This window comes from Bradyrhizobium sp. USDA3516 (assembly GCF_057651995.1).
In genome coordinates this window covers 1-57305 of record NZ_JBYGYN010000012.1, presented here as the reverse complement: position 1 = coordinate 57305, position 57305 = coordinate 1, and the positions used below count along the sequence as shown (strand labels likewise).

The following is a 57305-nucleotide window of genomic DNA, read 5'->3' as shown; positions in this document are numbered from 1 at the left end:
TCGCTTGTGCGGTCCCGCAAAACTCCATCTAGTGCGCAACCAAGACGAGTCCCGCGACATGTTGCGTGAACGGAACGGGACTCAACGTGGAGTCAGCGATTCGGCCGCGATTCGTTCTAGAGTCGTTCCGAAGCTTAAGGCGAACGGGAAAAGCGTTGCAAAGTGAGAGAGTTGCGCGGGATTCGGGGAGGGCGCGCCCACGCCCTCGGTGTCATCGCCCGGCTTGACCGGGCGATCCAGTACCCCGAGATGTTGCGGTTGAGCCGATGAGCTGCGGCGTACTGGATGCCCCGGTCAAGCCGGGGCATGACAGCGGAGCGTGTGGTTGCCACCCGGCGTTCGGAGACATGGCTGACACCTCGGCGTCGCCTCCTCGCCCCTGTCAGCACTGACATTCGCCCAAATCGCCATTACCTAATCCGATAGACATGGCTTTTTCCTCCTCCCCCTTCGCTTCCGAGCGCGCACACGCGGATCGAGTGCCTGGTGCGGGCGTCACTGCGGTGCTCGGCCCCACCAACACCGGCAAGACCCATCTCGCCATCGAGCGGATGCTGGCGCATCCCTCGGGCATGATCGGCCTGCCGCTGCGCCTGCTCGCGCGCGAGGTCTACAACAAGATCGCCGCCAGGGCCGGCGAGGCCAGCGTCGCGCTCGTCACCGGCGAGGAGAAGATCAAGCCGAAGAACCCGCGTTATTGGGTCTCGACCGTCGAGGCCATGCCGCGGGATCTCGACGTCTCCTTCCTCGCCGTCGATGAGGTCCAGATCGCCGCCGATCTCGAGCGCGGCCACGTCTTCACCGACCGCATCCTCAACCGCCGCGGCCGCGACGAGACACTGCTGCTGGGCGCCGCCACCATGCGCCCGATCATCGAGCGCCTGTTGCCTGGTGTCTCCATGATCACGCGGCCAAGATTGTCGCAGCTCGAATTCGCCGGCGACCGCAAGATCACGCGCCAGCCGCGCCGCACCGCCATCGTCGCGTTCTCGGCCGATGAAGTCTACGCCATCGCCGAGCTGATCCGCCGCCAGCACGGCGGCGCCGCCGTGGTGCTGGGCTCGCTGTCGCCGCGCACGCGGAATGCGCAAGTCGCGATGTTCCAGAACGGCGACGTCGATTATCTCGTCGCCACCGATGCCGTCGGCATGGGCCTCAATCTCGACGTCGACCACGTCGCCTTCGCCTCCGACCGCAAGTTCGACGGCTACCAGTTCCGCCGCCTGACGCCGGCCGAATTCGCGCAAGTCGCAGGCCGCGCCGGCCGCGCCACCCGCAACGGCACCTTCGGCACCACGGGCCGCTGCGCGCCGTTCGAGCCCGAGCTCGTCAACGCGCTGCAGAACCACACCTTCGATGCGGTGAAGGTGCTGCAATGGCGCAATTCGAAGCTCGATTTCTCCTCGCTCGGCGCGCTCCAGGTGTCGCTGAACCTCGCCCCCGGCCACGAGACGCTGACGCGCGCGCCGATCGCCGAGGACATGCGCGTGCTCGATCACGCCGCCCGCGACGGCGAGGTGCGCGATATCGCGCATGGCAAGGCCGCCGTGGAGCGGCTGTGGGACGCCTGCCAGGTCCCGGACTACAGAAAGCTGTCGCCGGCCGCCCATGCCGAGCTGGTGACGACGCTGTACGGCTTCCTGATGCGCAAGGGCTGCATTCCCGATGCCTGGTTCGAGTCCCAGATCACCCAGGCCGACCGCATCGACGGCGACATCGACACGCTGTCGGCCCGAATCGCCCAGATCCGCACCTGGACCTTCGTCGCCAACCGCCCGGACTGGCTGAAAGACCCCGAACGCTGGCAGGGGATCGCGCGGGAGGTCGAAAATAAATTATCGGATGCGCTCCATGAACGCTTGACTGAGCGTTTCGTTGATCGCCGGACCAGTGTATTGATGCGCCGCCTGCGGGAGAACACGAGCTTGAATACTGAAATCGGCAAGACCGGCGAAGTCATCGTCGAAGGCCATGTCATCGGCCGCCTCGATGGCTTCACCTTTGCACCGGATGCGGCGGAAGCCGGCTCCGATGCGAAAGCCTTGCAGGCTGCAGCGCAAGCGGTGCTCGCCGGCGAGATCAACGCGCGCGCCGAAAAGCTAGGCAATGCGCCGGACGAGCAGTTCGTGCTCACCTCCGAGGGCATCATCCGCTGGACCGGCGATGCCGTGGCGCGCCTCGCCGCCGCAGACGATTCGCTGCATCCGCGCATCCGCATCATCTCCGACGAGCGCCTGACCGGCGCCCCCCGCGACAAGGTGCAGGCGCGGCTCGAGCTCTGGCTCAAGACGCACATCGAAAAGCTGCTCGGGCCGATGTTCGAGCTGTCGAAGGCCGAGGACGTCACCGGCATTGCCCGCGGCATCGCCTATCAGCTGGTCGAGGCGCTCGGCGTGCTCGAGCGTCCGAAGATCGCCAGCGAGCTGAAGGATCTCGATCAGCCCTCGCGCGCCGTGTTGCGCAAATACGGCGTCCGCTTCGGCGCTTACCACATCTATTTCCCCGGCCTGCTCAAGCCTGCCGCGCGTGCGCTCGCCGCGCTGCTCTGGGCGCTGAAGCAGGACAATGTCGATCTCTCCGCGCTCTCGGGCGCGCAGCATCTGGCCTCGTCGGGGCGGACCTCGTTCCCGGTCGACAAGGCGCTGCCGCGCGATGCCTATCGTGTGCTCGGCTACAAGCAGGCCGGCGAGCGCGCCGTGCGCGTCGACATCCTGGAGCGCCTCGCCGACCTGATCCGCCCGGCGCTGGCCTGGCGCGAGAACGCGCCGGGCGAAAAGCCCGCAGGTGCGTTCGACGGCCGCAGCTTCGTGGTCACGCAGGCGATGACCTCGCTGACCGGATCTGCCGGCGAGGATTTCGCCTCGGTGCTGCGCGCGCTCGGCTATCGCATGGAGAAGCGCCCGCCGCTGCCGCAAAAGCCTGTCGCGACCGAGCAGGTCGCGGCCGAGACGCAGCCCGCTGAAGGCAGCGCGGAGACCTCGACCGAGATTGCAGCTGAAGCCGTTGCCGGCCTGCCGGCCGAGGCGCCGGCTGCTGAGGCCGCGGTCGAAGCCGTCACCGTCGAAGACGCCCCCGGCATGGAGCCGCACGACGAGCCCGCTCCTGCGGAGGCTCGAGAGGAGGCGGCGCTGGAAGCGTCTCCAGAAGCGCCCGTCACGCCCGAGGACGCTCCCGGCATCGCGCCGCCCGCAGAAGAGGCTGCGACGCCCGCCGAGGCTGCCGGCCTCGAAGCGGCTGCCGCCGAGACCGCCGCGACGGAAGCTGCTGCATCGCCCGATGCTGCCGCGCCTGAGGCGGCAGTCCCCCCCGCCGAGCCCGAACTGGTCGAGGTCTGGCGCCCTGCCGGCCGTCACGAGGATCGCAAGCCGCGCCACGAGCGCCATCGCCACCAGCGCCACAACAACCAGCGTCCGCGGCCCGGCGCTGAGGCTGGCGCTGCACCCGATGCAGCCAGCGCCGCGCCCGGCGAAGCAGCCGACGGCGCGAAGCCGGGCCATCGTCATGGCGGCGGCCATCGCCGCGATGGCGGCCGCGACTTCCGCAAGCCGCGCGAAGGCGGCGAGGGCGGTGAGCGCCGCGACGAGCGCAATCGCAGCTTCCAGGGCAAGGGAGACCGCGACAAGGATCGCGATCGCAATCGCGACAACAAGAAGTTCGGCGGAGATCGCGACAAGGGCCGCGACAATCGCGGCCGCGACCGCGACAAGGGCCGCGACCGCCGCGATCGCGAGTCCGGTCCGTCGCTGCGTCCGTACGCGTCGAGCGCGAACCCGCGCGAGCGCGATCGTCCGATCGATCCGAACTCGCCCTTCGCCAAGCTCGCTGCGCTCAAGGAGCAGCTGGGGCGCAAGGAGTAATCCCACGACGACCGAGCGGCAGCGCATCGACAAATGGCTGTGGCACGCGCGCGTGGTGAAGGCGCGCACCTCCGCGGCCGAGCTCGTCGTCACCGGCCATGTCCGCGTCAACGGCGTGCGCGAGACGTCGCCGGGCCATGCGATCAAGCTTGGCGACGTCCTCACCATCGCGCTCGATCGCACCGTGCGCGTGCTCAAGGTCACCGCCTTCAACGAGCGCCGCGGCGATGCCGCCTCGGCGCGCGTGCTCTACGAGGAGCTCGGGACGCGCAATTAATTGCGTCTGATATTCATTTCTTGGTCGATCAAAGACGCAAAGCCGTCATGATCGGGCCTTCCCGACCTTGCGGCGCCCGGCCATCCGCGCTACGCAAGCCGCGACTTCTAAAAGAGCTTTTCGGAGCGTTGGATGACTTACGTCGTCACTGAAAACTGCATCAAGTGCAAGTACACCGATTGCGTCGAGGTCTGCCCGGTCGACTGCTTCTACGAGGGCGACAACATGCTCGTCATCCATCCCGACGAGTGCATCGATTGCGGCGTGTGCGAGCCGGAATGCCCCGCCGACGCCATCAAGCCGGACACGGAACCGGGCCTCGAAAAGTGGCTCCAGGTCAACGCCGATTACGCCAAGAGCTGGCCGAACATCACCCAGAAGAAAGAATCACCTGCCGACGCCAAGGAATTCGACGGCATGGAAGGCAAGTTCGAGAAATATTTTTCTCCGAACCCCGGCTCCGGCGACTAATTCGCGCCCAAACTTAACCCTAATAGCGGCGCTGCCGCCGAAAACCAGCCCTCAAGACCCCTAAATCATTGATTTTTGCGGGAAATGTGCTATATTGGGCACATTAAGCCGAACCCCGTCAGCCCCGTTGGCCCCTCTGGGTTCCCGTGAAACCAAATGTCGAACAGGGGCGTGGCAGTTTCCGCGCGCAGGCTGTGTCACAGAAAACGCGTAAAAAGAGTACTTCAGCGAGGGCTTCCCATAAGGAGGCCAAAAAAGTCGCCGCGGCCAGCCGTAGCGCATCCAAGGGTCGGACCGCGACGAAGGCGCCGGCTGCAAAGTCCTCGAAGAACAAAAGAAGCGCAATGCCTAACAAGACTGCCAAACCGGCCGCGAAAGCGACCGCTGCCAAGCCTGCTGCCGCCAAGCCTTTGAATGTCAAGCCTGTGACCGCCAAGGCCCCCGCTGCCAAGCCCGCCGCGCCGAAGGCTCCCGTTGCTGCTGCGCCTGCCAAGGCTCCCGTCGCTGCCAAGCCGGCCGCCAAGCCCGCGGCCGCGCCGAAGGTCGAGGAAAAGAAGGTCGTGACCCAGCGTCAGGGCTTCAAGGCCAACGAATTCGTGGTCTATCCCGCTCACGGCGTCGGCCAGATTCTGGCCATCGAGGAGCAGGAGATCGCCGGTGCGAAGCTCGAGCTGTTCGTCATCAACTTCATCAAGGACAAGATGACGCTGCGCGTGCCGACCGCCAAGGTCGCCAATGTCGGCATGCGCAAGCTGTCCGATCCGGCGCTGGTCAAGAAGGCGCTGGAGACGCTGAAGGGCCGCGCCCGCGTCAAGCGCACCATGTGGTCGCGCCGCGCCCAGGAATACGAAGCGAAGATCAATTCGGGCGATATCGTCGCGATCGCGGAAGTCGTCCGCGACCTCTATCGCTCGGAATCGCAGCCCGAGCAGTCCTACTCGGAACGCCAGCTCTATGAAGCGGCGCTCGACCGCCTCTCCCGCGAGATCGCGGTGGTGCAGCACTCGACCGAGACCGAAGCGGTCAAGGAGATCGAGGCCCAGCTCGCCAAGAGCCCGCGCCGCACTGGCGCCAAGGCGGAAGCCGCCGACGGCGAAGCCGACACGGATGCCGAGGGCGATACCGACGATACCGATGGCGACGACAGCACCGTCGCCGACGAGGCCGCGTAAGCAGCTCTCACGTCGATCGCAACAGATCAAAAGCCCGGCCGCTCGGCCGGGCTTTTTGTTCGCATCGTGATGCAGCGGGGGAGGCTCGGCGCTACGCGCCGCGCGGCTGGGTCCAGATCGAGATCGGCTGCTGAATGCCACGGACCGGCCGCGGCTCTCGCGCTTCCAACATCCGAAACGTTGTGGCTGCACCGCCAAGCTCGGCCTTAGCCTGGCTGACGAGGTCGTCACTTGCCACCAGCGCGCAGTCGAAGGTGCGGGTCAAGGCCTCGAGACGGCTTGCCACGTTGACGGTCGCGCCGATCACGGCAAACTCCAGACAGGTCTGCCCGAGGTCGCCGAGCACCACCGGCCCATAATGCAAGCCAAAGCTCACATGCAGCTTTGGCTCGCCTGACGCTGCCCGCTGATCGTTCCAACCCTCCGCCGCGGCGATCATCGCCTGGGCACATCGCAGCGCGTTGCTGGCGTCGTGCTCGCCCGCGAACGGCGTGCCGAACGTCGCCATCAATCCGTCCCCGAGATATTTGTCGAGCGTGCCGCTATGGCGGAAAACCTCCTGCTCCATCAATCCGTGGAATTCCCGCAACGTCCGCACCACCTCCTGCGGCGAGCGCCCATCGGCAAAGGCCGTGAAGCCGACGATGTCGACGAACAGTACCGCGACGTGTTGCGTGCGGACCTGCTTCAACGGTTCGTCCTGTTTGGACAATTCCGCCACGACATTCGGCGAGAAGTAGCGCGCAAGGTTACCGCGCTCGCGCTCCACCGCGGCATGCCGGATCAAGAGGTCGTTGCTGCGGCGGACCGCGAGCGCCAAGGTCACGGCCACGATCATGAATACGACGATCTCCTGGACCCGAACGTGGAATCCGATCGCGCTGGGCGAGATCATTGCAAACAGGCGCTCGTCGCTGCCTGTTGCGGCCGCGATGCGGGCCGTCAGCTCAGGATCGCGATCGGGCTGCCACCAGACCCAGGCGATGCCGATCAACCAGAGCGCAGCCGTCCACATGCCGACCGCTATGACGGTCCGCCAAGTATAGGCCAATGTGGCGCCTGCGAGCAGGACGAAGAAATAGATGAAGTTACCGAAATGGTACTGCATCGCGACCGGCCAATGCGAGGCTTCGAACGGATTCGGAACCACGATCAGGAACGTCAGCAGCGCCAGGTCGCAGAACAGGAGCGCCAATTCCGGCCGCGACAGGCCCACCCGCCCAACTCGGACCTGGGCCCAGCCGATCAGTGCGAACAAGCCGAGCAGCGCCACATAGTAGAGCTGCTCCCAGGCCGGATTGATCGCCATGATCAGGCAGCCGATGACGACGAGGGCGACGTAGCGCGCCCGCACCGCGAGTTGCAGGCCCTCTCGCTTGGCGGAAGCCAGCGCGACTTGTGCGAACTGAACTGTTTCGGCATCGCGCTCGCTCGGCGCGGGCGAAGGCGCAGCCGGCAGGTTGAAGCGCTCGACGAGCATCGTCACGGCAATCTCCTCACTTGGGCCTTGGCCGGTTCAAGTCCGCTGCGTCCTCGCGGAGACGCCCATTTCAGCTCGGTGAACTTCTGCATCGGTCGTGGCCGCAACCGACCCCCACCAGTCCCCCAAGGCATCGATCAATGGCACGAGCGCGTGACCGGCGGAGGTCAGATCGTATTCCACGCGTAGCGGATAACCGTCAAATTCCGTGCGGCTCACGATACCGGCGTCCTCCAGCTTGCGAAGCTCGAGCGCGAGCATTTTGTGCGAGATGGTCGGATTGTCGCGGCGCAGATCGCTGAAGCGCTTGGTGCCCTGCTTCAAATAGTAGATCAGCAGCGTCGGCCAGCGACCGCTCAGAATCTGCATCACTTCCTCGATGGGACATCTCGACACGAGATCCTTCATCGGCGCCTCCAGGTTACAAAAAAGTTCGTAATTTACTTGATGCGGCGAGCGGCTAGGGTCGCATCACCGCTGCGCAGCGTGATCATAAGAAATCACGGAGAATGGATCATGCACCCAATTCTACTCTACGGCTTCCCGAAGGGAAGCTCCATGGGGCTCGTTGCGGCTCTCGAATGGCTGGGCCAGCCATATCGGCTGTGTCGGGTCGACATGATGGGCGAGATGCGAGACCCGTCATACGCCCGCATCAATCCGCGGCACGAGACGCCGGTCTTCATCACCGGGCAGGGCGAGGTGCTGACGGAAACGATGGCGATCGCGGCCTGGTTGGAGGCCAGGGACGTCGAACGGCGCATCAGCTTCGATCCGCTGTCGCGGCAAGCCGATCGCATGCATCAGCTCATGGCGTTCGTGAATACCGGTTTCACCGCCGCCTTCGCACCGCTGTGGGCCGCCTTGGAAGCCGAAGCCATGGAGCCTGCCGCGAAGTCGGTCCTGCGTGCCTTTGGCACAGCAAGGGTCATCGAGCGTCATGACAAGCTCGAAGAAATGATCGGAACGCGGGAATTCGTGCTCGGAGAGCGGCCGACCCTCGCCGACGCCGTGCTCGTCGGCGTCGCGCGTTGGCTCGACTTCCACGCGGTCGCGGAGAAGAGCCGCTGGCCGAAGCTGGCGGCGCTGCGAGCTCGCCTCGAGGCCGATCCCGCGGTCCTCTATGCCACCGCTCTGGAGGACGGCGGCTCTGATCCGGGAACGGGATCGTGCAAGGGTCACGTTGCGCTGGCCGAATTGATCGCGCGGTTCGGCAAATAGGGAAGCAGGGGAGCCTCGGCGCGCTCCTACTTCACGGGGCGCTTCTCGAGCTTCCTCGCCAGTGTCCGCCGGTGCATGCCGAGCCGGCGGGCCGCTTCCGAGATGTTGAACTCGGTCTCGATCAAAGTCTGGTGGATGCGTTCCCATTCCAGTGTCTTGATCGAGGTCGGCCGCGTATCGAGCGCGACCTCGGCGTTGCCTTCGGCCTTGTGGAAGGCGGCCTCGATGTCGTCGGTGTTCGACGGCTTTGCCAGATAGTGGCAGGCCCCTAGCTTGATCGCCTCGACGGCGGTGGAGATGCTGGCGAAGCCGGTCAGCACCACGATCAGCATGTCGGGATCGTGCGTGTGCAGCAGCTCGACGCAGGCGAGGCCCGAGGCGCCGCCGAGCTTGAGGTCGACCACGGCATGGCCGAAGGAGCGCTCCTCCAGCACCTGGCGCACCTCCTCGATCGAGGCGGCGAGCACAACCTCGTAGCCGCGGCGCTCGAATGAGCGCTTCAGCGTGCGGGCAAAACCCGCATCGTCCTCGACGACGATGAGCGAACGGTCAGACGTCAAAATTCCCTCCGATCGCCAATGTTGCGAGCGGCAGCGTGAGGCGCACCGTGGCGCCGCGCTTCCTGTGGTTCTCGGCGGTCACGGTGCCGCCCAATTTGCGCACGACGTTCACCACCAGGAACAGGCCGAGCCCGCCGCCGGCGCGGCCCTTGCTCGACTGGTAGGGTTTCCCCAGCTGCGCCAGCATCTCCGGCGCAAAGCCGGGGCCGCGGTCGGAGATCGACAGAACGAGATTGTCGCCCTCGCGCTCGGTGACGAGCTCGATCCATTCGCGCGAGACCTCGTAGGCGTTGTCGAGCACGTTGAAGATGACCTGCTTCAGCGCGACGTCGGAGACGATTGCGACGTCCTCGCCGAAGGTGTTGACGAAGTAGAGCGTGCGGGCCGAGCGCGCATTGCGCCATTCGTCGACCAGCGCGGTGACGAAGGCCGTCACCGTCGTCGGCGAGGAGCCTTCACCGCGCGCTTCGCCCGCCGACACCAGGATGCCGGTGACGATCGACTTGCAGCGCTGCAGCGACGTCTCCATTTCCGCGAGGTCCTCGGCGAGCTCCTGATCGGCGGCGAGATCGGGCATGCGGCGCCAGTCGCTGAGGATCACCGAGAGCGAGGCGAGCGGCGTGCCGAGCTCATGGGCCGCGCCGGAGGCGAGCAGGCCCATGCGCACGATATGGTCCTGCTCGGCGGCATGCTGGCGCAGCGCCGCCAGATGCGCGTCGCGCTCGCGCAAGTTCCTGTTGATGCGGGTGACGAACACGACGAGCAGCACGGCGTTGAGCACGAATCCCATGAGCATGCCGAGCACTGTCAGCGTATAGGTCTCGCTGAGCGGATTGGGCGGCAGGTCGAGCGGCCGGTAGGCCAATGTCAGCCAGACAAAGCTCGCGCAGGTCAGCGCCACCAGCGACCAAGTCGAGCGGGCATCAAGCAGCACCGCGCCGAGCGTCACCTGGAGCAGGAACAGCGAGGTGAAGGGGTTGGTGGCGCCGCCGGAGAGATAGAGCTGCGCGGTCAGCGCGGCGACGTCCAGCATCAAGGCGACCAGGAGCTCGTTGTTGGTGATCGCGGCGCGATGGCGCACCCAGACCAGGCTGGAGACGTTGAGCAGCACCAGCGCGCCGATCACCGCGCCCATCCGCTCCAGCGGCAGGGGAATGCCGAGGCCGAAATGCACGGCACCGATGGTCACGATCTGGCCGACCACCGCGGTCCAGCGCAGCTGGATCAGCAGCGCCATGTTCTTGCGGTTGGTCTCGTCCTCGGTCGGCATGGCGCCGATCAACTCGCTGCGCGCGTCGGCCTGCGATTGCAGCGTGACGGCCTGCCCATCACGCCCAAGCGTCTGGGAAAGCGTTTTCCCGTCGTCAGGTCGGCTCGACGATCGTTCCAGCATCTGATCCCGTCCTGCGGGCGACGGCACCCGGGCCGCCGGCCTTGTCGTGGACGAAGCGCTTGCGGCGGAACAGCCCGCCGCCGAACATGACGAAAAGCCGGCCGGCCAGCATGAAAGCCAGGGCAAACCACGTCAGCGCGTAGATCAGGTGGTTATTGGGAAAGCGGATCACGGTCAATCCGCCGATTGGGCCGCCGGCAATTTGTGATCCGGCGTCGGCGTCCACGAAGAAGGGCGCGACCTCGCGCAGGCCGCGCGCCGCCGCAATGGCGGCGACGTCCCGCGAGTACCAGCGGTTGTGCTGCGGCACGTTGGTCCGCAAGAAACCGCCCTTCGGCTCCGTGATGCGCAGCAGGCCGGTGATCTCCACCCGACCTTGCGGATTGCCGTCCCGGCGCGTCGATGCGTCGCGTCGCTCGGGGGGCACGAAGCCGCGGTTGATCAGCACCAGCGTGCCGTCGTCGCGCGCAAGCGGCGTCAGCACCCAATAGCCCGGGCCTTGCTCGGTGACGGCCTGAACCAGCGTCTCGCTCTCATGCAGGAAGCGTCCGCTGAGGCTGACATGCCTGTATTCGTCGCTTGCGGCGCTGACGGCGGGCCATGATGCGGGCGAGGGGATCGGCTGTGCCGGCGCGTGGACGCGCTGCTCGACCCGGTCGATCAGCGCCAGCTTCCAGGCGCGGCGCTCGATCTGCCAGACGCCGAGCGCGATCAGAAGCACGAAAGCAATGAGCGAGAGGATCGTGAGCCACAAGGACGGCGATCGCGCAGCCTTGCTGCGCGCATCTCCGTCCTCACCCGCCACGGTCCCGGTTTCGCTCACTTCATGCCGCTCATCTGGTGCATCGGCATCATGTTGCTGTTGAGGTGGCTCATCACCCACAGCGACCCCGACAATGCGATCACCACCATCACGATAGTAAAGATCAGCGCCATCATGGTCCAGCCGTTCTCGGACGTCGTGTTCATGTGCAGGAAGTAGACCATGTGCACGACGATCTGCACGATCGCGAAGGCCATGATCACCAGCGCGGTGATCTGCTTGCTCGGCAGCGCACCGCTCATCACCAGCCAGAACGGGATCGCGGTGAGCACGACCGAGAGCACGAAGCCGAGCATGTAGCCCGAGAACGTGCTGTGGGAATGGCCGCCCTCGTGGTGATGGTCGTGCGCGCCGGCTGCGTGGGTATCGGTGCTCATCGCAGAACTCCCAGGAGATAGACGAAGGTGAAGACGCCGATCCAGACCACGTCGAGGAAGTGCCAGAACATCGACAGGCACATCAGGCGGCGGCGGTTGGCCTCGATCAGGCCGAACTTTCCGACCTGCACCATCAGCGTCACCAGCCAGATCAGGCCGCAGCTGACGTGCAGGCCGTGGGTGCCGACCAGGGTGAAGAAGGCGGAGAGGAAGGCGCTGCGCTGCGGGGTAGCGCCCTCGTGGATCATGTGGGCGAACTCGAACAGCTCGATGCCGATGAACGCGGCCCCGAACAGGCCGGTGATCGCCAGCCAGATTTGCGTCTGGGCGACCTTGTTCTGCTGCATCGTCAGCATGGCGAAGCCGTAGGTGATCGACGACAGCAGCAGCATCGACGTGTTCACCGCGACCAGGTTCAGGTCGAATAGGTCCTTCGGCGCGGGGCCGGCGGCGTAATTGCCGCCGAGCACGCCGTAGGTGGCGAATAGGATCGCGAAGATGAGGCAGTCGCTCATCAGGTAGATCCAGAAGCCGAGCGAGGTGCTCCAGCCTTCCGGATGCGGATGCTCGTCGGCGAGGTAGAAGACCGGCTCGCCGGTCTGCGAGGGATTGACGGCAACGGTCATTTACTTGGCTCCGGCGAGCAGCTTGGTGCGCGCATCCTCGGTCCGGATGACGTCGTCAGCCGGAATGTCGAAGTCGCGGTGATAGTTGAAGGTGTGGCCGATCCCGACGGCGAGCATCGCGACGAAGCTCAAAGCGGCGAGCCACCACATGTACCAGACGAGAGCAAAGCCCATCACGGTGGCGAAGCCGGCGAGGATGATCCCGGTGCCGGTGCTGCTGGGCATGTGGATCGGCTTGAACCCGGTGAGCGGACGCTGATAGCCGCGCCGCTTCATGTCCCACCAGGCGTCATTGTCGTGAACGACCGGGGTGAAGGCGAAGTTGTAGTCCGGCGGCGGCGAGGAGGTCGCCCATTCCAGCGTGCGCGCGTCCCAGGGATCGCCGGTGACGTCCTTGAGCTGCTCGCGCTTGAGCAGACTGACCGCGAACTGCATCAGCATCGCGAGGATGCCGATGAAGACGAACACGGCACCGATCGCGGCGATGACGAACCAGATCTGCAAGGACGGATCGTCGAACACGCGTAGGCGGCGGGTCACGCCCATCAGGCCAAGCACGTAGAGCGGCATGAAGGCCAGGTAGAAGCCGGTGACCCAGAACCAGAACGACATCTTGCCCCAGAACGGATCGAGCTTGAAGCCGAACGCCTTCGGGAACCAGTAGTTGATGCCGGCGAACGCGCCGAACACCACGCCGCCGATGATCACGTTGTGGAAGTGCGCGATCAGGAACAGGCTGTTGTGCAGCACGAAGTCGGCCGGCGGCACCGCGAGCAGAACGCCGGTCATGCCGCCGATCACGAAGGTCAGCATGAAGGCGATGGTCCACATCATCGGCAGCTCGTAGCGGATGCGGCCGCGATACATCGTGAACAGCCAGTTGAACATCTTCGCGCCCGTCGGGATCGAGATGATCATCGTGGTGATGCCGAAGAACGAGTTGACGCTGGCGCCCGAGCCCATCGTGAAGAAGTGGTGCAGCCACACCAGGTAGGACAGGATGGTGATGACCACAGTGGCGTAGACCATCGAGGTGTAGCCGAACAGCCGCTTGCCCGAGAAGGTCGAGGTGACCTCGGAGAAGATGCCGAACGCCGGGAGAACCAGGATGTAGACCTCGGGGTGCCCCCAGATCCAGATCAGGTTCACGTACATCATCGGGCTGCCGCCGAAATCGTTGGTGAAGAAATTGGTGCCGACATAGCGGTCGAGCGACAGCAGCGCGAGCACCACGGTCAGGACCGGGAAGGAGGCGACGATCAGCACGTTGGTGCAGAGCGAGGTCCAGGTGAACACCGGCATCTTCATCATGGTCATGCCGGGGCAGCGCAGCTTGACGATGGTGCAGATCAGGTTGATGCCGGATAGCGTCGTTCCGACGCCGGCAACCTGCAGCGCCCAGATGTAATAGTCGACGCCGACGTCGGGACTGTAGCCGATGTTCGACAGCGGCGGATAGGCCAGCCAGCCGGTGCGGGCGAATTCGCCGATGAACAGCGAGGCCATGACCAGCACCGCGCCGCCAACCGTCATCCAGAAGCTGAAATTGTTCAGGAACGGGAACGACACGTCGCGCGCGCCGATCTGCAGCGGCACGACGTAGTTCATCAGGCCCGTGACCAGCGGCATCGCCACGAAGAAGATCATGATCACGCCGTGGGCGGTGAAGACCTGGTCGTAGTGATGGGCGTTGAGATAGCCTTCGGAGCCATTGAACGCGAGCATCTGCTGGCCGCGCATCATCAGTGCGTCGGCGAAGCCGCGCAGCAACATCACGATGCCGAGGATCATGTACATGATGCCGATGCGCTTGTGGTCCACCGTGGTGAACCATTCGCGCCAGAGATAGCCCCAGAGGCGGAAATAGGTGAGGCCGCCGAGCAGCGCGGCGCCGCCGAGCGCGACCACCACGAAGGTGCCGACGACGATCGGCTCGTGCAGCGGCAGCGATTCGAGGCCGAGCCGGCCGAAGATGAGCTTGAGAAGATCAGGAGACATGCGAACTCTCTTTAGGAGTCGGACTTCGGACGCTGTCCGAGAAAGAAGGACGAGGACTTCAGCGGCGTGAACGACGGCCGCTTCAGGCCGGCGCCGAGAAGCGGGGCGGTGTCGATGGGCGCCGTGATGGACGCGGTGGTCTTGCCCTGCGGCGCATCCGGCGTGCAGGTGCCGGCGACGAAGCTCGGCTCGGGTCCGAGCGGGCTGCCGCGGCGCGCATACTTGTCGTAGGTCAGCGGCAGCGTGTTGTTCAGGCCCTGATGGCCGTTGCCGCCCTTGGCGTCGATCGCCATCATCTCGCTCTGGCACATCTTGCCGGTCTCGACGCACATGTTGAGGATCAGGCGGTAGAGATCGGCATCGACCGTGCCGAAGCGCCGCACCGGCTCGTTCTGGCTGGGCTTCTCCAGCTGGAGATATTCGGCGCGGCCGAGCGAGCCGCCGGCCGACTTGGCGCTGGCGATCCAGTCGTCAAATCCCTTGTCGTCGAGGCCCTTGAAATTGAAGTGCATGCCCGAGAAGCCGGCGCCGCTATAGTTCGCCGAAAAGCCCTTGTAGGTGCCGGCGTGGTTGACGACGGCGTGGAGCTTGGTCTCCATGCCCGGCATCGCGTAGATCTGGCCGGCGAGCGCGGGGATGTAGAACGAGTTCATCACCGAGGACGCGGTGATGCGGAAGGTGATCGGGCGATCGACCGGAGCTGCGAGCTCATTGACGGTGGCGATGCCGAAATCCGGGTAGATGAAAAGCCACTTCCAGTCGAGCGCGACGACGTCGACCTCGAGCGGGGCCTTGGACCTGTCCACCGCGCGCTCGGCATGAATGCGGCCGAGGGTGCGATAGGGGTCGAGCAGATGCGTGCCCATCCAGGTCAGCGCGCCGAGGCAGACGATGATCAGAAGCGGCGCCGACCAGATCACCAGCTCGAGCTTGGTCGAGTGATCCCAGTCCGGCTCGTAGCGGGCCTCGGTGTTGGACTGGCGGTAGCGCCAGGCGAACAGCACCGTCAGTGCCATCACGGGCACGACGATCAGCAGCATCAGGACGGTGGAGATGATGACGAGGTCGCGCTGTTGCGCTGCGATATCGCCGGCTGGCGCCAGCACGACGTAGTCGCAGCCGCTGACCGCGGCAGCCAGAGGTAGTAGCGCCAGGATCTTGAGACGAGACACGGGCCGAGCCTTATGAGAATGAGTTTCCTTTGCGGGGCCAACGGGTAGCTGCGGCGCAACAATCCGGACATTGGACAATTTGTCCAATGTTGCAGTGCGGGAGGTTGGGCCAGACAGGAGCAGATTGCCTGGCGCCCGCCGGGCGGTCGGCTTTGGTTTTCAGGACGTTAAGGGCGCACGAATGGCGACGGCACAGACCCCCGCAATGGCAGACCTCCACACGGGCGAGCACGGCCACGACCAGGCCAGTCCCGGCGAGATCGCCATCGGCGTCATCATCGGCCGCACCTCGGAATTCTTCGACTTCTTCGTCTTCGCGATCGCGTCGGTGATCGTGTTTCCGCGCCTGGTGTTCCCGTTCGCGAGCGAGCTGACCGGCACCCTCTATTCCTTCATGATCTTCGCGCTGGCCTTCATGGCCCGGCCGATCGGCACCGTCATTTTCATGACCGTCGACCGGGAATACGGCAAGACGGCCAAGCTGATCTCGGCGCTGTTCCTGCTCGGCACCGCCACCGTCGCGCTCGCGTTCCTGCCCGGCTATCAGGAGATCGGCGTCGCCGCGATCTGGCTGCTGGCACTGGCGCGCATCGCACAGGGCCTGGCCTGGGGCGGCGCCTGGGACGGCATGGCCTCGCTGCTGGCGCTGAATGCGCCGGCCTCCCAGCGCGGCTGGTACGCGATGGTGCCGCAGCTCGGCGCCCCGCTCGGGCTGATCGTGGCGAGCGCGCTGTTCGCCTATTTCGCCGGTCTCCTATCGGCCGATGACTTCTTCGACTGGGGCTGGCGCTATCCGTTCTTCGTCGCCTTCGCCATCAACGTCGTCGCGCTGTTCGCGCGCCTGCGCATGGTCACCACGGAAGAATACGCCACGCTGTTCGAGACCCGCGAATTGCAGCCCTCGCGCATCTCGGAGACGGTCGCGCGCGAAGGCCAGACCATCATGCTCGGTGCGTTCGCGCCGCTGGCGAGCTTTGCGCTGTTCCACATGGTTACGGTGTTTCCGCTGTCCTGGGTGTTCCTGTTCACCCGCGAAAGCCCGGTGCGCTTCTTGATCATCGAGATCGTCGCCGCCGTGTTCGGCGTCGCCGCGATCGTGGCCTCCGGCATCATTGCCGACCGGGTCGGCCGCAAGTCGCTGCTGATGGGATCGGCGATCGCGATCGCCGTCTACAGCGGCTTCGCGCCGCAGCTGCTCGACGCCGGCGCGTTCGGCGAGACCATCTACATGGTGATCGGATTCATCCTGCTCGGCCTGTCCTTCGGCCAGTCGTCGGGCGCGATCGCCTCGAACTTCCGGCAGGCCTATCGCTATACGGCGTCCGCGCTGACCTCCGACATGGCCTGGCTGTTCGGCGCCGGCTTCGCCCCGCTGGTCGCGCTGCTGCTCGCCACCAATCTCGGCGTCATCGCCTCGGGTGCGTATCTGCTGTCCGGCGCGTTCTGGACCCTGCTCGCGCTCTGGCTCAGCGGCCAGCGCGAGGCGGGGGATATGGACGCGGGGCGCTGATCGCTCGGCGCACGCAGGACGGCAACGGCGCTCCTCGCGCCGGGCTGATTTCGACGAATGACGCTTGATCGCGCCACGACGGAGGTGCGCACCCTCTCCCGCTTGCGGGAGAGGGTGCACCGAGCCCGTGGCAATCGATTCAACCTAGAGCCATTCCGCTCAATGCATCTCACCCCTCCCGCTGCCGCAACAGCGCTTCGACATCCAGCCGCTTGGTGAACATCGCGAGCTTCCCGTCAGGCCCGAACGGCCATTGCTCCCGCGGCTTGTCCCAATATAGCTCCACGCCGTTCTGATCGGGGTCGCGCAGGTAGAGCGCCTCGCTGACGCCGTGGTCGCTGGCGCCATCGAGCGCAATCCCGGCCGTGAGCACCCGATGCAGCGCATCCGCCAGCGCGGGGCGCGTCGGAAACAGGATAGCGGTGTGATAGAGCCCGGTGGTGCCTGGCGGCGGCGGCGAGCCGCCCTTGCTCTCCCAGGTGTTGAGCCCGATGTGGTGATGATAGCCGCCGGCCGAGATGAAGGCCGCGCCCGAGCCCATTCGCTGCATCAGCTCGAAGCCGAGCACGCCGCAATAGAAGCCGAGCGCACGATCGAGATCGGCGACCTTGAGGTGGACGTGGCCGATCCTGGTGCCGGCAGGAATGACTGGGCTTTGCGACATGTAGATGCTCCCTCGAAAACATGCACGTAAGCCCCGCATCGAGCCAGTGCGACGGCCAAACGCGAAACCCATCGTTTCCGAATGGGAAACTAAAGCGCGATGCGACTAGGATGAATCGTCATCGCGCTTTAGGTTATTGTTTGAGCATGATCTTTTCGGAAAACCGCTTCACACTTTTCCGGATCATGCTTTAAGCCAGCTCCGACACCTCGCCTTCGGGCAGGCCGAACTCGAAGGTGTTCAGAGTCATCGACACCAGCGTGTAATAGCCGCACAGCCCGATCACCTCGACGACGCCGCGTTCGCTGAGCAGCTTCACGGCGTCGTCGTAGAGTCCCTTCTCGACGCCGTGGCCCTCGTGCAGCGACTTCGCGAGATCGTAGATCATCTTGGCCTTGGGGTCGTCGAAGTCGGGCGTGCGGCGGTCGCGGATAGCGTCGATGATCTCGCCCTTCATGCCGCCGGCGAGCGCCAGGCGCTTGTGCGCATACCATTCGTAATGCGCGGTCCAGTGCCGCGCCGTCACCAGGATCGCGATCTCCGAAAGTTTCGCCGGGAAGATCGTGTCGAAGCGCATGACCTCGCCGAGCCGCGTGGCGTGGCGCGCCATCTCGGGGCTGTTCAGCCAGGCCATCATCGGCGCCGGCGGCTTGCCGCGCTTGCCGGCGATCGACTCGTCATAGGTCTGCCGCTGGCTCTCGTTCATTTCGCCAGGCGAAAGAAGTCTTAGGCGCATTGTCGTTTCCTCTTTGTTTTCAAGGCTCGCCGCAGCACTGACTATAACCGATAAGTGGTTGAATTCCGCGGGGGCTTGGCCCAGACTCGCCGGCAACAATTCGAATTCCGGGTGATGGAAGCGACCAATGACCGATCTCAAAACCAGCGAGTCTGAATCCGCCGATCTCGAAACATTCCGCAACGAGACACGCGCCTGGCTGGAAGCCAATTGCCCGCCGGAGATGCGCAAGCCCGCAACGTCCGATGCCGACGTGTTCTGGGGCGGACGCAACGCAAAATTCTCGTCCGAGCCGCAGCGCATCTGGTTCGAGCGCATGCGCGACAAGGGCTGGACCGTGCCCGACTGGCCGAAGGAGTATGGCGGCGGTGGCCTAAGCGCTGCCGAGCACAAGGTGCTGCGTGCGGAGATGGCGCGGATCGGCGCGCGCCCGCCGCTGTCGAGCTTCGGCATCTGGATGCTTGGGCCGGCGCTCCTGAAATACGGCAACGACGCCCAGAAGAAGGAGCATCTGCCGAAGATCGCGGCGGGCGAGATCCGCTGGTGCCAGGGCTATTCCGAGCCGAACGCCGGCTCCGACCTCGCTTCGCTGCAGACCCGCGCCGAGAGCGACGGCGACGACTTCATCATCAACGGCCAGAAGATCTGGACGAGTTACGCCAATTACGCCGACTGGATCTTCTGCCTGGTCCGCACCGATCCGACCGCCAAGAAGCACGACGGCATCAGCTTCATCCTGTTCGACATGGCTTCGAAGGGCGTCTCGACCAAGCCGATCCTCTTGATCTCCGGCTACTCGCCGTTCTGCGAGACCTTCTTCGACAATGTCCGCGTGCCGAAGTCGCATGTGGTCGGCACCATCAACCGCGGCTGGGACGTTGCGAAATATCTGCTCCAGCACGAGCGTGCGATGATCTCAGGCATGGGCGAGCGCGGTGTCGGCCGGCCGCTCGGCCAGATCGCGGCCGACTCGGTCGGCACCGATGCGCAGGGGCGGCTCGATGATTCCATGCTGCGCGGGAAGATCGCCAGCTTCGACGTCGATGAAGCCGCGCTGGCTGCCTGCGCCGAGCGCGCGGTCGATCTCGCCAAGGCCGGCCAGGCGCATCCGGCGTTCTCCTCGGCCATGAAATATTACGGCACCGAGCTCAACAAGCGCCGGCACGAGATCCTGATGTCGGCGGGCGGCGTCGACGCGCTGGAATGGGAGAGCGAGCGCTCCAGGCAGGGCGCCCGTCCGCGCGCCTGGCTGCGCACCAAGGCCAATTCGATCGAAGGCGGCACGAGCGAGGTCATGCTCGGCATCGTCGCCAAGCGGATTTTGGATCTGCCGGGGGCGTGAGCACGCTCTCATCACCCGTCATTCCGGGGCGCGCGAAGCGCGAGCCCGGAATCCATTCATCGACCAACTCTGCCGCGCGATGGATTCCGGGCCTGGCCCTTCGGGCCATCCCGGAATGACGAACCAGATAGATTTCGAATCGGAAACAAGCACATGGCCCTCGTCCTCACCGAAGAACAATCCATGCTCCGCGATTCCGCGCGCGGGCTGATCAGCGACAAGGCGCCGGTGTCGCACCTGCGCCACTTGCGCGACAGCAAGGACCCCACCGGCTTCTCCAGGGATCTCTGGCATTCCTTCGCCGAGATGGGGTTTGCCGGCTTGCTCGTGCCGGAAGAGTTCGGCGGCAGCGGTCTCGGCTACGTCGAGGCCGGAATTGTCATGGAGGAGATCGGCCGTACCTTGATGCCATCGCCCTTCCTCGCGACGTCGGTGGTGGCGGCGTCAGTGCTGACTCGCGGCGGCAATGCCGCGCAGAAATCGGAATATCTGTCGAGGATCGCAAGCGGCTCGCTGCTCGCGACGCTCGCGATCGACGAGGGCGCCAAGCATCGCCCGCTGCAGACCAGCCTCAGGGCCGTGCGCGCCGGCAACGGCTTCAAGCTCTCCGGCGCCAAGGCGCTGGTGGTCGACGGCCATGTCGCCGATCTCCTCATCGTCGCCGCGCGCACCGCGGGCGCTGCCGGCGAGCGCGAGGGCCTGACGCTGTTCCTGGTCGATCCCAAGGCCAAGGGCGTCGCGATCGAGCGGACCATCATGGTCGATGCGCACAATGCAGCGCGGATCGAGTTCGCCAATGTCGAGGTCACCGCCGACAGCGTGCTCGGCGAAGTCGACCAGGCGGCCGGCCTGCTCGACGGCGTGCTCGATATCGGCCGCGGCGCGGTCGCCGCCGAAATGGTCGGCCTCAGCGACGAGGTGTTTGGCCGCACCGTCGAATATCTGAAGAGCCGCAAGCAGTTCGGCAAGCTGATCGGCGAATTCCAGGCGCTGCAGCATCGCGCCGCCGAGCTCTATATCGACATCGAGATCACCCGCGCCGCCACCATGAAAGCGCTGCAGGCGCTGGATGCCGACGTCGTCAAGGCCGCACCCGCCGTCGCCGTGGCAAAAGCCCGCGCCGGCACCACCGCCACGCGGGCGGTGCAGGAAGGCGTGCAGATGCACGGCGGCATGGGCATGACCGACCAGTTCGACATCGGCTTCTTCATGAAGCGCGCCCGTGTCTGCGAGGAGCTGTTCGGCGACGCCAACTACCACACCGAGCAGCTGGCCAGGTCGCGGGGGTATTAACGATCCTGTAGCCCGGATGGAGCGCAGCGAAATCCGGGTTCTTTCTCACGGCGAGACCGCCCCGGATTGCGCTACGCTCCATCCGGGCTACGGCGGTTGAGGTCGTAGGACGCGCTTTCTCCAATCCCGTCATTGCGAGCGCAGCGAAGCAATCCAGAATCTTTCCGCGGAGACAGTCTGGATTGCTTCGTCGCTGCGCTCCTCGCAATGACGAAGGACAGTGCCCTTTTACCGCATCGGCGGTGCGTACTGCACGCCGCCTGCGTTCCACAGCTGGTTCATGCCGCGCGGGATCTTCAGCTTCGACTTTTCGCCGATGTTGCGATCATACATCTCGCCGTAGTTGCCGACGTGCCGGATGATACGCGCGGCCCAGTCCTTGGTGAGGCCGAGCTGCTCGCCGTAGCGGCCTTCGGTGCCGACGAGGCGCATCACGTCCGGCTTCTTCGACTTCAGGGCCTCGTCGATGTTCTCCGAAGTGACGCCGAGCTCCTCGGCGTTGATCATCGCATACAGCGTCCACTTCACGATCATCATCCAGTCGTCGTCGCGCTGGCGCACGACGGGGGCGAGCGGCTCCTTCGAGATCATGTCCGGCAGGATCATGTGGTCGCCGGGCTTCGAGAGGTTCAGCCGCAGAGCATAGAGCTGAGAAACGTCGGCGGAGAACGTGTCGCACCTGCCGGTGTCGTAGGCCTTCACCACGTCGTCGAGCTTTTCGAACTTCACCTCTTCATACTTCATGTTGTTGACGCGGAAGTAATCGGCGACGTTGAGGGTCGTCGTGGTTCCGGTCTGTACGCAGACCTTGCTGTCTGCCAGGTCCAGCGAGGTCTCCTTGTTGCGCGTGCGCGGCACCATGAAGCCGACGCCGTCGTAATAGGCCACGGCCGGAAAATACAAATCGTAGTCGAGCTCGCGCGCCATGCTCCAGGTCGTGTTGCGCGAGAGGATGTCCACCTTGCGGCTCTGCAGCTCCTTGAAGCGCTCGTTGGCGTCGAGCGGAACGAACTTCGCCTTGCCGGGGTCGTTGAAGATCGCAGCAGCCACCGCGCGGCAGAAGTCGACGTCGAAGCCGGTCCAGTTGCCCTTGTCGTCGGGGATCGAGAAGCCCGGCAGGCCCTTGTTGACGCCGCACAGCACCTCGCCGCGGCGAACCGTGCGCTTCAGGGTGCGCGTGTCGTAGAACTCGTAAATGATGGCCGCAATAGCGACCAGCACGGCGACGGCGAGCCCGATCAGCAGGCCGCCACGAAAAGTGCGCATCATGTTGCTCTCTCGAAAGTATCGGAAAGGGAATGGGAGGAGGGCACGGAGCATGATCCCGAGGGATCATGCTCAAACCTGTGGCCGTTACAGCTCGGGCTTCTGCCGAATGACGACCTTGGTGCCGAGAGGGACGCGATCGTAGAGGTCGGCGACGTCGGCGTTGACCAGGCGGAAGCAGCCCGACGACACCTTGGTGCCGATCGTGTCGGGTCGGTTGGTGCCGTGGATGCGGTAGACGGTGGTGCCGAGATACATGGCGCGGGCGCCCAGGGGATTGCCGGGCCCACCGGCCATGAAGCGCGGCAGATAGGGCTGGCGCTGGATCATCTCCGGCGGCGGCGTCCAGTCCGGCCATTCCTTCTTGTTGGTGATGGTCACCAGCCCCTGCCACTGGAATCCGTCGCGGCCGACGCCGATGCCGTAGCGGATGGCGCGCCCGCCGGGCTGCACCAAATAGAGGTGACGTTCGGCCGTCGAGACGATGATCGTGCCCGGCGGCTCGGTGGTGCGGAAGTAGACCACCTGCTTCTGCCATTCCGGCTCGAGCTGGTATCCGTCATCGGCGATCAGGCCCGGCTCGTCGCCGCGGTCCGGCTGCTGGGCGAAGGCGTGCGGCGTGGACAGGACCAGTCCCATCGCAGCCACGAAAATCCCGGTCAGGCGACGAAAATCCGTCATTCAAGCTCTCCCCGCTGCCACAGCGCAAATCATTCGGAACCATCAAACCTGAGGGGCAAGTTCATGGCAAGTTGATGGCGCGCCACCCTGGCATGTCACGAGAATGCTTTGGTTTTTTGACGGGCTCGGCGCAATGCCACGAACAGGGGATGGCGCGAAAAGCTTAGATGTTGCCGCTCGGGAGGTGAGCTCCCTCCCCCGGATGCGGGGGAGGGCTGGGGAGAGGTATCTCCGCGAAGGGACACTCCCGATGCGGAAAGAGCCCTCACCCGCCGCTTCGCGGCGACCTCTCCCGCAAGCGGGAGAGGCTGAGACCGAGTGCGCCGAAAGACCAACTTCGAATAAGTGGCACTGAATGCCAGTCAGATCTTGTTGCTCTCCGCCGGGATCCCGAGCCGCCGCACGATCTCGGCTCCCACGGCGCGGGCCTCGACCCGCGAGCCGATGCGGGGGCTGCGAAACCGCCGCCCCGAATGCAGCCGGATCACCACGATGCAATGCTCGTCCTCGGAGCGCCCGCGTCGCTCGACCGTGATCGTCTTGACGTCGGGTCCGGAGATGCGGTCGGCGCGCAGGCTGCCGTCCCCCCATAGGCGCTCGACGCGAATATCGTTCGGCCCGATGATCCAGAACGCGCCGGTGGCGAGATTAGCATAGCGATAGACGGCGAATGCGGCGATCGCACCCAGCGGCAGCAGCAGGATATCGACATGGCTCGGTGAGAGGCCGCGCCACAGCTTGTAGGCATAGGGGGCTGCGGACAAGGCCACCGCAAGCAGTGCGACGATGCGGATCTCCCGTGCCGGAAACGCCTCGAGAGGCTCGCCGAGATGCATCTCGGGATTGCTGGCATCGAGCGGGTTGCTCGGCACCTCGACATTGGGAACGTCGAAATGCGCCGCGATCCACGCCACGGTGTCGCGGACATGGGTGACATCGGAAATCGGCGGCGAAGTCAGCCGCTCGCCCGAGTCCAGCGTGAAGGCGAGCTGGAAGCGAGCCTTCACCCGCTTGCTGCCGGGGACCTGCAGCGCCGCGATCTCGTCCTTGCCGACGAGGCGCGTCCTCAGCTTTCCGAACGGCCGCTGCTGGCCGATCAGGATCTCGTCCGGCGTGATGATCCACACCACCGCCGGCGCCATCATGATGCCGACGACGAACCCCGCGCCGACGAGCAGCGCGACCGACGAGATGACGATTTCCAGGGTGTCGTGTGTGAACAGACCGGGCGTGAAACACAGTGCAACCGCGGCCGCACAGCCGGCCATGATCAGCCGCTGCGCGATCGAGGAACCTTCACGAAGGCGGATGTCGGTACTGGTGGTCGCGTCCATTGCGGGCGGCTGATTGCGTCGGTTGCGAAACTCCACGGACGGCTCCGTGGAGTCAAGCAACAAGGGCGACAATTGAAGCCCGCCGCGCGATGACCGTGCGGCGTCAGCTGCTCGCGTTCAGCAGCTTGGCCACCGTGCGATCGATCTCGTCATAGCTGCCTTCGCCGGCGTGCTGGAACACGATCTTGCCGCTCTGGTCGACGATGTATTGCGCCGGCCAATATTGATTGCGATAGGCGTTCCAGGTCTTGGACTCGTTGTCCTGCGCCACCGGATAGGTGATGCCATGGCGCTTCAGCGCGGCCTGCACGTTGGCGGCGGAGCGCTCGAACGGGAATTCCGGCGTGTGCACGCCGACCACGACGAGGCCTCGATCCCGGTACTTGGCGTAGAGGCCGGTGACATGCGGCAGCGTGTTGACGCAGTTGACGCAGCCATAGGTCCAGAAATTGACCAGCACGACCTTGCCGCGGAGATCGGCGATATGAAGCGGCTTCGAGTTGAACCAGTTGGTGATGCCTGTGAAGTCGGGCGCGGCCTGCTGGTTCGCGGCGGCGGTGACGACAGGCGCGGCGCGTGCGGCCTCGTCGCAGATGCCGGGGATGACGGCGCCGGTCACTGTAATGCCGATCAGGGCAGCAGACATTGCGAGCAGCTTGAGAGTCATGGAAAGCGTCCTCCGGTGAAGATGAGGGAATCACAGGCCGATCTGGCCGGTGGGGTAGAAGCCGGTGAGCCACGCCACGATCAGCGTGTCGTATTGGAAATAAGCGGCGACCGCGAAGCCGATCACGACGACGCCAAAGCCCTGCTGGAGGCGTGGTGAGATGCGCGCGAGACTGCGCACATGCGTGGTCGCGGCCTGTCCGCCGTAGGCGATCGCCAGCATCGGGATCGCAGCGCCAATGGCATAGGCGACCAGCAGCGTGCCGGCCCAGCCGAGATTCCTCGATGTCGCAACCAGCGTCAGGATCGAGCCGAGCACGGGCCCTGCGCAGGGCGTCCAGACCAGGCCCAGCGTCGTGCCGAGGATCAGCCCACCGATTGCGCCCTCGCGCTGCGTGGCGCCGGTGTTGCCGAGATCGAGCCAGCCGTTGATCCGGATCGACAGCCATTCGAACGGCGCCGGCCACAGCATCAACAGGCCGAAGGCGAGCAGCAGGACCGCAGCCGCCTCGCGCAGCACGTTCGCATCGAAATCGAAAGCCCGCGTGATCGCCCCGAGCGCCAGCGCGACCATCGAGAAGGAAAAGACGAAGCCGAGCGCGATCATCGCGGGTCGCAGATGCCCCGCGCGCCCGATCGAGGCGCCGAGCAGGATCGGCAACATCGGCAGCGTACAGGGCGCGGCGATGGTGAGGATGCCGGCGAGGAGAGCAAAGAGCAGGTCGAGCATGAGGCACTCGTGAGGGAGGTCACGAGGGCAGTTCGAGATGGATGCGGCGGTCGTTACGACGCGTCACGCCTTCGTGACGGGGCCTTTGAGGCATTCAGTTCGCCACGGCGGCGCTGCGCTCCCTCCCCCGCTTGCAAGCGGGAGAGGCGGGACCCACGGCAACCATTCGGGCCCAAATAAAACGACCCGGACGGGGCATCGTCCGGGTCGCTGGAGGTCTTGGGAGGTTTAACGAAACCGTATGGGAGCTTTATAGAGGGGAAGTTTTTCCGCCTGATGTTGTCGTTTGTTTCAATTGTTTCGCCGGCGGTAACGCTTCCGTGTCCGGGGAGAGGGCCAAAGCGGAGGTCCTATCCCTTTGAAATCATTATTGTTAAGCGGCGAAACGGTCGACGCCGGCGCCCTTAAGCAAATCGGCCAATTGCTTGCGAGCGTAGAACATCCGGGTCTTCACCGTGCTCTGGGGGATGCCGATGATCTGGCCGACCTCCTCCACCGACTTCTCGTGGTAATAGACCAGGGTGATGATCTCGCGGTGCGCCGGCGACAGCTTCTGCACGCAGGCGCGCAGGATGGCGCTGGTGTCGCTGCGGTCGAGCGAGGTCTCCGGCGTGTCGCAATCGTCCGGGATCTGACGCACGTCCTCCTGATCGATGTCCTCGAAGCGGCGCTGGCGCATTGCAGTCAGCGCCTTGAAGCGGGCGATCGAGAGCAGCCAGGTGGACACCTGCGAGCGGCCCTGGAACTGGCCTGCGGTCCGCCACACGTCCAGAAACACCTGGCTGACCAGATCTTCCGCCGTGGTGGCATCGCGCACGATGCGCAGGATGAAGCGGTACACCCGCACATTGTGCCGGCAGTAAAGGATGTGCATGGCGGTCCGATTGCCGCCCGCAATGCTTTCGAGGAGCATGTCGTCCGAGGTCGCCTGAGCGGCGATGATGCTCTGGCTGGCTTGGGCGTTGATGGCGATGACGTTCGGCATGGACTTGGCTCCCCGTAGCGCCGCAACCGAGCGGCGTTTCCTTGGGTCAAAGTGTTAATGAGCCAACGTTTCGGGACGTCTGCACGAAAAGCGGAAAATGGTTTCGTGCGCCGCCAAATTGTTTCGCGGCAACCGCTGCGACGAAACATTCGAGGCAAAAAGTCGCGTGATTTCAACGTACGGAAACTACGGGGGTGGGATTCGGGCCCGGACGGGCGCGCCGCGGAACGTATTTTGGGGGATTGCGTTTTGTCGCGCCGCGCCCACCGCTGTCGTCCCGGGGCGCGAAGCGAGCCCGGGACCCATAACCCCAGGAAGACGTGTCGCGCGAGCTTGCCAACTCCGAGTCTTCGCCAAACCCACGGCTTGTGGTTATGGATCCCGGGCTCGCGCGATGCGCGCCCCGGGATGACGGCCGAGTGTAAGTCTGGCCTACGCCTTCTCGCCCTGCGGCGAGAACAGATAGCCGCCGCCGCGGATGGTGCGGATCACGGCGGGCTTGGCCGGGTCGGGCTCGATCTTGCGGCGGATGCGCATGATGCGCAGATCGACCGCGCGGTCGAAGGCTTCGGCGTCGCGGGCGTTGGCAAGCTCGAGCAGGCGCTCGCGCGACAGCACGCGCTTCGGATTGGCCGCGAACACCTTGAGCAGCCCGAACTCGGAGGCGGTGAGCGGATGCTCGTTGCCCTCGTCGTCGCGCAAGGCCTGCGCTTCGAGGTCGAGCCATTTGGTGCCGAAGCGCACCAGCTGCTCCTTGTCCGACTTCGCCGCCGGCGCCTCTGCCGCCTTTGCCGGTCCGCTCCGCCGCAGCACCGAGCGGATGCGCGCCATCAGCTCGCGCAGCTCGCAGGGCTTTGCCACGTAATCGTCGGCGCCGAGCTCGAGGCCGACGACGCGGTCGATCGGGCTCGCGGTCGCCGTCAGCATGATCACGGGCACGTTGATGCGGCTCTTGAGGTCGCGGATGATCGAGAGCCCGTCTTCCTCGGGCATGTTGAGGTCGAGCACGACGAGGTCGGGCATGCTGCCCTGGATCGCGGCGCGCAAGGACTTGCCGCCGTCGCACAGCGTCACGGTGAAGCCGTGCATCTTGAGGTAATCGCCGACCATCTCCCGGGCCGGGGCCTCGTCGTCGACGATCATGATGTGCTGGCTTTGAGTCATGGTCTTTGCATCACGGGCTTTGGCATCACGGCGTTTCAGTCGCAGGGAGGGTGATGGTGAAGGTCGAGCCCTTGCCGGGACCCTCGCTCTCGGCGGTCACCTCGCCGCCGTGCATGTCGATGATACGCTTGACGATGGAGAGCCCAAGTCCCGTCGAGCTCTCCCCGGCGGTCGGCTTGGCCGACAGCCGCTGGAACCGGCCGAACAGGCGGCCGAGGTCCTCCGGCGACAGGCCGGCGCCCTCATCGCTGACGCTGACGATGGTGTCGCTGCCCTCGTGGACCACGGTGACGTCGATCTTGCCGCCGATCGGCGAATATTTGATGGCGTTGCTGATGAGATTGTCGATCGCCTCGCGGATGCGGTCGGTGTCGCACATGGTGACGATGTTGGGCGGCGCCGTGACGCTGATCGCCTGCTGCTTGTTGACGGCGAGCGGCTGGTTGGCCTCGGCGACCTCCTTGACCAGGGCGGCGACGTCGACCGGCTCGCGGCGGATAGTGATGTCGAAGGCATCCGCCATCGCGTCCGAGATCAAATGATCGACCATCGTGGTCAGGCGCTTGGTGGCGTCGCGGATGTGGTCGACCTGGGCGACGACGCCGCTTTCCGAGGCGCCGGTCGAGATCAGCTCCTTCAGCATCTCGGTGCGGCCGAGAATGACGCCGAGCGGGTTCTTCAGGTCGTGCGCGACCGTGCCGAGGATCTCGTTCTTGAAGCCGTTGGCGCGCTGCAGCCGCAGCCATTGCGCCGAGAGGCGGCGGTTGGCCTGCATCAGCGCGCGGGTGCGCTGGGCGACGCGGTCCTCCAGCTGGGTGTTGGCGTCCTGCAGCTGCTGATAGAGGATCACGTTGTCGAAGGCGATCGAGAGCCTCGAGGAGAAGATCTCGACCAGCGAACGGTCGGTCTCCGACAGATCGCGCTCGGCCTGGAGCAGCACCACGACCTCGCGGCCGGATCCGGTGCGCAAATAGATCACGCTGCGATGGTCGGCGAATTCGTTCTTGCGGCGCTGGAACGCGGCCTCCACCATCTCGCGCAGCTCGGGGTCGAGCGCCTTCGACGAGGTGGTGCCGATGAAGCGGCTGTAGCAGCCGCTGCCGGCGAGCACCGAGAGCTCGGGATCGATGCCGCCATTGTCGCGCAGCACCAGGATGCCGGCGCAGTCGACGTTGAGCAGCGAAGCGAGCTGGGTCAGGACGCCTTCGGCGAGCCGCTGCATCGACTTGAAGTCGTACAGCGTGGACGCGGCGTCGATGATGATCTCGAGCCCGCGCCGCGTCTGCACCATGCGCTCGAGCTGCTGGTAGGAGCGCAGCGCCGCGGTCAGCGAGGTGAACAGCTTGTCGGCGGTGAGCTCGGTCTTGGCCTTGTAGTCGTTGATGTCGTACTGCACGATGACGCGCCGCTCCGGCGCCTGGCCGGGCTGGCCGGTGCGAAGGATGATGCGCACGGTCTCGTTACGGATCTCGTTGCGGATGAACTCGACCAGCTCGAGGCCGGCGACGTCGGTCTCCATGATGACGTCGAGCAGCACGGCGGCGATGTCGCGGTGCTCGGCCATCAGCTTGCGCCCTTCGGCCGCGGAATACGCCGACAGGATCTCCAGGCCCTGGCCGTTCAGGCTGTAGTCCGACAGCGCGAAACGCGTGCCGTCATGCACGGCCGGATCGTCATCGATGACCGCGATCTTCCATTTCCGGGCGTTGCTGTCCTCCGACGCGGTACCGGTATCGTCGATCAGGTGGAGGACATCGTCCTGTTCGGCCATTGCGAAGATCCGTCACTTTCTGTGCTTTGCGCGCCGCCCTTGGCGACGCGGGGCATGATAATGCGAAAAGTGGTGCCTTGTCCCAGCTTGGATTCCAGCATCATCCGGCCGCCAAGCTGCTGGGTGACGAGGTTATAGACGATATGAAGGCCAAGTCCCGTGCCGCCTTCATTGCGCCGGGTGGTAAAGAAAGGGTCAAAGGCCTGGCGCTGCACGTCCGGGGTCATGCCGGCCCCGTCGTCGGAGAAGCTGATCTCGATGTCCTCGACCCCGCGCGGCCGCGCCGAAATCGCGATCCGGCCGGCGCGGCCGTCGGCGAAGGCGTGGTTGGCGGCATTGAGGAAGAGGTTGGTCAGGATCTGGCCGTAGGAGCCGGGATAGCCGTCGAGCAGCAGCCCCTCGGGCACGTCGACTTCCAGCGTGATCGGCGAGCGCTTCAGCACGGGCTTGAGGCTGGCGATGATCTGGTCGGTGGCCTCGCTCAGCGAGAATTGCCGCCGCTCGGCATGGGAGCGGTCGACCGCGACCTGCTTGAACGACTGGATCAGCTCGCCGGCGCGGGTCAGGTTGGCGACGAGCTGCTGCGAGGCGTCGCGCGAGGATTGCACGAACTCCTCCAGCTGCGAGCGGCGCAGGCCGCCCTCGCCCTTGAGCTGGGCTTCGAAGATCTCGGTGCGCCGGGCAAAGCTCGAAGCCACCGTCAGGCTGATGCCGATCGGGTTGTTGACCTCGTGCGCGACGCCGGCCACGAGGCCGCCGAGCGCGGCCAGCCGCTCGGCGTCGATCAGGTTCTGCTGCGCGGTGTTGAGCTCGAGCAGGGCGCTCTCGGCCTTTTCCTTGGACGCGCGCAGCTCGTCCTCGGTCCGGCGTTTGGCGATCGCGTTCTCGCGGAACACCTCCACCGCGCGCGCCATGGCCCCGACCTCGTCGCGCGCTTTCGTTCCCTGCACCTCGCGGTCGAGCTCGCCGAGCGTGATCGCGCGCATCGCGGTCATGATCTGCTGCAGCGGCAGGCGGATCGACAGCGCGATCAGGACGCCCGCGGTGAGGATGATGCCGAGGAAGATCACCGCGATCGACAGCACCCGGCGGGATATGTCCGCCAGGGTGCGGTCGAACGTCTCCTGCGCCTTCTGCTCGCGCTGGCGCATCTTGGTCGAGAGATCGTCGATGGCGCCGATCGCCTCGGCCTGGCTGGCGTCGATGGTGTTGCGGAGCAGCTCGGTGCGGCTCGCAAGCTGCTCGGAGAGTTTTGCCAGGCCCTCGCGCAGCGCGGTGGTGCGGGCGGCGAGCCGCTGCAAGGCCATCTTCTGCAGGTCGTTGTCGGCGAGATCGAGCATGACCGGGATGGTCCTCTCGATGGTCTCGGTGTGGCGCCGCGCGTCGTCGGCGGCGCCCGACGACTGCGACAGGTAATAGGAATTGGCCGCGACCAGCATCGCGGTGAAGGCCTCGCGGGATTTGCCGAGCGAGGGCCAGATCAGCGCGTCGCGATGGCCGGTGGCGCCCTCGATGATGGAGTAGAGGCCCGCCATGTCCCTGGCCGGGCCCTGCACCTGCTCCTCATAGGTCTTGGCGATGGTGGACTGGACGCTGCGCAGCTCGCCGAAGCCGTTGAGGAAGCGGTCGGTGGTGCGCTCCAGCTCCTCGACCGAGCCTGATAGCATCGGGTCCTTGGCGGCGCGACCCGTCAGCGTGCCCAGCACCGCCTCGCGCAGCAACAGGATCTCGGCGAACAGGTCGGGGCTCGGCTGGTTGATGTAGCGGTGGATCAGGTTCTGCAGCCGTCCGGTCTCGCTTTCGAGCAGCGCCAGGATCCGGTCGGACTCGCGCACCTGGCGCACGTCGTCCCAGGCCGAGCCGAGCACCTGCGCGCCGTTCCAGATCATTGCCACCAGCACCACGACCACGGCGGAGTTCAGCGCGGCGATCGACAGGATGCGCCAGCGGATCGGCACCGCCCGCAAGAGGCCGACGATGCGGGCGCGCAGCTGCCCGACCGGGCCGGGCGGCTTGTCCGCGTGTTCGCTATGTCCAAGCGCAGCCAACAGGCCTCACTCCACCTTGCGAATCCGTTGGATCAGCGCGGCCGCCGCGGGGTCGCGCTCGGCCTTGGCGTAGATTGCGGCCATGGCGTCCTCGAACGGCTTGCGGTCGATGTCCCTGATGATGGTCACGCCGGCTTCCTGCGCCTTTCGCTGCGACTGCTCCTCGAGGTCGCGCCACTTCTCGCGCATGAACCGGCTGGAGCGCTGCGCGGCCTCCTTGAAGATCGTCTGCTCCTCCGCCGACAGGCTGTTCCAGGCCTTCAGCGAGATCACCAGCACCTCCGGGCTCATCGTGTGCTGGGTGAGCGTGTAGTGGCCGGCATGCTTGTAATGATTCGTGGTCACGAAGGATGGCCAGTTGTTTTCGGCGCCGTCGATCAGGTGGTTGGCAAGCCCGGTGAGCACCTGCCCGTAGGGCAGCTCGACCGGTTCGGCGCCGAGCGCGCGCATCATCTGGCTCATCAACTCCGACTGCTGCACCCGGATCCGCAATCCCTTGAGGTCCGCGATGGTCTTCACCGGGCGGACGCCGTTGTAGATCGACCGCGCGCCCGAATCGTAGAAGGCGAGCCCGACGAAGCCGTAGGGCTCGAAGCTGCCCAGGATCTCGCTGCCGACGGGCCCGTCCAGCACCTTCTGCATGTGCTCAATGGACCGGAACAGGAACGGCATCGCCAGCACGTTCATCGCCGGGACGAAATTGCCGATCAGGGCGACATTGGTCCGGTTGAGGTCGATTGCACCGGCCCGGGTCTGCTCGATGGTCTCCTTTTCCTCACCGAGCTGGCGGGAGTGGAACACCTTGATCTCGTGGCGGCCCTTGGTGCGCTCGGCGATCAGGCTGCCCATGTAGCGCAGCGCCTGGACGGTCGGGTAATCTTCGGCCTGGGTGTCGGCGGCGCGAAATTCGCGCGCAACCGCGCTCGTCGTGCGCATGCTCGACGAGACTGCGACAAGCAGAAGCGCAACGAAGACCACCCCGGTCCGCGAGAGTTCGGCACGGCTCAACACTGGCACACTCAACCCCTCAGTGGTGGAGTCTATGGCGGAAGGAAAAGGTTCAATGCAATCTATCAGATGGTTAAGGGAAGACCATCCCCGCACCGGCGAGCCGATTGTGCGGCGCGGACGGCGTTCATTCCCGGTTGAAACGGCGATTGCCGAGCCTTAAGCAGAGCAGCCGGCCTTCGCCGCGCGTTCCGGGAAGCCATGATGAGGTCAGCATTGCGCCTTTTGCAGCTCGTCGCCGCCTTTGCGGCCCTCGCATTGGCCGCCCCTGCGCGGGCCGCCACCGAGATCGCCTGGTGGCACGCCATGTCCGGCGAGCTCGGCCGGCAGCTGGAAAAGCTCGCCGCCGACTTCAACGCCTCGCAATCCGGCTACCGCATCGTGCCCGTCTACAAGGGCAATTACACCGAGACGGTGACGGCGGCGATCTTCGCCTTCCGCTCGCGCAGCCAGCCCGCCATCGTCCAGGTCAACGAGGTCGCCACCGCCACCATGACCGCGGCCAAGGGCGCGATCTATCCGGTGTTCAGCCTGATGCGGGACCAGGGCGAGCCGTTCTCGCTGGGCGATTACCTGCCCGCAGTCTCCGGCTATTACACCGATGCGGCAGGCAATCTGCTGTCGTTTCCGTTCAATTCCTCGACGCCGATTCTCTATTACAACAAGACCATGTTCCGCGACGCCGGCCTCGATCCGGAGGCGCCGCCGAAGACCTGGCCGGAACTGGGAGCGGCCGCCAAGCGCCTGCGCGACCGCGGCGCTGCTTGCGGCTTCACCACGTCTTGGCCGTCCTGGATCCATGTCGAGAATTTCTCCGCCTTCCATAACCTGCCGCTGGCGAGCCGGGCGAACGGCTTCGCCGGGCTCGATGCGGAATTGACCATCAACAATCCGACGCTGGTGCATCACGTCGCGGTGCTCAGCGAGTGGCAGAAGAGCAAGCTGTTCGACTATAGCGGCCGTGGCCAGTCGGCCGAGCCGCGCTTCCAGAAGGGCGAATGCGGCATCTTCATCGGCTCCTCGGCGACGCGCGCCGACATCAAGGCCAATTCGAAGTTCGAGATCGGCTACGGCATGATGCCCTATTGGCCCGACGCGAAGGGCGCGCCGCAGAACTCGATCATCGGCGGCGCCACGCTGTGGGTGCTGCGCGACCGTCCCCGCGAGGAATACAAGGGCGTGGCGCGCTTCTTCGCCTATCTGTCCCAGCCCGGCGTGCAGGCCGCCTGGCACCAGAACACCGGCTATCTGCCGGTGACCCGCGCCGCCTTCGAGCTGACGCGCTCTCAAGGCTTCTACGAGCGCAATCCGGGCTCGGCGATGTCGTTCGAGCAGATCACGCTCAATCCGCCGACCGAGAACTCCAAGGGCATCCGGCTCGGCTCCTTCGTCCTGATCCGCGGCGTGATCGAGGACGAGCTCGAGCAGGCCTTCGCCGGCCACAAGAGCGCGCAATCAGCGCTCGATTCCGCCGTCGAGCGCGGCAACAAGCTGCTGCGCCAGTTCGAGCGCGCCAGTCCGGAGCGGTAGGGCGTGTTGCGATTAGGTCTGGCCGCCGCTGCGAACGAGGTACGCTCCCTCCCCCGCTTGCGGGGAAGGGTTGGGGAGAGGGTTCTCTCCACGTTGGGGTTGTCTGAAGTCTGCGGAGAGTGTCCCCGCGCGGAGAGAGCCCCCAACCGGCGCTTCGCGCCGACCTCCCCCGCAAGCGGGAGAGGTGCACCGTCTCCTCGGCTTGCACCGGGTCAACCAAATTTGCCCCTGCCTTCGACACGCTAGTGCAGATGACATCTACGCCGTCGCAGCAACTCCCAGACCTCACCAACGCCGCAAGCTTCCGCGCCTTCCGCTCCGCCTCCGCGCAATGGCTGCCGGTCGCTCTCGACATCGCACGCAGCCACGGCCTCGATGCCGGCTCGCCGCATGTATTCGCGACCGGCACCAATCTCGTGGTCGGCCTCGGCGACAAGCTGATCCTGAAGATCTTTCCGCCGCTGCTTGCCGCGCAATTCGTCTCGGAGCGCGCCGCGCTGACGCAGCTCAATGGTCGTCTGCATCTGCCGATCCCCGAGATCGTCGCGGAGGGGATGCGCGACGGCTGGTCCTATCTCGTCATGACCCGTCTTGCCGGTACGCTCGGCTCGGATGTCTGGCCCTCACTACCGGAGCGCCAGAAGGAGCGCCTGCTGCGCCAGATCGGCGAGACCATTGCGAGCGTGCAGTGCGCGCCGCTTGGACCGCTCGCGCATATCGAGCCGCGCTGGGACGCGTTCGTGCGCCGGCAGATGCAGGGATGCAGGGCGCGGCACGAGCGTCTCGGCCTTGCGCCAAAATTCCTCGAAGGCCTCGACGATCTCCTGCGTGACGCGGCGGAGTTCATTCCGATGGACGCGCCGCCCGTGATCCTCACCGGCGAATACATCCCCGAGAACTTTCTGCTCGCCTGCAATGACGGCCAATGGTCGCTCGCAGGTCTGTTCGATTTCGGCGACGTGCTCACGGGGTGGCGCGATTACGATCTGCTCGGCCCCAGCGCCTTCATGGCGGCCGGCCGCCCGGGCAGGGTGAAGAGCCTGCTCGAAGGCTTCGGCGATACGACGCTGGACGCCACCCTCAAGCGCCGCCTGATGGCCCTGATGCTGCTGCACCGCGCCAGCGACCTCAACAGCCACATCTGCATCGAGGGCTGGCAGGAAAGGGCGGATGACTTGATCGAGTTGCAGGACCTGATCTGGCCGGGCTGAACGCTGCCGTCATTCCGGGGGGCGCGCAGCGCGAACCCGGAATCCATTTCTCTACACGTGCTGCGGCCCGATGGATTCCGGGCTCGATGCTGCGCATCGCCCCGGAATGACGGCTGGGGGCTCGTTGCGAGCGCCGGTGCCAAGGTTGGGCCCGTCGCCTCCACAATGGGCTGTCAAGTGATTAGCCTAATTTTTGAGCGAAATGCCTGTCTTTGTATGCAATCAAACCTTTCACGCAGTGTCGCGAAAATGAAGAATGGTTTTGCAAATCAGTCGCTTACACAGAATTGAGTCGTCCATTAAGCTTTGGCACGAACCTTGCGAATCCAGTTCCAACGAAACTTTTGTTGGAGCGATTTCATGAAGCGGCGCGATTTCCTCAAATCCGTTTCCGGGTTGGCCGCTGGCGCGGCGCTTCCGGCCATGCCGTCCGTGATCTCCTCGGCCACGGCCGACGCCCGCTCGGAGACGCTGCTGATCGTCTCGGAAGGCGGCCCCAACAATCTCGATATCCATGGCATCGGCACCAACGTGCCCGGCTATGAAGTCTCCTGGAATTGCTACGACCGCCTGATCAGCCACGAGATGAAGAGCGGCCCCGGCGGGGTGCCCTATTACGACCGCGACAAGTTCAAGGGCGAGCTCGCCGACGACATGAAGATCGACGACATGTCGGTCACCTTCAAGCTGAAGAAGAACGCCAAATTCCACGACGGCGCGCCTGTTACCGCGAAGGACGTGAAATGGTCGCTCGACCGCGCCGTCAGCGTCGGCGGCTTCCCGACCTTCCAGATGAGCGCGGGCTCGCTGACCAAGGCCGAGCAGTTCGTCGTCATCGACGATCACACCGTGCGCGTCGACTTCCTGAAGAAGGACAGGCTGACGATCCCCGATCTCGCCGTCATCGTGCCCTGCATCGTCAATTCCGAGCTGGTGAAGAAGAATGCCAGCGAGAAGGATCCCTGGGGCCTCGAGTTCACGAAGCAGCAGACCGCCGGCTCCGGCGCCTACAAGGTGACGAAGTGGACCGCCGGCACCGAAGTGATCATGGAGCGCAACGACGATTGGGTCGGCGGTCCGCTCCCCAAGATCAAGCGCGTGATCTGGCGCATGGTGCCGCAGGCCGGCAACCGCCGCGCGCTGCTCGAGCGCGGCGACGCCGACATCTCCTATGAGCTGCCGTTCAAGGATTTCCAGGAGATGAAGGCGAACGGCAAGCTCAACGTGGTGTCGCTGCCGTTCTCCAACGGCATCCAGTATATCGGCATGAACGTCACCAGGCCGCCGTTCGACAATGTGAAGGTGCGGCAGGCCATCGCCTATGCGTTGCCGTATCAGAAGATCATGGACGCCGTGCTGTTCGGCCTCGGCAACCCAATGTTCGGCGCCAAGGACAAGGCGACCGAAGTCGCCTGGCCGCAGCCGCACAAGTACAACACCGATATGGAGAAGGCGAAGGCGCTGCTGGCGGAGGCCGGTTACGCAGGCGGTTTCGAGACCACGATCTCGTTCGATCTCAACTTCGCCGGCGTCAACGAGCCGCTCTGCATCCTCGTGCAGGAGAGCCTCGCCCAGCTCGGCATCAAGACCACCATCAACAAGGTGCCCGGCGCCAACTGGCGCACCGAGCTCAACAAGAAGGAGATGCCGCTCTTCACCAACGTGTTCTCGGGCTGGCTCGATTACCCCGAATACTTCTTCTACTGGTGCTATCACGGCAACAATTCCGTCTTCAACACCATGAGCTACAAGTCGGCGGCGATGGACAAGTTCATCGACGGTGCGCGCACGGCGGCCTCCATCGGCGACAAGGCCGCTTACGATGCCGACGTGAAAGGCTTCGTCGATCTCGCCTTCGCCGACGTCCCGCGCATCCCGCTCTACCAGCCCTTCGTCAACGTCGCGATGCAGAAGAACATCAGCGGCTATCAGTACTGGTTCCACCGGCGGCTCGACTATCGCGCGATGGCGAAGGGGTGAGCGATATGGCTGAGGTGAGCACGCCTCTCTCATTCCCTCTCCCCTTGTGGGAGAGGGTGGCCCGCCGCGTAGCGGCGAGACGGGTGAGGGGTAGCCACGAACTCAGACCTCGCTTGCGGCTACCCCTCACCCCAACCCTCTCCCACAAGGGGAGAGGGGGCGCAGCGGAGTGCGGGGCGCAATCTCATTCCCACATCAGGAGCTCTCCATGCTGACCATGATCGGCAAGCGCCTGATGTTCGCAATTCCTTCGCTGATCGGCGTCGTCATCGTCACCTTCCTGCTGACGCGCGCGCTGCCCGGTGATCCCGCTGCGTATTTCGCAGGACCTGCGGCGACCAAGGAAGCCGTCGAGCAGATCCGGAAAAAGCTCGGCTTCGACAAGCCGCTGATCGAGCAGTTCTTCCGCTATGCCAACGATCTCGCGCACGGCGATTTCGGCAACTCGCTGACGACCGGCCAGCCGGTCGCGACCGAGATCCGCAACCGCCTGCCGGCCTCGGCCGAGCTGACGCTGCTCGGCCTGTTCGTGTCCATTGCGATCGCCATTCCGCTCGGCGTGCTGGCGGCGACGCGGCCGGGATCGTGGATCGATCATCTCTGCCGGGTCACAACCACGGCCGGCGTATCGCTGCCGGTGTTCTTCACCGGGCTCGTGCTGGTCTATGTCTTCTACTTCCGGCTGGGCTGGTCGCCGGCACCGCTCGGCCGTCTCGACGTGTTCTACAGCGCGCCGCCGACGGTAACGGGCTTCTATCTGATCGACACTTTGATCGCGCGCGATCTCGAGGCGTTTCGCTCGGCGTTGAGCCAGCTCATTCTTCCTGCAACGACGCTCGCGATCTTCTCGCTGGCGCCGATCGCGCGCATGACGCGCGCCTCCATGCTCGCAGTGCTCGCATCCGAATTCGTCCGCACCGCGCGCGCCAGCGGCCTGTCGCCGGCAACCGTGATCGTCACTTACGCGTTCCGTAACGCGATGCTGCCCGTCATCACCACGCTCAGCATGGTGTTCTCGTTCCTGCTGGGGGCCAATGTGCTGGTCGAGAAGGTGTTCGCCTGGCCCGGCATCGGCTCCTACGCGGTGGAAGCGCTGATCTCCTCCGACTTCGCGCCGGTGCAGGGTTTTGTCCTCACCATGGCCGTCATGTACGTGCTGCTCAATCTCGTGATCGACATCTTGTACGGCGTGATCGATCCGCGCGTCAGGTTGGAGGGCTAGGCTATGAGCTCCGTTGCGCCTGCTGTTGAACCTGTCGGCCCCGCCCGCACCTCGGGCCTCGTCGCGATCCTCGAACAGACCCGTTACGTCCTCGGCGAGAACAAGGTCACTGGCTTCGCCTTTGCGCTGCTCCTGATCATCGTGTTCGCCGCGTTGTTCGGCCCGTACGTGGTGCCGTACGATCCGCTCGCCTCGGATACGGCCGCTGCGCTAAAACCGCCGTCAGCGGCGCACTGGTTCGGCACCGATCAGCTGGGCCGCGACATCTTCAGCCGCGTCATCGTCGCCACGCGCCTCGACTTCTTCATCGCGATCGCCTCGGTCGCGCTGGTGTTCCTGATGGGCGGCCTTGCCGGCATCGCCGCCGGCTATTTCGGCGGCTGGACCGATCGCGTCGTCGGGCGCATTGCCGACACCATCATGGCGTTCCCGCTGTTCGTGCTGGCCATGGGCATCGTCGCCGCGCTCGGCAACACCGTGCAGAACATCATCCTGGCCACGGCGATCGTTAACTTCCCGCTCTATGCCCGCGTCGCGCGCGCCGAGGCCAATGTCCGCCGCAATGCCGGCTTCGTGCAGGCCGCGCGTCTGTCAGGCAACGGCGAATTCCGCATCCTCCTGGTGCACATCCTGCCGAACATCATGCCGATCATGATCGTGCAGATGTCGCTGACCATGGGCTACGCCATTCTCAACGCCGCCGGCCTGTCCTTCATCGGCCTCGGCGTCCGTCCGCCGACCGCTGAATGGGGCATCATGGTCGCGGAAGGCGCGGGCTTCATGGTGTCGGGCGAATGGTGGATCGCGCTCTTCCCCGGCCTTGCCCTGATGATCGCCGTGTTCTGCTTCAACCTCCTCGGCGACGGCCTGCGCGACATCGTCGACCCCCAGCGGAGGACGTGATGTCCAACCTCCGAGAAAAATTCGCTAATGATTCCAATGGCACTTCTACTGTGCATGGGGTTGTTTTCGAAAGTTTGAGTGACGGGAGCCGTCCATGACCGCCCAGCCGCTGCTCGACGTCCAGGATCTCACCGTCGAATTCACCACCCGCCGCGGCATCGTCAAGGCGGTGCAGCACGTCAACATCTCCGTCGCCAAGGGCGAGACGCTCGCCATCGTCGGCGAATCCGGCTCCGGCAAGTCGGTGACCTCCTACGCGGTGATGCGCATCCTCGACCGCGCCGGCAAGATCGCCGAGGGCTCGGTGATGTTCTCCGGCATCGACGTCAAGGCAGCGACCGAAGACCAGATGCGCGATTTGCGCGGCCGCGAAGTCTCGATGATCTTCCAGAACCCGCGCGCTGCGCTCAATCCGATCCGCAAGGTCGGCGACCAGATCGAGGACGTGCTGCGCACCCATGTGCAGCAGGCGACGGTTCAGGATCACGGAGAAAAGGCGATCGAGGCGCTGGAGCAGGTCAAGATCGCCCGCCCGCGCGAGCGCTATCACGCCTATCCGTTCGAGCTGTCGGGCGGCATGTGCCAGCGCGTTGTCATCGCGCTCGCGCTGGCCTGCAATCCGCAGCTCCTGATCGCGGACGAGCCGACCACCGGATTGGACGTCACAACGCAGAAGGCGGTGATGGACCTGATCGTCGAGCTGACGAAACGCCGCGCGATGTCCACCATCCTGATCACGCACGATCTTGGCCTCGCTGCCGCCTATTGCGACCGCGTCGTCGTGATGGAGAAGGGCCGCGTCGTCGAGACCGCCACGGCTGCGGACATCTTCGCGAACCCGCAGCACCCCTATACGAAGAAGCTGATGCGCGCGACGCCGCGGCTCGGGGTGAGCTTGCGGGATCTGCTGCCGGAAGAGGAGGGCGCCTCTGTCATGGCCGGGCTTGACCCGCCTGCGGGGCCGAAGCCCCTTCGGCGCGGCGAAAGCCCGGCCATCCATCACGCTTCGCAAGACTCGTCTCAGTCGATGGACCCCCGGGTCAAGCCCGGGGGTGACGAGAATCCAAAGCTCCTCCTCCGCGTCGACAAGCTCGTCAAGGAATATCCCCGCCAGGGCGCGACCGCCGTGCTCGGCAAGCTGTTCGGCCGCAAGCCGGCTGTGGAGCCGGACGTGTTCCGTGCCGTCGACGGCATCAGCTTCGTGATCGGCCATGGCGAGAGCGTCGGCCTCGTCGGCGAATCCGGCTGCGGCAAATCGACCACGTCGATGATGGTGATGCGTCTGCTCGACCAGACCTCCGGCCTGATCCAGTTCGACGGCGAGGACATCTCCGGCATCGCTCCCGCCGCCTTCGCCCGGCTGCCGCAGCGCAGCCGCATCCAGATGGTGTTCCAGGACCCGACCGACAGCCTCAACCCGCGCTTCACCGCCGCGCGCGCGATCGCCGACCCGATCATGCAGCTCGGCGATATCAAGGGACGCGACGCGCTACGCGCCCGCTGCGAGGAACTGGCCACCATGGTCGGCCTGCCGCACAATCTGCTCGACCGCTTCCCGCACCAATTGTCCGGCGGCCAGAAGGCCCGCGTCGGCATCGCCCGGGCAATCGCCCTGCATCCGAAGCTCGTCATCCTGGACGAGCCGACCGCGGCGCTGGATGTCTCCGTGCAGGCCGTCGTCCTCAATCTGCTGCAGGACCTCAAGGCGCGGCTAGGTATGAGTTATCTGTTCGTCTCGCATGATTTGAACGTGGTGCGCTTGTTGTGCGATCGTGTCATTGTGATGCGGACCGGACGGATCGTCGAGGAGGGCTCTTCCGAGCAGGTTCTCGGCGATCCCAAGGACGATTACACCAAGGAGCTGCTGACGGCGATCCCGCATCCGCCGTTGCCAGTGCACTGAGATCAGCTTGAGAGCGTGATGGCCGAACCCCTGGACGACTATATCGACGCGGTATCGAAGGCGCTGGCGCTGCCGATCGAGGAGGCCTGGCGGCCTGCCGTTCGCGCCAACCTCGAGGTCTCGCTGCGGCTTGGCCGTCTGGTCGACGAATTCGCGCTGCCGGACGAAACCGAGCCGGCGCCGATCTTCACGGCCTGACGCCATGTCCGCCAAGCCAGAGACGGCCTCCGAGATCGCGAGTGCGGTTGCGGGGCGCAAGATGTCCGCGCTCGCTGCCACCGAAGCTGCGCTCGCGCGCATCGCGCAGCATGACCGCATCCTCAATTCCTTCACCGACGTCACCGCCGAACGCGCCCGTGTGAAAGCGCGCGCGATCGACGCCGACATCGCTGCGGGCAGGAAAGTCGGCCCGCTCGCCGGCGTACCCTTCGCGGTCAAGAACCTGTTCGATGTCGCGGGCCTTTCAACGCGTGCCGGCTCGAAGATCAACCGGGACCTCGCGCCCGCCAGGCGCGATGCGACCCTGATCGAGCGGATGGAAGCAGCCGGCGCCGTTCTCGTCGGCGCGCTCAACATGGGCGAGTACGCCTACGATTTCACGGGCGAGAACATCCATGACGGTCCCTCGCGCAATCCGCACGACACCACGCGGATGAGCGGCGGCTCCTCCGGCGGCTCGGGCAGCGCGGTTGGCGGCGCGCTGGTGCCGATCGCGCTCGGCTCCGACACCAATGGCTCGATCCGCGTGCCGTCGTCCTTCTGCGGCATCTTCGGCCTGAAGCCGACCTATGGCCGGCTGTCGCGCGCGCGCTCGTTCCCGTTCGTGGCGAGCCTCGACCATCTCGGCCCGTTCGCCCGCTCCGTCGCCGATCTTGCGCTTGCTTATGACGCGATGCAGGGTCCGGACGCAGACGACGGCGCCTGCACCACGCGCGAGGTGGAGCCCGTCACGCCGCTGCTCGGCGAGTCCATCTCGGGCTTGCGCGTTGCGATCGCCGGCGGGCACTTCCAGAACAACGTGTTTCCGGAAGCGATCGAGGCCGTCAGCCGCGTCGCCAAGGCGCTGGGCGCAACGCAAGTGGTGGATGTTCCCGAAGCCTCGCGCGCCCGTGCGGCGGCTTACGTGATCACCACCACTGAAGGCGCCTCGCTCCATCTCGATCGCCTGCGCAAGCGTCCTGGCGATTTCGACCCGGCCGTGCGCGACCGGCTGATCGCGGGCGCCATGGTCCCTGCGCCGCTGGTCGATCGCGCCCAGAAATTCCGCCGTTGGTATCGCGCGCAGCTTGCCGAGATCTTTCGATCGGTCGACGTTCTGCTGGCGCCGGCGACGCCCTGCACCGCGCCGAAGCTCGGGCAGGTGAACTTCAACCTCGACGGCGTCGAGCTGCCAGTGCGCGCCAATATCGGCATCCACACCCAGCCGATCTCCTTCATCGGCCTGCCGGTGGTCGCGGTCCCCGTGCCGCTCGAGCCGCTGCCGATCGGCGTGCAGATCATTTGTGCGCCCTGGCGCGAGGACATCGCGCTGCGCGTTGCGCACGCATTGGAGAAGATGGGCGTCGTCGCCGCGCCCGCGCCGAGAGGATTCTAAGATGCAGATCGATCTCCCCGAGGTGATCGCGGAAGTCAAAGCCGCGTTCGACCGCTATGAGCAGGCCCTCGTTAGCAACGACGTCGCCGTGCTCGGCGAGCTGTTCCGCAACGACCCCCGCACCTTGCGCTACGGCATCGCCGAGAACCTCTATGGCTATGAGGCAATCTCCGGTTTCCGCGCCGCGCGCTCGCCGGTCGGCCTCAATCGCCGCACCGCCAAAACCGTGATCACCAGCTATGGCCGCGACACGGCCGTGGCGTCCACCTTGTTCTATCGCGATACGGCTCCCGGCAAGGTCGGCCGGCAGATGCAGACGTGGATACGTTTCCCGGAGGGCTGGCGCGTCGTCGCCGCTCATGTCAGCATCATCGACGAGCCGAAAGAGACCGTATGACGCTTGAGGATCTTCCGCAGGGTGCATTGCCGGTCGAGCCGGTGGTGCCGCGCGTCGACCGTGCCTCGCCGTCGCTGCTGAAGGTCACGCGCGCCGAGGAGCTGCGGCTGCAGCTTGCCGACGAGATCGTGCGGGGAACGCTGGCGCCGGGCTCGCCGCTGGACGAGACCGATATCGCGCGGCGCTTCAACGTCTCGCGCACGCCGGTGCGCGAAGCGCTGCGGCAGTTGGTGGCGAGCGGCCTCGTCGAGGCGCGGCCGCATCGCGGCGCCGTGGTGGCGCAGCCATCCATCGAGCGGCTGAAAGGTATGTTCGAGGCGATGGCGGAGCTCGAGGCGTTGTGCGCCGGTCTTGCCGCCGAACGCATGTCGGCGGCCGAGCGTCACGGCCTGGAGGCCGTCCACGAGGAGCTGCGGGTGCTGAGCTACACCGGCAATCCCGAGCGTTTCCACGAGGTCAACGAGCGCTTCCACAACGCGATCTATGCCGGCTCGCAGAACGGCTACATCGCCGAGATCACGCTCGCGACCCGCGTCCGCGTGCAGCCGTTCCGCCGCGCCCAGTTCCGCAACCTCGGCCGCCTCGCCAAGTCGCAGGCCGAGCACGACCGCGTCGTCGTCGCCATCATGCGCGGCGACAAGCAGGGCGCCGCCGCCGCCATGCGCGCTCATATCGAGCTGGTGCGGGGGGAGTACGAGATCTACGCGGTGTCGGTGTAGACGGTCTCGTGTCCCGGACGCGGTGCAGCGCTTCTTCAGCGCTGCTCCGCAGAGCCGGGACCCATCTGTCCATTTCCCGTGCTGCCGCATGGGTCCCGGTTCAGCAGCGCATCACTGCGTGCCGCGCTGCGCCCGGGACACGAGGCCGCTTACTGCGCCGCAGCTTCCTTCATATACGCGCGCCAGCCGCCATAAGCGGTGATATCGCGCGCTTCGCCCAGCACCTCCGGTTCGACCAGAAAGCCCTTGACACTGCGGCCATCGGCAAGGCGCACCGTGCCGATCGCCATCGGAGCCGGAATCGCGTTGACGAACGCGCCGAACGCAGCCGCCGACAAGGACCAGATTTCCAGCTCGATAGCAGCACCCGTGCCGGATTCGACGCGCAGCATGCCCGGCTTCGGCGGCGTCGTCTTGAGCGCATAGAGCTTGTAGTCGGGCGCGGTCTTCGTCGCCTCGATCAGCTTTCCGTTCAGCGCGGTCAATTCCCCGTTCAGCGCCATGCCGGTGAGATGCGCGCCGACCACCGCAATCGGGATTTCATCGCCACTGCTTGCGGGCAGCGGCGCGAGGGGGGCCTGCGCCACACCGTTCGCGCCAACCGTCAGTTTCGTATCTGCATGGAACACGCGGCCGATGCTCGCGAGCAGCGCGTCGTGCCCTGCAGGCGCCAGCAGCGTGATGCCGAACGGAATGCCGTCTTTGCGCATAGCGGCCGGCACGGCGAGGCCGCAGAGGTCGAGCAGGTTGACGAAGTTGGTGTAGGTGCCGAGCCGGCTGTTGAGCTCGATCGGATTGGCCAGCACCTGCGCGGTCGTATAGGCCGTCGGCGCGGTCGGCAGCACCAGCGCGTCGATGTTGGCGAACGTGCGCTCGGCGATCTTGCGCAGGCCCTGCAAACGGTAGAGCGCGGAGAAGGTTTCCGCGGCGGTGAGCCGCGCGCCGGCCGCGGTGATCTCGCGCGTGACGGGGTGGATCGTGTCAGGCGCGGACGCCAGCAGGTTCTTGATCACGAGGTAACGCTCGGCGACCCAGGGACCTTCATAGAGCAGCCGCGCCGTCTCGTAGAACGGCTCGAGGTCGAACTCGACCAGATTTGCCCCAAGCGCGGTCCATCGCTTCAGCGCATCGCCGTAGGCGGCTTCCGCCTTCTTGTCGCCGAAAAAGATCAGCTGGCCGTTGCGCGGCACGCCCAGGCGCAGGTTCGCCGGCATCGGCGTGATCGGCTGAAGCGGCCGGTCGCGCGAGAATGGATCGGCCTGGTCGGGGCCGGCCATCACCGACAGCGCGAGCGCGGCATCGTCCACCGTGAGCGCGAACACCGAGATGCAGTCGAGCGTGCGGCAGGCCGGCACCAGGCCTGCGGTCGAGATCATGCCGAGGCTCGGCTTCAGCCCGACGATGTTGTTGAGCATCGCCGGCACGCGGCCCGAGCCGGCGGTATCAGTGCCGAGCGACAACGGCACGAGCCCGGCGCCGACCGCAGTGGCCGAACCCGAGCTCGAGCCGCCGGGAATGAGATCCTCGCGGATCGAGTTCTTAGGGGTGCCGTAGGGCGAGCGCACGCCGACGAGGCCCGTGGCGAACTGGTCGAGATTGGTCTTGCCGATGATGATCGCCCCCGCCGCGCGCAGGCGCTCGACGGCGGTCGAGTCGTGGGTGGGCGTGTAGGAGAAAGCCGGGCAGGCCGCGGTTGTGGGAAAGCCCAGCGCGTCGATATTGTCCTTCACGGCGACGGGCACGCCGTACAGCGGCAGGCTGGCCGCATCCGCCCGGGCCGCCAGCTTCTCCGCTTCCGCAATCGCGTCCTTCTCCTCGCGCAGGCTGATGAACACGGCGGGATCGTCGTAATCGCGGATGCGCCGATAGGTCCGCGCGACCGTCTCTGCCGGCGAAAGCGTGCCCGCGCGGTGCGCGGCCACAATCGCGGCGATCGTTTCAGGCTGCTCGGCCCCCATGGCGGCAAAACTCCGGCAAATCGTCTTCGCCCGGACTGAAGCAAGCGATGTGCCATTGTGTACAGAATCCGGGCAGGATGATCGTGCCGGATCTTATCGTGCGATCAGTGGCTTGGGGGACATTTCGGCCGGCGCCCGGCCGGTCGCCTCAGTGACCTGTCTGCCTAAATCATGGGCAGTCGAGATCAGGTGAAGCCGGAGAGGATCCGGAGCAGCTGTGCCCGGTTCTCTTTGCCGATCTTCGCCTCGACATGCCGCTCGTGCTCGGCCGCGAGCCGCTTGAACTTCTCAAGCGCGGTCTCGCCCTGCGCGGTGAGGTGCAGCGCATGCGACCGCCGGTCCTCTTTCGACTTGATCCGCTTCACCAGCTTGCGCTGTTCGAGGCTGTCGAGCAGGTGCACCAGCCGGGCGCGCTCGATGCCGAGGCGTTTTGCCACCGCCATCTGCGACAGGCCCGGATTGGCGCCGATTACGGTCAGCACAGAATATTGCGTCGGCCTGATGTCGACCTCGCCGAGCGTCCTGATGAAGTCCTGAAAGATCCAGATCTGGAAGCGCCGCACCGCATAGCCGGCGTGGCCGACCAGCGCGTCGAGGCCGACGTCGTCGGCGCCATCGCGTGGTGCTGCGCCGTTGCCGGCGCGCTTGCGCGGGGTGTGGCGGCCGTTGGCCCGGGATGCTGTGGCTGTCACGTCATGTCTCCTGTCGCGCAACCCTAGCGCCCCTGGGCTCGAAGCGAAAGATTGTTGTTGACGACAACAATTGGCGTGCCCAACATTATGATCAAAGCGGCCCGGAACGAGGCCGCGGCCGATCCTGTAACCGGGATGGAGGAGGAAACACATGACAGGCGCCTCACATGGTGACGTTGCAGGGCTGTTCGCAACGCCCAGGACCGTCGCAGAGCATCGGCCCGACGGCAGCGTCGTTCTGCGCTCGCCGGAGCCTCTGGGCGAGTTTGCGCGATGCACCGGCGATTGGCTGGAGCAATGGGCGCAGCAAAGGCCGGATGCGATCTTCCTCGCCGAGCGCGGCAACGTCGAAATGTCCTGGACCACCGTCACCTATGCGCAGGCGCTGCGGAAGGTGCGCGCCGCGGCGTCCTGGATCCTGGCGCAAGGGCTCAGCGCGGATCGCCCGCTCGCGATTCTCTCCGACAACAGCATCGATCATGCGCTGCTCGCGCTCGCCGCCCAGCATGTCGGCGTACCCTCGGCGGCGATCTCGCCGGCCTATTCGCTGATGTCCAAAGATTTCGACAAGCTCAAGAGCATGATTGCGCTGCTCGATCCCGGCGCGATCTACGTCTCCGCGCTCCGGCCGTTCGCACCGGCGCTGGCCGCCGTCAAGCCGCTGCACAACGCACAGATCATCAGCGGCAATGCCGATGACACTGAGGTGCTCGCGTTCCGCGTCATTGCGGCAACGGCCGAGACGCCCGACGTCGCAAAGGCCTTCGCCGCGGTGACGCCTGATACGATCGCAAAATTCCTGTTCACCTCGGGTTCGACCGGCACGCCGAAGGCCGTCATCAATACCCAGCGCATGCTGACGTCGAGCCAGCAGGCCAAGGCCCAGACCTGGACCTTCCTCGAACGGAGCCGCGATCTCGTCATTCTCGATTGGCTGCCCTGGAGCCACACCTTCGGCGCCAACCACAATTTCAACCTCGTGCTGCGCAACGGCGGCTCGCTCTACATCGACGGCGGCAAGCCCGCGCCCGGCCTGTTCGCGACCTCACTCGCCAATCTGAAAAGCGTGATTCCGACGGTCTATTTCAACGTGCCGCGGGGCTTCGACATGCTGATCGCGGCACTGCGCAGCGACGAGGAATTGCGCCGCCGCTTCTTCGGCGAGGTGAAATTCGCCTTTTATGCCGGCGCTGCGTTGCCGCAGAATCTGTGGGAAGCGCTCGAACAGCTCTCGCGCGAGACGGTCGGTCGCACGCTGCCGATGGTCTCGGCCTGGGGCTCGACGGAAACCTCACCGCTCGCCACCGATTGTCATTTCCTCGCCGAGCGCTCCGGCAATATCGGCGTGCCCATTCCCGGCACCGAGCTGAAGCTCGTCACCTCCGGCGATAAGCTGGAGGTGCGGGTGCGCGGTCCCAACGTCACGCCCGGCTATTGGAAGGCACCGGAGCTGACCAGGCAAGCGTTCGACGAGGAGGGCTTCTACCTGATCGGCGACGCCGTGAAGCTTGCCGATGGCGCGCGGCCCGAGCGCGGCCTGTTCTTCGACGGCCGCGTTGCCGAGGACTTCAAGCTCAATTCCGGCACCTGGGTCAACGTCGGCGGCTTGCGCGTCGCCGGCATCGCCGCGCTGGCGCCGCTCGCGCAGGACATCGTCGTCGCCGGTCACGGCGGCGACGAGGTGCGTTTCCTGGTGTTTCCGAACATCGTGGCCTGCCGCGCCGTTGCCGGTCTGCCCGAGACCGCGGCGGCCAGCGACGTGCTGGCGCATGACATGGTCAGGGCCACGATCGCCCAGGGTCTGGTGAAGCTCAAGCAGCAGAGCGGCAATTCCTCCGGCCACGCCACGCGCGCGCTGCTGCTCGCAGAGCCGCCGTCGGTTGACGGTGGCGAGATCACCGACAAGGGCTACATCAACCAGCGCGCCGTGCTGACGCGCCGCGCCGATGCGGTGGCGCGGCTGAATGATGACGCCTCGGGTGAGTGGATCGGGTTGTAAAGGCCGAGTTAGCGACGCCACATTCCGCTGTCATTCCGGGGCGCGCCTCTTGGCGCGAGCCCGCAATCCATTTCACCACAGGGGTGGTGCACGATGGATTCCGGGTTCGCGCTACGCGTGCCCCGGAATGACGGTGGGATACGCCAGCAACCTTTCCGCATTATCTTGCCGATTCTTTTGTTGCCTAAGCAACTAATTTATGCGAACCGTTCCAGACAGAGATGACGGCGGGCGAACCGCTGCGGCCTTTTCTGGAGGAAACGATGCTCGGCACGAATGGTGCCGCCGGCAAGCGCCGGCGCACGCCTGGAACTGACGGAAGGTGCCGCCTGACGCGCGCCCCGTCAGGCCTCGGTGCCGGTGACTGCGCCGAGGTTCTCGTGCAGCCGGCGCAAGAGATCGATCAGCACCTCGCGCTCGTCCTTGCTGAGGCAGGACAACAGCCGCCGCTCGCGTTCGAACGCAGCGACGATCACCTTGTCATGGGTGGCGCGGCCCCTTGCCGTCAACGAGATCGAGTGGGTGCGGCCGTCGTTCGGGTCGGTGCGGATCGACACCAGCCCACGCTTTTCCAGCCCTGCCAGGGTCCGGCTCACCGGCCCCTTGTCGAAGCCGATGACGTGGCAAATGCGCGAGGCGGGAATGCCGGGTTCGATCGCCAGCAGCGACATGATCCGCCATTCCGTGACGTTGACGCCGAATTGCTTCTGATAGAACGCGGTCGCGCTGTTCGACAGCTTGTTGGCAATGAAGGTGATGAACGCCGGGACGTAACGGTCGAGATCGAGCGTCGGCCCTGCATCAAGGGGCGCGGGCTTGTGGCGGGCTCTGGTCGAGGACGGCGGCATATCGGGTTTCTAACTCGCGGCGGGCCCAAAGACCTAAGGGCATGCGTCGTCCTTTCACAAGATCAAAATGAGGGAGGTCTTCCATGACCGCATCCGGCTGCGCGGGATCGGGCGCCCCGCATCTCGACGTCGATCCGTTCGACATGAGTTTTCTTGCCGACCCCTATCCCGCGCATGAGCTGCTGCGGGAAGCCGGCCCCGTGGTCTATCTCGACAAGTGGAACGTCTACGGCGTGGCGCGTTATGCCGAGGTCCACGCGGTGCTGAACGATCCCGCCACCTTCTGCTCCAGCCGCGGCGTCGGTCTGTCCGATTTGAAGAAGGAGGCGCCGTGGCGGCCGCCGAGCCTGATCCTGGAGGCCGATCCGCCCGCGCACACCCGCACCCGCGCGGTCCTGTCAAAGGTGCTGTCGCCGACGGTGATGAAGCAGGTGCGCGACCGCTTCGCGGCGGCGGCGGAGGAACGGGTCGACGCGCTGCTCGACCAGCGCAGCTTCGACGCGATCACCGACCTTGCCGAGGCCTATCCGCTGTCGATCTTTCCCGATGCGCTCGGCCTGAAGCCGGAGGGGCGCGAGCACCTGATTCCCTATGCCAGCGTCGTGTTCAACGCCTTCGGCCCGCCCAACCGCTTACGGCAGGAGGCGATCGAACGATCGGCGCCGCATCAGGCTTATGTTGCCGAGCAGTGCCAGCGCGAGAATCTGGCACCCGGCGGCTTCGGGGCCTGCATCCACGCGCAGGTCGACGAGGGTGCTATCACGCCCACCGAAGCGCCCCTGCTGGTGCGTTCGCTGCTGTCGGCCGGCCTCGACACCACGGTCAACGGCATCGGCGCCGCCGTCTATTGTCTCGCGCGCTTCTCCGATCAGTGGCAGCGCCTGCGCGACGACCTCACGCTCGCGCGCGGCGCGTTCGAGGAAGCCGTGCGCTTCGAGAGCCCGGTGCAGACCTTCTTCCGCACCACGACGCGGGAGGTCGAACTCTCAGGTGCGAAAATCGGTGAAGGCGAGAAAGTGCTGATGTTCCTCGCCGCAGCCAATCGCGATCCCAGGCGCTGGGACAAGCCCGACAGCTACGACATCACCCGCCGCACCTCCGGCCATGTCGGTTTCGGCTCGGGCATCCACATGTGTGTCGGCCAGCTCGTCGCCCGCCTCGAAGGCGAAGTGATGCTGACCGCGCTGGCCCGGCGCATCGCAAAGCTCGAGATCACGGGCGAGCCGAAGCGCCGCTTCAACAACACGCTGCGCGGGCTCGACAGCCTGCCTGTGACGATCACCCCGGCCTGACGAGGAGTCTCGATGCCCGCCATTACCTTCATCCATCCCGACGGCAAGTCCGATCGCGTCGAGACCGCAGGCGGCGAGAGCGTCATGCAGGCCGCGACCCGTCACGGCCTCGACGGCATTCTGGCCGAATGCGGCGGCAACGCGATGTGCGCGACCTGCCATGTCTATGTCGACGAGAGCTGGCTCGCGCGCCTGTCTGCGATGGCCGACGACGAGGATGCGCTGCTCGACGGCACCGCCGCTGAGCGGCGACCGACGAGCCGGCTGTCCTGCCAGATCACGATCACGCCCGATCTCGATGGGCTCGTCCTGAAGTTGCCAGAGCGGCAGATCTGATCTGCCATGCCGTCGGATCTTCGCAAAATATCAAACAGGGAGGGAATGATGAAACATCTGAAGTGGACGCTCGCGCTGGCGGCGAGCCTGGTGGCCGGCGCGGCGAGCGCCGAGATCTCGGACAATGTCGTGCGCGTCGGCGTGCTCAACGACATCTCCGGCATCTTCCAGGACACCAATGGCATGGGCTCGGTCGAAGCCGCGCGCATGGCGGCGGAGGATTTCAATGGCGGGGCTAAGGGCATCAAGGTCGAGATCGTCTATGCCGACCATCAGAACAAGGCCGATGTCGGCAATGCGATCGCGCGCAAATGGCTCGACGTCGAGGGCGTCGACGCCATCGTCGACGTGCCCAACTCGGCCGTCGGTCTTTCCATCAACGCGCTGTTGCGCGACAGCCGCATGACCTTCCTGGCGTCCTCGACCGCGAGCTCGGATCTGACCGGCAAGGCCTGTTCGCCCAATACCATCCAATGGGTCAACGACGCCTGGGCGACCGGCAACACCACCGCAGCCGCCATGATGTCGCGCGGCAGCAAGGACTGGTATTTCCTCACGGTCGATTACGCGCTCGGCAAGGGCATCGAGGCGGAGGCGCAGAAATACATCGAGTCCCACGGCGGCAAGGTGCTGGGTTCGTCCAAGCATCCGCTGGGCACCTCCGATTTCGCCTCCTTCCTGTTGCAGGCGCAGAGCTCGAAGGCGCAGGTGATCGGCCTTGCCAATGCGGGCGGCGACACCATCAACGCGGTCAAGCAGGCCGCCGAATTCGGTATCCAGCAGAGCGGGCAGAAGCTCGTCGCCTTCCTGCTCTTCATCAACGACATTCACGGCATGGGCATCAAGGTCGCGCAGGGGCTTCAGCTCATGGAAGCCTTCTATTGGGACATGAACGACGATACCCGCGCCTTCGCCAAACGCTTTGCCGCGCGGCCCGGCATGAACGGCAAGATGCCGAGTGGCAATCAGGCCGGGGTCTATGCTTCCACGCTCGCTTATCTCAACGCCGTCGCCGCCACCGGCAGCGACAATGCCAAGCAGGTCGTGCCCGAGATGAAGAAGTTCAAAGGCAAGGACAAGCTGTTCGGTGACACCACGATCCGTCAGGACGGTCGCGTCGTGCATCCGATGTATCTGTTCGAGGTGAAGAAGCCGGAGGAGTCAAAATATCCGTACGACTATTACAGGCTGGTCTCGACCATTCCCGCCGATCAGGCGTTCCGCCCGCTGGCGGAAGGCGGATGCGAGCTGGTGAAGTAAGAGGTGTTGGACTTCCGAGGCGTGCGGCGGCACTTGCCAAACCAAGAAAGGGAGGTAATAATTATAAAATATAACTAAATAGGGAGGTCCGCCGTGAGGGCTGGCTTGATGTCAACGGCCGCGCTGGCCGCGCTTCTGGTATCGACCGCGCTCGCTCGCGCCGACGAGGGTTGCTCGCCGGCCACCACCGCTTCGCTCGGCATCTCCGGCGTCGAGGTCACCGGGTCGAAAACGCAGGACGCCGCCAACGGTCTCCCCAAGCATTGCATCGTGACTGGCCTTGCCAACCGGCGCACCGGCATCGATGGGAAATCCTATGCGATCGGGTTCGAATTGCGGTTGCCCGCCGAGTGGAACGGCCGCTTCCTGCATCAGGTGAATGGCGGCAATGACGGCGTGATCGTGCCGGCTCTTGGCAGCCTGCCCGAGGGCCTAGCCACCGGTGGCACAGTGCCACTGGCGCGCGGCTTTGCCGTGCTGTCGTCGGACAGCGGTCATTCCGGCTCGGACCCCGCGAACAAGTCGCTGGGCCTGACCGCCGGCGCGGCGTTCGGCCTCGATCCGCAGGCGCGGCGCGACTATGGCTATGCCGCCGACATGACGCTGTCGCCGGTCGCAAAACAAATCATTGCCCTGCATTACGGGCGCAAGCCGGATCGCTCCTATATGGCGGGATGCTCCAACGGCGGGCGTCACGCCATGGTCGCGGCGTCGCGCATGCCGGAAAATTACGACGGATTCCTCGTCGGCAATCCTGGCTTCGACCTGCCGCGCGCTGCGATCCAGCACGCCTGGGACGTACAGGCCTTCCTGAAAGCTGACTCCGATCTGCGCAAGTCCATCACCAAGGAGGACGCTCAGCTCGTTTCCTCGCGCATCACGGAGGCCTGTGATGCGCTCGATGGCGTCAAGGATGGGCTGACGGCCAATCTCGCCGCCTGTCAGAAGGCGTTCGATCTCAAGAGCCTGGTCTGCGCGCCGGGGCAGAACAGCGCCTGCTTGTCCGAGCCCAAGGTCGACGCCCTGAAGATGAGCCTCGCCGGACCGAAGAATTCGAAGGGTGAGCAGCTCTATTCCGACTGGCCCCTCGATGGCGGCATCGGCACGGGCAATTGGCGCACCTGGAAGGTCGAGAGCCCGATCGCGCCCTGGAACAACTATCCGATCATCGCCACCATGGGCGCAGCCTCGCTGAACTACATCTTCTCGACACCGCCAGTCGTGGTCGAAGGCAGCAACGAGAAGCTGGTCGAGGCGCTGAAGTCCTATGACTTCGACAAGGACGCGCCGAAGATTTTCGCCAAGGACGCGACCTTCACGGAGTCGGCCATGGACTTCATGACGCCGCCCGACGTCGACGATCCCAAGCTCGCATCGCTCCAGAAGTCGGGCGGCAAGATGCTGATCTATCACGGCCAGGCCGATCCGGTGTTCTCGGTGAACGATACCATCCGCTGGTACGACCGGCTGAACAAGAACCTGCAGGGGCAGGCCGACACGGTCGCGCGCCTGTTCACGATTCCCGGCGAAACGCATTGCGGTGGCGGCGTCACCCTGGACAGGTTCGATGCACTGACCGCGCTGACCGACTGGGTGGAGAAGGGCAAGGCGCCCGACCGCATCATCGCGTCGGCCAGTCCCGCCAACAAGGAAGTCCCGGCGTCCTGGAGCCCTGGCCGCACGCGCCCGCTGTGCCCGTATCCGAGCTACGCCGCGTATTCCGGGCAGGGCGACAGCGAGGATGCCGCGAATTTCGTCTGCAAGACGCCGTAGCTCATTGCGTATCGGCGGTCTCGTGCCCCGGAGGCGCCTCGTCCGGGACACGAGAGCATCGCTACACCACCTTGCTCGACCCCTGCGTGATCAACCGCGCCGCGCGCTGGTCTCGCGCGTAGATCCAGAGCCAGCTCAGCGCGACGCTGAGGCGGTGGCGCAGGCCAATCAGGAAGTAGATGTGGGCGATGCCCCAGATCCACCATGCGATGGTGCCGCGCAGCTTGACCTTGCCGAAATCGATCACGGCGAGCCGCTTGCCGATCTGGGCGAGGCTGCCGGCATGCTTGTAGCGGAACGGGCCGGTCGCAGCGCCGCGCAGGCGCGCCCTGATGGTCTCGGCGACGTGGCGGCCCTGCTGCTTGGCGGCCGGCGCGATGCCGGGCACCGGCTTGCCGTCCCAGGCGTTGATGCTGACGGTGTCGCCGATCGCGAAGATCTCGGGATGGCCCGGTATGGTGAGGTCGGCCTCGACCAGCACGCGTCCGGCGCGATCGTGCGCTGCGCCCAGCCATTCGGCGGCGGGCGAGGCGCGCACGCCGGCGGCCCAGATTCGTGTCTTCGCCTCGAGCAGCTTGCCGCCGAACACCACGCCCTCGCGGTTGATCTCGGTGACGGCTTGGGCGAGCACGACCTCGACGCCGATCTTTTCCAGCGAGGCCTGGGCATAGGCCGAGAGCTCGTCGGGAAAGCCGGCGAGCACGCGCGGACCCGCCTCGATCAGCACGACGCGTGCCTTGTGCGTGTCGATGTTGCGGAAATCGGCGGGCAAAGTGTGATGCGCCATCTCGGCGATGGTGCCGGCGAGCTCGACGCCGGTCGGGCCGGCGCCGACGATCACGAAGGTCAGCCGCGCCGCGCGCTTGGCCGGATCCGTCTCGCGTTCGGCGCGCTCGAACGCCACCAGGATGTGCCGCCGCAAGGTGGTCGCATCCTCCAGCGTCTTCAGGCCGGGCGCGAACTGCTCCCATTCGTCGTGGCCGAAATAGGCGTGCCGCGCACCGGTGGCCAGCACCAGCGTGTCGTAGGGCACCTCGCTGCCGTCGTCGATCGGTACGCAGCGACGAGCCGTGTCGACGCCGCTCACGGTGGCGAACAGCGTCGTCACCTCGCGTCGGTCGCGCATCAGATGACGGATCGGCCAGGCGATCTCGCTGGTCGCGAGCGAGGCGGTCGCGACCTGATAGAGCAGCGGCTGGAACAGATGATGATTACGGCGGTCGATCAGCGTGATCTCGACGGGAGCGCCCGCAAGCCGGTAAGTCGCCTCGAGCCCGCCGAAGCCGGCGCCGACGATGACGACGCGATGGGGATTTGCGGCCATGACTTAACCCTCGAATCTCGCTGCTGCTCGCCTTCATTTAAGTGCGGATTGGCCGTCGCGGTCCAATAGACGTCATCAATGGGCGAATAGAGGGGATGTATCGATCCGACGCGAAAAAGCGCCGCTGCCTCCCGGACCGGCCCTGGGACGGCCTCGGCCGAAGTGAGTAGAATTATATTTCTTGCCATCGTCGTTCGGGGCGAAATATGGTGCAGGGCGTCCGCTGAGCCATTGGCGGCGCGCCAGATTTTGCGTTCAATAGAGACGGACCTGAAGCGGCGATCACCCCGCTTCCGGGGACCGATAATAAGGAGGGGAGTGGTTATGAGGACGGCATTTTGGCTGGCGGGCGCAGCGGCGCTGGTGCTGGCAAATCAGGCATTCGCCGGCGACACCATCAAGATCGGATTCGTCTCGACCTTCAGCGGCCCGACCGCCGTGATCGGCAACGACATGCGCAATTCCTTCGAGCTCGCGCTCGATCATCTCGGCCGCAAGATGGCCGGCAAGCCGGTCGAGGTGATCTACGAGGACGACGGGCAGAAGCCCGACGTCGGCAAGCAGAAGACCGAGAAGCTGGTGCAGTCGGACAAGGTGGATTTCATCGTCGGCTACATCTGGTCGAACGTGCTCTTGGCCTCGCTCAAGACGGCGGTGGACTCGCAGACGTTCCTGATCTCGGCCAACGCCGGTCCGTCGCAGCTCGCGGGCGAGCTGTGCTCGCCTTACGTGTTCTCGACCTCCTGGCAGAACGACCAGACGCCGCAGGCGGTCGGCACCTATATGAACCAGAAGGGCGTCAAGTCGGTGTTCCTGATCGGCCCGAACTATGCCGCCGGCAAGGACATGCTGGCCGGCGTCAAGAGCACCTTCAAGGGGCAAGTCGTGGGTGAGGAATACACGGTGTGGCCGAGCCAGCTCGACTTCTCCGCCGAGCTCTCCAAGGCGCGTGCCTCCGGCGCCGAGTCGATCTTCGTGTTCTACCCGGGTGCTGCGGGCGTGCAGTTCCTGAACCAATATGCGCAAGCCGGCCTGAAGAGCACGATGCCGCTCTACACCGCCTTCACCATCGACGAGCTGTCGCTGCCGCTCCAGAAGGAGAACGCGCTCGGGGTGCCCGGTGCGCAGCAATGGGTCAACGACCTTCCCAACGAGCAGAACAAGCGCTTCGTCGCCGACTACCGCAAGAAGTATACCGGCCTGCGCCCGACCTTCTACGGCGCGCAGTCATATGACGCCGCGAACCTGATCAACAGCGCGGTCGTCGCCGTGAAGGGCGACACCTCCAAGAAGGACGAGATGAAGGCCGAGATGGAGAAGGTCAACTTCAAATCGGTGCGCGGCACGTTCAAGTACGGCAACAACCACATTCCGATCCAGAACTTCTACCTGCAGGACGTGGTCAAGGATTCCGAAGGCCAGCTCGCCCTCAAGACCGTCGCCACCATCGTCGAGAACGACCAGGATCGCTTCCACGAAAAGTGCAAGATGAAGTGAGCTGATGCCAGCTCCGAGTCTCACTGTCCCTTCTCCCCTTGTGGGAGAAGGTGGCGCGAAGCGCCGGATGAGGAGTTGCTTCAGCGAGTTTCAACGCAAGAGATCAAGCGCGGAGAGAGACCCCTCACCCGTCTCGCCGCTGGCGCGGCGAGCCACCCTCTCCCACAAGGGGCCTGTTGCGCTACTGCTTTTTGAGGCCGAAGACGTCAGGAGAGAGGGCCGCAGTCGCGTGGATTGCGGTC

Annotated in this window: 49 protein-coding genes; 24 read left to right on the top strand and 25 right to left on the bottom strand. The window is 65.4% G+C overall.

The window, feature by feature from the left end; genetic code table 11:
- Window positions 1-428: 428 nt before the first annotated feature.
- From AC24YW_RS31000 to AC24YW_RS30985, 4 genes are all read left to right on the top strand, one after another.
- Entirely contained in the window at window positions 429-3857 is a 3429-nt protein-coding gene (locus AC24YW_RS31000; protein ID WP_487486275.1) for a helicase-related protein, read from the top strand.
- 25 nt (window positions 3858-3882) lie between these two features.
- The gene (locus AC24YW_RS30995) at window positions 3883-4134 is read left to right on the top strand and encodes an RNA-binding S4 domain-containing protein (RefSeq protein ID WP_074447665.1); all 252 of its coding nucleotides are present in this window, start codon (window positions 3883-3885) and stop codon (window positions 4132-4134) included.
- A gap of 132 nt (window positions 4135-4266) precedes the next feature.
- On the top strand, window positions 4267-4605 hold the full coding sequence (fdxA, locus tag AC24YW_RS30990) for a ferredoxin FdxA (RefSeq protein ID WP_018643465.1): 339 nt from the start codon (window positions 4267-4269) through the stop codon (window positions 4603-4605).
- Window positions 4606-4949: 344 nt separating this feature from the next.
- Window positions 4950-5777 carry a CarD family transcriptional regulator gene (locus AC24YW_RS30985; protein WP_487486274.1) on the top strand — a complete coding sequence of 276 codons (828 nt, stop codon included), beginning with the start codon at window positions 4950-4952 and terminating at the stop codon, window positions 5775-5777.
- 91 nt (window positions 5778-5868) lie between these two features.
- Here the strand turns inward: AC24YW_RS30985 and AC24YW_RS30980 are convergent, their stop codons facing one another.
- Window positions 5869-7257 carry an adenylate/guanylate cyclase domain-containing protein gene (locus tag AC24YW_RS30980; protein ID WP_487486460.1) on the bottom strand — a complete coding sequence of 463 codons (1389 nt, stop codon included), beginning with the start codon at window positions 7255-7257 and terminating at the stop codon, window positions 5869-5871.
- 36 nt (window positions 7258-7293) lie between these two features.
- Window positions 7294-7665 carry a winged helix-turn-helix transcriptional regulator gene (locus AC24YW_RS30975; RefSeq protein WP_487486273.1) on the bottom strand — a complete coding sequence of 124 codons (372 nt, stop codon included), beginning with the start codon at window positions 7663-7665 and terminating at the stop codon, window positions 7294-7296.
- 108 nt (window positions 7666-7773) lie between these two features.
- Here AC24YW_RS30975 and AC24YW_RS30970 point away from each other — a divergent pair, with 108 nt between their 5' ends.
- Window positions 7774-8478 carry a glutathione S-transferase family protein gene (locus AC24YW_RS30970; protein WP_487486272.1) on the top strand — a complete coding sequence of 235 codons (705 nt, stop codon included), beginning with the start codon at window positions 7774-7776 and terminating at the stop codon, window positions 8476-8478.
- A 26-nt stretch (window positions 8479-8504) separates the two neighbouring features.
- Here AC24YW_RS30970 and AC24YW_RS30965 read toward each other — a convergent pair whose 3' ends face one another.
- Genes AC24YW_RS30965 through cyoA form a run of 7 tightly spaced genes read right to left on the bottom strand, consistent with a single transcriptional unit; the run spans window position 8505 to window position 15427 of the window.
- Window positions 8505-9038, bottom strand: coding sequence for a response regulator transcription factor (locus AC24YW_RS30965; protein WP_487486271.1), 534 nt, complete (start codon window positions 9036-9038; stop codon window positions 8505-8507).
- The gene (locus AC24YW_RS30960) at window positions 9028-10431 is read right to left on the bottom strand and encodes an ATP-binding protein (RefSeq protein WP_487486270.1); all 1404 of its coding nucleotides are present in this window, start codon (window positions 10429-10431) and stop codon (window positions 9028-9030) included. The genes AC24YW_RS30965 and AC24YW_RS30960 overlap by 11 nt, the downstream gene beginning before the upstream one ends.
- The gene (locus AC24YW_RS30955; protein ID WP_487486269.1) at window positions 10403-11254 is read right to left on the bottom strand and encodes an SURF1 family protein; all 852 of its coding nucleotides are present in this window, start codon (window positions 11252-11254) and stop codon (window positions 10403-10405) included. The genes AC24YW_RS30960 and AC24YW_RS30955 overlap by 29 nt, the downstream gene beginning before the upstream one ends.
- Window positions 11251-11631 (bottom strand): cytochrome o ubiquinol oxidase subunit IV, encoded by a 381-nt coding sequence (cyoD, locus tag AC24YW_RS30950; RefSeq protein ID WP_487486268.1) that lies wholly within the window; start codon window positions 11629-11631, stop codon window positions 11251-11253. Before cyoD ends, AC24YW_RS30955 begins: the two co-directional genes overlap by 4 nt.
- On the bottom strand, window positions 11628-12257 hold the full coding sequence (cyoC, locus tag AC24YW_RS30945) for a cytochrome o ubiquinol oxidase subunit III (protein WP_487486267.1): 630 nt from the start codon (window positions 12255-12257) through the stop codon (window positions 11628-11630). Before cyoC ends, cyoD begins: the two co-directional genes overlap by 4 nt.
- The gene (gene cyoB, locus AC24YW_RS30940) at window positions 12258-14255 is read right to left on the bottom strand and encodes a cytochrome o ubiquinol oxidase subunit I (protein WP_487486266.1); all 1998 of its coding nucleotides are present in this window, start codon (window positions 14253-14255) and stop codon (window positions 12258-12260) included.
- An 11-nt stretch (window positions 14256-14266) separates the two neighbouring features.
- The gene (cyoA, locus tag AC24YW_RS30935; protein ID WP_487486265.1) at window positions 14267-15427 is read right to left on the bottom strand and encodes a ubiquinol oxidase subunit II; all 1161 of its coding nucleotides are present in this window, start codon (window positions 15425-15427) and stop codon (window positions 14267-14269) included.
- Between the two features lie 181 nt (window positions 15428-15608).
- Here cyoA and AC24YW_RS30930 point away from each other — a divergent pair, with 181 nt between their 5' ends.
- Complete coding sequence (locus AC24YW_RS30930) at window positions 15609-16937, top strand: MFS transporter (RefSeq protein WP_487486264.1); 1329 nt, start codon at window positions 15609-15611, stop codon at window positions 16935-16937.
- Window positions 16938-17106: 169 nt separating this feature from the next.
- Here AC24YW_RS30930 and AC24YW_RS30925 read toward each other — a convergent pair whose 3' ends face one another.
- A complete protein-coding gene (locus AC24YW_RS30925) occupies window positions 17107-17601 on the bottom strand; it encodes a VOC family protein (RefSeq protein ID WP_487486263.1) in 495 nt (164 codons plus the stop codon).
- Window positions 17602-17791: 190 nt separating this feature from the next.
- A complete protein-coding gene (locus tag AC24YW_RS30920; protein ID WP_487486262.1) occupies window positions 17792-18337 on the bottom strand; it encodes a carboxymuconolactone decarboxylase family protein in 546 nt (181 codons plus the stop codon).
- A gap of 127 nt (window positions 18338-18464) precedes the next feature.
- Between AC24YW_RS30920 and AC24YW_RS30915 the strand changes: the two genes are divergently transcribed.
- Window positions 18465-19679, top strand: a complete 1215-nt coding sequence (locus tag AC24YW_RS30915; RefSeq protein ID WP_487486261.1) for an acyl-CoA dehydrogenase family protein — start codon at window positions 18465-18467, stop codon at window positions 19677-19679.
- A 153-nt stretch (window positions 19680-19832) separates the two neighbouring features.
- Complete coding sequence (locus tag AC24YW_RS30910; protein ID WP_487486260.1) at window positions 19833-20972, top strand: acyl-CoA dehydrogenase family protein; 1140 nt, start codon at window positions 19833-19835, stop codon at window positions 20970-20972.
- Between the two features lie 228 nt (window positions 20973-21200).
- Here the strand turns inward: AC24YW_RS30910 and AC24YW_RS30905 are convergent, their stop codons facing one another.
- From AC24YW_RS30905 to AC24YW_RS30860, 10 genes are all read right to left on the bottom strand, one after another.
- Window positions 21201-22238, bottom strand: coding sequence for an amino acid ABC transporter substrate-binding protein (locus tag AC24YW_RS30905; protein WP_487486459.1), 1038 nt, complete (start codon window positions 22236-22238; stop codon window positions 21201-21203).
- A gap of 87 nt (window positions 22239-22325) precedes the next feature.
- Window positions 22326-22919 carry a L,D-transpeptidase gene (locus AC24YW_RS30900; RefSeq protein WP_025033379.1) on the bottom strand — a complete coding sequence of 198 codons (594 nt, stop codon included), beginning with the start codon at window positions 22917-22919 and terminating at the stop codon, window positions 22326-22328.
- Between the two features lie 362 nt (window positions 22920-23281).
- Window positions 23282-24253 carry a hypothetical protein gene (locus tag AC24YW_RS30895; RefSeq protein WP_487486458.1) on the bottom strand — a complete coding sequence of 324 codons (972 nt, stop codon included), beginning with the start codon at window positions 24251-24253 and terminating at the stop codon, window positions 23282-23284.
- A 103-nt stretch (window positions 24254-24356) separates the two neighbouring features.
- Window positions 24357-24920, bottom strand: a complete 564-nt coding sequence (locus AC24YW_RS30890) for a thioredoxin family protein (RefSeq protein ID WP_036020278.1) — start codon at window positions 24918-24920, stop codon at window positions 24357-24359.
- Window positions 24921-24950: 30 nt separating this feature from the next.
- Window positions 24951-25649, bottom strand: coding sequence for a cytochrome c biogenesis CcdA family protein (locus AC24YW_RS30885; RefSeq protein ID WP_487486259.1), 699 nt, complete (start codon window positions 25647-25649; stop codon window positions 24951-24953).
- A gap of 373 nt (window positions 25650-26022) precedes the next feature.
- Window positions 26023-26634, bottom strand: coding sequence for a sigma-70 family RNA polymerase sigma factor (locus AC24YW_RS30880; protein ID WP_275519584.1), 612 nt, complete (start codon window positions 26632-26634; stop codon window positions 26023-26025).
- A 432-nt stretch (window positions 26635-27066) separates the two neighbouring features.
- Entirely contained in the window at window positions 27067-27798 is a 732-nt protein-coding gene (locus AC24YW_RS30875) for a response regulator (RefSeq protein WP_036001902.1), read from the bottom strand.
- Window positions 27799-27823: 25 nt separating this feature from the next.
- Window positions 27824-29569, bottom strand: coding sequence for an ATP-binding response regulator (locus tag AC24YW_RS30870; RefSeq protein WP_487486258.1), 1746 nt, complete (start codon window positions 29567-29569; stop codon window positions 27824-27826).
- Window positions 29539-31617, bottom strand: coding sequence for a sensor histidine kinase (locus AC24YW_RS30865; protein WP_487486257.1), 2079 nt, complete (start codon window positions 31615-31617; stop codon window positions 29539-29541). Before AC24YW_RS30865 ends, AC24YW_RS30870 begins: the two co-directional genes overlap by 31 nt.
- A gap of 6 nt (window positions 31618-31623) precedes the next feature.
- Window positions 31624-32634: a TRAP transporter substrate-binding protein gene (locus AC24YW_RS30860; RefSeq protein ID WP_487486256.1), complete on the bottom strand. Its 1011-nt coding sequence runs from the start codon at window positions 32632-32634 to the stop codon at window positions 31624-31626.
- Between the two features lie 195 nt (window positions 32635-32829).
- Between AC24YW_RS30860 and ugpB the strand changes: the two genes are divergently transcribed.
- From ugpB to AC24YW_RS30810, 10 genes are all read left to right on the top strand, one after another.
- Window positions 32830-34155, top strand: a complete 1326-nt coding sequence (gene ugpB, locus AC24YW_RS30855) for a sn-glycerol-3-phosphate ABC transporter substrate-binding protein UgpB (protein WP_487486255.1) — start codon at window positions 32830-32832, stop codon at window positions 34153-34155.
- A gap of 251 nt (window positions 34156-34406) precedes the next feature.
- Complete coding sequence (locus AC24YW_RS30850) at window positions 34407-35366, top strand: aminoglycoside phosphotransferase family protein (RefSeq protein WP_487486254.1); 960 nt, start codon at window positions 34407-34409, stop codon at window positions 35364-35366.
- A 360-nt stretch (window positions 35367-35726) separates the two neighbouring features.
- A complete protein-coding gene (locus AC24YW_RS30845; RefSeq protein ID WP_487486253.1) occupies window positions 35727-37346 on the top strand; it encodes an ABC transporter substrate-binding protein in 1620 nt (539 codons plus the stop codon).
- Window positions 37347-37554: 208 nt separating this feature from the next.
- Window positions 37555-38568 carry an ABC transporter permease gene (locus AC24YW_RS30840; RefSeq protein ID WP_487486252.1) on the top strand — a complete coding sequence of 338 codons (1014 nt, stop codon included), beginning with the start codon at window positions 37555-37557 and terminating at the stop codon, window positions 38566-38568.
- A 3-nt stretch (window positions 38569-38571) separates the two neighbouring features.
- A complete protein-coding gene (locus AC24YW_RS30835; protein ID WP_225128436.1) occupies window positions 38572-39471 on the top strand; it encodes an ABC transporter permease in 900 nt (299 codons plus the stop codon).
- Window positions 39472-39565: 94 nt separating this feature from the next.
- Window positions 39566-41374 (top strand): dipeptide ABC transporter ATP-binding protein, encoded by a 1809-nt coding sequence (locus AC24YW_RS30830; RefSeq protein WP_487486251.1) that lies wholly within the window; start codon window positions 39566-39568, stop codon window positions 41372-41374.
- 18 nt (window positions 41375-41392) lie between these two features.
- Entirely contained in the window at window positions 41393-41572 is a 180-nt protein-coding gene (locus AC24YW_RS30825) for a DUF4089 domain-containing protein (protein WP_036001861.1), read from the top strand.
- A gap of 4 nt (window positions 41573-41576) precedes the next feature.
- Complete coding sequence (locus AC24YW_RS30820; RefSeq protein WP_487486250.1) at window positions 41577-42968, top strand: AtzE family amidohydrolase; 1392 nt, start codon at window positions 41577-41579, stop codon at window positions 42966-42968.
- 1 nt (window position 42969) lies between these two features.
- The gene (hpxZ, locus tag AC24YW_RS30815) at window positions 42970-43365 is read left to right on the top strand and encodes an oxalurate catabolism protein HpxZ (protein ID WP_487486249.1); all 396 of its coding nucleotides are present in this window, start codon (window positions 42970-42972) and stop codon (window positions 43363-43365) included.
- Complete coding sequence (locus AC24YW_RS30810; RefSeq protein WP_487486248.1) at window positions 43362-44084, top strand: GntR family transcriptional regulator; 723 nt, start codon at window positions 43362-43364, stop codon at window positions 44082-44084. The genes hpxZ and AC24YW_RS30810 overlap by 4 nt, the downstream gene beginning before the upstream one ends.
- 149 nt (window positions 44085-44233) lie before the next feature.
- Here AC24YW_RS30810 and atzF read toward each other — a convergent pair whose 3' ends face one another.
- Both atzF and AC24YW_RS30800 read right to left on the bottom strand, forming a co-directional pair.
- Window positions 44234-46042, bottom strand: coding sequence for an allophanate hydrolase (atzF, locus tag AC24YW_RS30805; RefSeq protein WP_487486247.1), 1809 nt, complete (start codon window positions 46040-46042; stop codon window positions 44234-44236).
- 185 nt (window positions 46043-46227) lie between these two features.
- Window positions 46228-46734 carry a MarR family winged helix-turn-helix transcriptional regulator gene (locus AC24YW_RS30800; RefSeq protein ID WP_487486246.1) on the bottom strand — a complete coding sequence of 169 codons (507 nt, stop codon included), beginning with the start codon at window positions 46732-46734 and terminating at the stop codon, window positions 46228-46230.
- A 151-nt stretch (window positions 46735-46885) separates the two neighbouring features.
- Between AC24YW_RS30800 and AC24YW_RS30795 the strand changes: the two genes are divergently transcribed.
- Window positions 46886-48733, top strand: a complete 1848-nt coding sequence (locus tag AC24YW_RS30795) for a feruloyl-CoA synthase (protein ID WP_487486245.1) — start codon at window positions 46886-46888, stop codon at window positions 48731-48733.
- A 344-nt stretch (window positions 48734-49077) separates the two neighbouring features.
- Here the strand turns inward: AC24YW_RS30795 and AC24YW_RS30790 are convergent, their stop codons facing one another.
- Window positions 49078-49581 carry a MarR family winged helix-turn-helix transcriptional regulator gene (locus tag AC24YW_RS30790; protein WP_487486244.1) on the bottom strand — a complete coding sequence of 168 codons (504 nt, stop codon included), beginning with the start codon at window positions 49579-49581 and terminating at the stop codon, window positions 49078-49080.
- 83 nt (window positions 49582-49664) lie between these two features.
- On the opposite strand from AC24YW_RS30790, the gene AC24YW_RS30785 reads away from it, so the two are divergent.
- The 4 genes from AC24YW_RS30785 (at window position 49665) to AC24YW_RS30770 (ending at window position 54242) form a co-directional block, all read left to right on the top strand.
- Window positions 49665-50873, top strand: coding sequence for a cytochrome P450 (locus AC24YW_RS30785; protein ID WP_487486243.1), 1209 nt, complete (start codon window positions 49665-49667; stop codon window positions 50871-50873).
- Window positions 50874-50885: 12 nt separating this feature from the next.
- Window positions 50886-51209: a 2Fe-2S iron-sulfur cluster-binding protein gene (locus AC24YW_RS30780; protein WP_487486242.1), complete on the top strand. Its 324-nt coding sequence runs from the start codon at window positions 50886-50888 to the stop codon at window positions 51207-51209.
- 48 nt (window positions 51210-51257) lie between these two features.
- On the top strand, window positions 51258-52469 hold the full coding sequence (locus AC24YW_RS30775) for an ABC transporter substrate-binding protein (RefSeq protein WP_487486241.1): 1212 nt from the start codon (window positions 51258-51260) through the stop codon (window positions 52467-52469).
- 108 nt (window positions 52470-52577) lie between these two features.
- Window positions 52578-54242, top strand: a complete 1665-nt coding sequence (locus AC24YW_RS30770) for a tannase/feruloyl esterase family alpha/beta hydrolase (RefSeq protein WP_487486457.1) — start codon at window positions 52578-52580, stop codon at window positions 54240-54242.
- 61 nt (window positions 54243-54303) lie between these two features.
- On the opposite strand, the gene AC24YW_RS30765 is transcribed toward AC24YW_RS30770, so the two are convergent.
- On the bottom strand, window positions 54304-55566 hold the full coding sequence (locus AC24YW_RS30765; protein WP_487486240.1) for an NAD(P)/FAD-dependent oxidoreductase: 1263 nt from the start codon (window positions 55564-55566) through the stop codon (window positions 54304-54306).
- Between the two features lie 324 nt (window positions 55567-55890).
- On the opposite strand from AC24YW_RS30765, the gene AC24YW_RS30760 reads away from it, so the two are divergent.
- Window positions 55891-57063, top strand: a complete 1173-nt coding sequence (locus tag AC24YW_RS30760) for an ABC transporter substrate-binding protein (protein WP_487486239.1) — start codon at window positions 55891-55893, stop codon at window positions 57061-57063.
- The last annotated feature ends 242 nt before the right edge of the window (window positions 57064-57305 follow it).

Coding starts and splice junctions, on each gene's coding strand:
- AC24YW_RS31000 (WP_487486275.1), top strand. CDS start 429: ATGGCTTTTTCCTCCTCCCCCTTCGCTTCCGAGCGCGCACACGCGGAT.
- fdxA (WP_018643465.1), top strand. CDS start 4,267: ATGACTTACGTCGTCACTGAAAACTGCATCAAGTGCAAGTACACCGAT.
- AC24YW_RS30985 (WP_487486274.1), top strand. CDS start 4,950: ATGCCTAACAAGACTGCCAAACCGGCCGCGAAAGCGACCGCTGCCAAG.
- AC24YW_RS30980 (WP_487486460.1), bottom strand. CDS start 7,257: ATGCTCGTCGAGCGCTTCAACCTGCCGGCTGCGCCTTCGCCCGCGCCG.
- AC24YW_RS30975 (WP_487486273.1), bottom strand. CDS start 7,665: ATGAAGGATCTCGTGTCGAGATGTCCCATCGAGGAAGTGATGCAGATT.
- AC24YW_RS30970 (WP_487486272.1), top strand. CDS start 7,774: ATGCACCCAATTCTACTCTACGGCTTCCCGAAGGGAAGCTCCATGGGG.
- AC24YW_RS30960 (WP_487486270.1), bottom strand. CDS start 10,431: ATGCTGGAACGATCGTCGAGCCGACCTGACGACGGGAAAACGCTTTCC.
- cyoD (WP_487486268.1), bottom strand. CDS start 11,631: ATGAGCACCGATACCCACGCAGCCGGCGCGCACGACCATCACCACGAG.
- cyoC (WP_487486267.1), bottom strand. CDS start 12,257: ATGACCGTTGCCGTCAATCCCTCGCAGACCGGCGAGCCGGTCTTCTAC.
- cyoB (WP_487486266.1), bottom strand. CDS start 14,255: ATGTCTCCTGATCTTCTCAAGCTCATCTTCGGCCGGCTCGGCCTCGAA.
- AC24YW_RS30930 (WP_487486264.1), top strand. CDS start 15,609: ATGGCGACGGCACAGACCCCCGCAATGGCAGACCTCCACACGGGCGAG.
- AC24YW_RS30925 (WP_487486263.1), bottom strand. CDS start 17,601: ATGTCGCAAAGCCCAGTCATTCCTGCCGGCACCAGGATCGGCCACGTC.
- AC24YW_RS30920 (WP_487486262.1), bottom strand. CDS start 18,337: ATGCGCCTAAGACTTCTTTCGCCTGGCGAAATGAACGAGAGCCAGCGG.
- AC24YW_RS30915 (WP_487486261.1), top strand. CDS start 18,465: ATGACCGATCTCAAAACCAGCGAGTCTGAATCCGCCGATCTCGAAACA.
- AC24YW_RS30910 (WP_487486260.1), top strand. CDS start 19,833: ATGGCCCTCGTCCTCACCGAAGAACAATCCATGCTCCGCGATTCCGCG.
- AC24YW_RS30905 (WP_487486459.1), bottom strand. CDS start 22,238: ATGCGCACTTTTCGTGGCGGCCTGCTGATCGGGCTCGCCGTCGCCGTG.
- AC24YW_RS30900 (WP_025033379.1), bottom strand. CDS start 22,919: ATGACGGATTTTCGTCGCCTGACCGGGATTTTCGTGGCTGCGATGGGA.
- AC24YW_RS30895 (WP_487486458.1), bottom strand. CDS start 24,253: ATGGACGCGACCACCAGTACCGACATCCGCCTTCGTGAAGGTTCCTCG.
- AC24YW_RS30890 (WP_036020278.1), bottom strand. CDS start 24,920: ATGACTCTCAAGCTGCTCGCAATGTCTGCTGCCCTGATCGGCATTACA.
- AC24YW_RS30885 (WP_487486259.1), bottom strand. CDS start 25,649: ATGCTCGACCTGCTCTTTGCTCTCCTCGCCGGCATCCTCACCATCGCC.
- AC24YW_RS30880 (WP_275519584.1), bottom strand. CDS start 26,634: ATGCCGAACGTCATCGCCATCAACGCCCAAGCCAGCCAGAGCATCATC.
- AC24YW_RS30875 (WP_036001902.1), bottom strand. CDS start 27,798: ATGACTCAAAGCCAGCACATCATGATCGTCGACGACGAGGCCCCGGCC.
- AC24YW_RS30870 (WP_487486258.1), bottom strand. CDS start 29,569: ATGGCCGAACAGGACGATGTCCTCCACCTGATCGACGATACCGGTACC.
- ugpB (WP_487486255.1), top strand. CDS start 32,830: ATGAGGTCAGCATTGCGCCTTTTGCAGCTCGTCGCCGCCTTTGCGGCC.
- AC24YW_RS30850 (WP_487486254.1), top strand. CDS start 34,407: ATGACATCTACGCCGTCGCAGCAACTCCCAGACCTCACCAACGCCGCA.
- AC24YW_RS30845 (WP_487486253.1), top strand. CDS start 35,727: ATGAAGCGGCGCGATTTCCTCAAATCCGTTTCCGGGTTGGCCGCTGGC.
- AC24YW_RS30840 (WP_487486252.1), top strand. CDS start 37,555: ATGCTGACCATGATCGGCAAGCGCCTGATGTTCGCAATTCCTTCGCTG.
- AC24YW_RS30835 (WP_225128436.1), top strand. CDS start 38,572: ATGAGCTCCGTTGCGCCTGCTGTTGAACCTGTCGGCCCCGCCCGCACC.
- AC24YW_RS30830 (WP_487486251.1), top strand. CDS start 39,566: ATGACCGCCCAGCCGCTGCTCGACGTCCAGGATCTCACCGTCGAATTC.
- AC24YW_RS30825 (WP_036001861.1), top strand. CDS start 41,393: ATGGCCGAACCCCTGGACGACTATATCGACGCGGTATCGAAGGCGCTG.
- AC24YW_RS30820 (WP_487486250.1), top strand. CDS start 41,577: ATGTCCGCCAAGCCAGAGACGGCCTCCGAGATCGCGAGTGCGGTTGCG.
- hpxZ (WP_487486249.1), top strand. CDS start 42,970: ATGCAGATCGATCTCCCCGAGGTGATCGCGGAAGTCAAAGCCGCGTTC.
- AC24YW_RS30810 (WP_487486248.1), top strand. CDS start 43,362: ATGACGCTTGAGGATCTTCCGCAGGGTGCATTGCCGGTCGAGCCGGTG.
- atzF (WP_487486247.1), bottom strand. CDS start 46,042: ATGGGGGCCGAGCAGCCTGAAACGATCGCCGCGATTGTGGCCGCGCAC.
- AC24YW_RS30795 (WP_487486245.1), top strand. CDS start 46,886: ATGACAGGCGCCTCACATGGTGACGTTGCAGGGCTGTTCGCAACGCCC.
- AC24YW_RS30790 (WP_487486244.1), bottom strand. CDS start 49,581: ATGCCGCCGTCCTCGACCAGAGCCCGCCACAAGCCCGCGCCCCTTGAT.
- AC24YW_RS30785 (WP_487486243.1), top strand. CDS start 49,665: ATGACCGCATCCGGCTGCGCGGGATCGGGCGCCCCGCATCTCGACGTC.
- AC24YW_RS30780 (WP_487486242.1), top strand. CDS start 50,886: ATGCCCGCCATTACCTTCATCCATCCCGACGGCAAGTCCGATCGCGTC.
- AC24YW_RS30775 (WP_487486241.1), top strand. CDS start 51,258: ATGAAACATCTGAAGTGGACGCTCGCGCTGGCGGCGAGCCTGGTGGCC.
- AC24YW_RS30770 (WP_487486457.1), top strand. CDS start 52,578: ATGTCAACGGCCGCGCTGGCCGCGCTTCTGGTATCGACCGCGCTCGCT.
- AC24YW_RS30765 (WP_487486240.1), bottom strand. CDS start 55,566: ATGGCCGCAAATCCCCATCGCGTCGTCATCGTCGGCGCCGGCTTCGGC.
- AC24YW_RS30760 (WP_487486239.1), top strand. CDS start 55,891: ATGAGGACGGCATTTTGGCTGGCGGGCGCAGCGGCGCTGGTGCTGGCA.